Below are 57,671 nucleotides of genomic sequence, written 5' to 3'. Positions count from 1 at the left end.
TCGACGCGGCGAGTGAGATTGCCCGCCTTGCCGTGGGCGACCCCAAGGCGAGCGTCTCCACCAGCACCTTCAAGATTGCGCGACTCGCGTCGCAGCTGGATCAGGTGGAGGGTGCCCCGATCGGGACGCGCGGCGGCGCGGCGGTGACGCACACCTTCCCCGCCGACGGCGAGTACGTCTTCACCATTACGCTGCACGCCATTCCCACCGGCCAGCTGTTCGCGTCCACGGCGCCGTTCGACGAAAAGATCGAAGTGTCGGTGAACGGCGAGCGCGTGGCGCTGCTTGATATCGATCGCGGCATGTCGCAGGCCGATCCGCAGGGCATGGAGATCCGCACCAAGCCGGTCCCCATCCGGGCCGGCCCGCAGCGTATCGCCGCCACCTTCGTGCGGACCTTCGAAGGGCCGGTGAATGACAACATCACGCCGCTCGGGCACAGCATCGCCGATACGCAGATCGGGGCGCAGGCGGGTATTACCGTGCAGGCGCACATACAGAACTTTGCCGTGACGGGGCCCTACAATCCCACGGGGGTCTCCGACACGCCAACGCGCCGCCGCATTTTCAGCTGCCGTCCGTTGTCGGCCACCGAAGCGCGTCCCTGCGCCGAGAAAATCCTGACCCGGTTGGGCGCGCAGGCGTACCGTCGCCCCATGCAGGCCAATGATCTCAAGGGGCTGCTGGCCTTCTACGATGAAGGCGCGAAGGCCGGGGGCTTCGAGATCGGCATCCGCACGGCGCTCGAGGCCATGCTCTCCAGCCCGCACTTCATCTTCCGCATAGAAGAGGTGCCGGCCGCGGCCAAGGGGCGCGTGCCGGTGAGCGGCGTGGACCTCGCGTCACGTCTCTCGTTCTTCCTCTGGGGCGCGCCCCCCGACTCGCAGCTGGTGGCGCTGGGGCGCTCCGGTCGCCTCGCCGACACCACGGTGCTCGTGGCGCAGGCGCGGCGCCTGCTGGCCGATCCGCGCAGCGAAGCGCTCGCCACGCGCTTTGCCTCACAGTGGCTCCGGTTGCAGGACATCGAGCTCGTGCACCCCGATGCCAACCAGTTCCCCGACTTCCGCGAGCAGCTGGCCAGGGAGATGCGGCGCGAGACCGAGCTGTTCTTCCACCATCTCGTGCGCGAGAACCGCAGCCTGCTCGATCTGTTCACGGCCAACTACACGTACCTCAACGAATCGCTCGCCAGGCACTACGACATTCCGGGGGTCGTCGGCAACGACTTCCGTCGGGTCACGTATCCGGCCGGTTCGCCGCGCAGCGGCATCCTGGGGCACGGGAGCGTGCTCACGCTCACGTCGGTAGCCAATCGCACCTCACCGGTGCTGCGCGGCAAGTGGGTGATGGAGGTGCTCATGGGCTCCCCGCCGCCGCCGCCGCCGCCGAACGTGCCCGACCTCGAAGAAACCAAGGGGGCGCAGGAAGGGCGCCTGCTCACCACCCGTGAGCGCATGGAAATTCATCGCGCGAACGCGACCTGCAAGTCGTGCCATCAGTTCATCGATCCCATTGGTCTGGCGCTCGACAACTTCGACGTGATGGGCCGCTGGCGCATTCGCGAGAACGGGTCGGCACTCGATACCCGCGGTGACTACTACGATGGCACCAGGATCACCAACCCCACCGAGCTCCAGCAGGCGCTGCTGAAGCGACCGGTGCCGCTCATGCGCTCGTTCACGCAGAACCTCATGGCGTATGCGCTCGGGCGGCGCGTCGAGTGGTACGATGCGCCCACGGTGCGCCGCATCGAAGCGGCGGCCGGCAAGAACAATTACAAGCTCAACGATTTCATCCTCGGTGTGGTGAAGAGCGATGCCTTCCGCCTGCGGAAGGTGGTGGCGGAGGGGCCGGTCAAGGCGGCACCAACCACGACTGCTCCCGCCGCACCTGTCACACCCGCCAGCAAAGTCCCGGCCGCTGGCCGCGGGCGCTGATCCCCTCGATACCAACACGACCGGAGACCGACCGATGTATTTCCTGACCGGAAAGGCCATGCCGCGCCGTCAGTTCATGCAGGGGATGAGCGCCACCATCGCCCTGCCGTATCTCGACGCCATGATTCCCACGGGCCGCGGGGCCTTCGGCAGTGCCAAGCAGGCACCACGCCTGGTGGCCATCGAAATGGTGCACGGGGCGGCTGGCTGCAACGAGTGGGGCGCCAAGATGAACTTGTGGTCGCCGGCGGCCACGGGGAAGCAGTACGATCTCGCCCCCACGGCACTCTCTTCCCTGGAGCAGTACCGCGACTATCTCACGATCGTCAGCAACACCGACGCGCGCGAAGCCGAGCCCACGTCGCCCAACGAAATCGGCGGCGACCATTTCCGTTCGAGTGCGGTGTTCCTCACGCACATGCATCCCAAGCAGACGGAAGGCTCGGATGTGAAGGTGGGGACGTCGCTCGACCAGATGTACGCGCAGCGGTTCGGGCAGGACACGCCCATTCCGTCCATGCAGCTGTGCATCGAGAATGTCGACCAGGCCGGTGGCTGCGCCTACGGCTATGCCTGCGTCTACACCGACTCCATCAGCTGGGCCTCGCCGTCGGAGCCGCTCCCGGTCATCCGCGATCCCCGCGTTGCCTTCGAGAAGCTCTTCGGCGTGGGAGGTACGAGCGCCGAGCGCGCCGAGCGCCGGCGCACGCGCCGCAGCATCCTCGACTTCGTGTCGGGGGAGATGTCGTCGCTCAAGGCGGCGCTGGGGCCCGAGGACAAGGTGCGGCTCGATCGCTACCTCACCGACATTCGCGAAGTGGAGCGCCGTATCCAGCGTGTGGAAGCGCGCAACACCAGCGGGGAGGTGCGTGAGCTGCCGGAAGCACCGGCCGGCGTGCCCGACTCCTTCGCCGAACATGTGAAGCTCATGTTCGACATTCAGGCGCTGGCGTTCGCGGCCGACATCACGCGCGTCTTCTCGTTCAAGATGGGACGCGACGGGTCCAGCCGCACCTACCCGGAGAGCGGTACCGACAAGCCGTTCCACCCGGCGTCGCACCATGGCGGCACGGAGCGCGGCGTGAAGGACTTCAACATGATCAACAAGTACCACGTGTCCATGCTCCCCTATTTCCTGGACAAGCTCAAGAGCATTCAGGAAGGCGAGAGCAACATGCTGGACAAGACGATGATCATTTACGGATCGCCCATGGGCGACTCGAACCTGCACAATCATCGCCGTTGCCCGCTCATCGTGTTGGGCAAGGCGGAGAATCGCCTGGCCGGCAATCTGCACATCAAGGCGCCCGACGGGACGCCCATGGCGAACGCCATGCTGAGCATGATGCACACGCTGGGACTCGACGACATGACGGCGTTCGGCGACAGCACCGGCATCCTCAACCTGAATGCTGCCAATGCCTGACCTCACGCAGGGGGCTCGACGCCGGCTGCCGGGCGTCATGCGTGCCGCGGCGGTGTGCGGCGCCTGTGCGGCGGTGGCGCTGCTGTCGGCGGCCCGTCCGTCTGACGGGGCACGTGGTGACTACACCGCCCATGGCGTGCGCAATCCGGCGGAAGCACCGCTCGCCGACGCCGTGATGCGTGGCGACACGGCGCGCGTTCGCGCCCTGCTCAAGCAGGGGGTGGATGTGAACGCGGCGCAGCCCGACGGCATGTCCCCGTTGCACTGGGCGGCGCAGCGCGGTGATCTGTCGTCGGCACAGGTGCTGGTGTATGCGGGCGCGCGGGTCGATGCGCTCACGCGTAACGGCAACTACACGCCGTTGCACATCGCGGCGCGCGAAGGGCGCGCGGCGGTGGTGAAGCTGCTGCTGGCCAGCGGGGCCGATCCCCTGGCCGTGACCAGCACCGGTGGGGCAACGGCGCTGCACTTCGCCGCCGGCCATGGCGATGCGGAAAGTGTGCGGGCCCTGATGGACAAGAAGGTGCCGGTGGATGTGCGCGAGACGGCCTGGGGCCAGACGCCGCTCATGTGGGCGGCCGCGTATGGTCGCGTGTCGGCCATCGACGTGCTCATCAAGGCGGGCGCCGGTCTCGAGGCGGCGTCGAAGATCGAGGATATTCCCAAGCAGGAGCGGGAAATCCGCACGCAGCTCATTGCGCGCACCCGCCGGGTGGCCGCCCTCAAGTCGGCCGACTCGCCGTTGGCGCCCAGCACCGTGACCCCCAACTTTCCGGTGGGATCCGGTCCGGTCACGGCGAGTGCGGCGGCCCCCGTACCGGTGGCGGTGGCACCGGCTGCACCGGCACCGGCTGCACCGGCACCGGCTGCACCGGCACCGGCCGCACCGGCGCCTGCCGCACCGGCGCCTGCCGCATCGGCCGCTGCCGCGTCGGGCGCACGTCCTGCACCGCGCGCCTCCGGCGATTCGGCACGACCCGCCACCGGGTTCCAGCAGCGCGGTCCCTCATACGGGGAGCTCATTGGCAACAAGGGCGGCCTCACGCCGCTGCTCTTTGCCGTGCGCGAAGGCCATGTGGAGGCGGTGCGCCGGTTGCTCGACGCCGGGGCCAACCTCAACCACGTCAGCGAGGGCGATCACTCGTCGCCGCTGCTCATGGCGGCCATCAATGGGCGCTTCGATCTGGCCAAGATGCTGCTGGACCGGGGCGCCGATGTGAAGCTGGCCAGCGATGCCGGCGCCACGCCGCTGTACGCCGTGATCAACACGCAGTGGGCGCCCAAGTCGCTCTACCCGCAGCCCACCGCGCAGCTGCAGCAGCAGGTCACGCACCTCGAGCTCATGGAGCAGATGCTCAAGGCCGGCGCCGATCCCAACGTGCGCCTCAAGAAGCACCTCTGGTTCATGTCGTACAACTTCGACCTGCTGGGCGTGAACACGGTGGGGGCCACCCCCTTCTGGCGGGCGGCGTACGGGCTGGATGTGCCGGCCATGAAGCTGCTGGTGCAGTACAAGGCCGATCCCACCATTCCCACCATCAAGCCGCTCGGTCGCCTGCCAGGCGATGACGCGCCGGAAGAAGGCGCGGCTGGTGGCACCGACCCTTCCGGTTTGCCGCCCGTGCCCGATGGCGGGCCGGGCGTGTATCCCATTCACGCGGCGTCCGGCGTGGGGTACGGCGAGGGCTACGCCGCCAACTCGCATCGCCACGCGCCCGACGCGTGGATGCCGGCCGTGAAGTACCTGCTGGAAGAGCTCAAGGCCGATCCCAACGCGCGTGATCACAACGGGTACAACCCGCTGCATCATGCCGCGGCGCGCGGGGACAACGCGCTCATTCAGTATCTCATGAGCAAGGGCACCGACGTGAAGGCGATGAGCCGCCGCGGGCAGACCACGGCCGACATGGCCAATGGTCCGGTGCAGCGCATCCCGCCCTTCCTGGAAACGGTGGAGCTGCTGGTCAAGCTGGGATCGAAGAACAGCAACAAGTGCCGCAGCTGCTGATGGCAGCGGCGCCGGGCGTTTGCTGATCAGTCGTCGTGACTGAGCTCGTACTGGCGCTGGGCGTGCATACGCTCGGCGCCTTGTGCTTTGTCCCGACGCTTGGCCGCCTGCATGGCCTTGGCCTGCGTCCCCGAGGTCTTGATGGCGGGGAGCGCGAGCTGCCGCTCGAGGGTCACACTGCCGCAGGCGGGGCAGGCGGGGACGGCGCTGCCACGTACCAGCGTCTCGAACGCATGCTGGCAGGAGGTGCAGACGAAGTCGAACATCGGCATATTGGCCGTATCTCCCTGGTGTCCGGTATCGGGTTCCAGATCTTCGCGACCACGAGCTCCAACCCGGAGCCTTACGAAATCCCCGGAGGAAACGCGATGCGTGCAGTACGCCCCGTTTCGAAGTCATCGGTCACGCCGGCGGTCGCCGCGCTGGCTCTCTCAATCCTCGCCGCTGCCCCGCTCTCGGCGCAAGCGGCGGGCGCCCGGACGCCCGTTGTTGGGGAAGGGCAGCGCATCACCGCCACGCTGAGCCCCGGCATTCGCGTGGGCAACCAGCTCTTTGCCTCGGGCCAGCTGGGTACCAGCCCGAACGACACGACCATTGCCGGCCAGACCACGCGCGCGCTGGAGAGCACGGAAAAGGTGTTCAAGGCCGCCGGCACGACCCTGGCCGCCGCGGCGACCAAGTGCACGGTCTTCCTGACGGACGTGAAGGACTTTCAGGGGATGAACGGCGCCTACACCAAGTTCTTCCCCAGCAACCCGCCCGCGCGCAGCACCGTGGTCGTGGCGGCGCTGGTGGTCCCCAACGCCAAGGTCGAGATCGAGTGCCAGGGGATCATCCCGCAGTAATGTCGGCGTCTGGCAGGGTCGGGGTCTGGGTGACCTGACCCCAGGAGAAACGGAGAAAGGGAGAAACGGAAGGCGGCCATTCAAGCGGCCCCCCGTTTCTCCCTTTCTCTCGTTCTGTGCTTCAGTCAGTAAAGCCCCAACCGAGGCTTAGAGGGGCATCAGCGACCCGTGGGCCACACCACGCCCTGGCTGCCGCGCGGCACCGCGCCAATGCCCTTGTAGCGGAACTTCTGGACGCGCTTCCCCTCGTAGGTCTCCGTGGTGTACACGTTGCCCTTCGAGTCGGTGGCAATGCTGTGGACGGCGAAGAACTGGCCCGGCTGGCGACCGCCGTCGCCAAACCAGGTGAGAATCTCGAGCGATTGCCGGTCCATCACGTACACCCGCTCGTTCTTGCCGTCGGCCAGGTAGAGATACTTCTGCTGCGGGTCGCGCGAGAACGCGATGTCCCACACCGAGCCGTCGCCCCGCGTTTCCTTGGCCACGCGCACTTCCTTCACGAACTTGCCGTCCTTCTGGAACACCTGGATGCGATCGTTGGGGCGGTCGCACACATACACGAGCCCGTCATTGGTGGGCTCGGCGCAGTGCACCGGGTTGCGGAACTGCTGCACCAGCGGCGCCGACGGGTCGTAGGGCGGCAATCGCGCGTCGTCGGGCTTGTTGCCGTAGGCCCCCCAGTAGCGCTTGATCCGCCCGCTGGTCGCGTCGATCACGGCCACGCGCTTGTTGCCGTAGCCATCGGCCACGTACGCCTCACCAGCCTTCGCATCGAAGGTGATCTTGGCCACCCGCCCGAAGTGCGACGTATCATTGCTGTTGGCGGCCTGCTTGGGGGCGCCGTACTGCGCTAGGAACTTGCCGTCGTGCGAGAACTTGAGGATCTGCGAATCCATGGCGCCGTTGCCGCCGATCCACACGTTGTCCTTGTCGTCGATGGCCACGCCGTGGTTGGACGACGGCCAGTCGTAGCCGGCGCCCGGACCACCCCACGCCTTCACGAGGTTACCGTCCGGGTCGAACTCGAGCACGGGCGGCGCCGACCGGCAGCACTCACCAATGGGCGGCGTGGCATTGGCCCCCGCCTCCGTGCGCTGATTGAGCGTGGAATCACCCCGATGGATGATGAAGACGTGGTCGCGGCTATCCACGCCGACCCCGATGACGGACCCGAGGATCCAGTGGTTGGGGAGTGGCCGCGGCCACAGCGGATCGACTTCGAACCGCGGCGCCTGCACCGTCTGACGGCTGTCGGCCTGCAGGACGGCCTGGGCAGCGCCAAGGCCGGCCAGAGCGAGCGCCAGCATCGACCAGCGGGGAGGGGGAACAAACCTCGGCATCTCGTACTCCGAAGGGGGGGCGGGGGGCAATGCGGGTGCCGCAGGGGGTAGGCCGGTGGCGGGCCCGGCCCCGTGTGCAACGCGCATCCGGGTGGTAACTTCGTCCAACCTACCCGCCTGTTCCTCCCTGTCCAGAGACACGTTGCGCTTCGCTCGCTTCCTGTCGGTGATCGCCATCGTGGTGGCTGTCGCGCTGCCCGGTCGCGTGGCCTTGGCCCACGAGATTCCACGGCATGTTGGCGTGCGCGCCTGGATCGCGCCGCTGGCCGATCGTGTGCGCCTGCTGGTGCAGATTCCCATGGATGCCGTGCGCGATGTGGACTTCCCGCTGCGCGCCAACGAAGCGCTCGAGCTGTCACGGGCGCAGCCGTTCCTGCGCGACGCGGCGCAGCTGTGGGTGGCCGATGCCATCACCCTGCGCGATGGCGGGCGGCGGCTGCCGGCGCCGCAGCTGCTCGCGGTACGCGCCGCGCTTCCCTCTGATCGCGCCTTCGAGCAGTACGCGTCCGCCCTCAACGCGGTCACCTCGCACCCGCTCGCCGACTCGATCAACGTGCCCCATGGACAGCTGCGCCTGGAAGTGCTGCTGGAAGTGCCGGTCGGGTCGCCCGTGCGCGATCTGGTGATCGAGCCGGCGTGGGCCAACCTGGGGGTGCGCACCACCACGGTGCTCACGCTGGTGAACGCCGATGGCACCGAACGCCGCTACGCCTTCGATGGCAATCCCGGCGAGGTGCGGGTAGACCCGCGCTGGTGGCACGCCGCGTGGATGTTCACGCGGGAAGGCGTCCATCACCTGCTGCTCGGCTACGATCATCTCCTGTTCCTGCTCTGCCTGGTCCTCCCCTTCCGGCAGCTGCGGCCGCTCATTGGTATCGTCTCGGCGTTCACGGTCGCGCATTCCCTTACGCTCGTGGCGTCGGCCCTGGGCTTCGCCCCCGACGTGGCGTGGTTTCCGCCATTCGTGGAAGTCGTGATCGCGGCGTCCATCGTGCTCATGGCCGTGGGGAATCTGCTGCGTCCGCAACTCGAGCGTCGCTGGGTGCTGGCGTTCGTCTTCGGGCTCGTGCACGGCTTCGGCTTCTCGTCGGCGCTGCGCGACAGCCTGCAGTTTGCCGGTCCGCACCTGCTCACCTCGCTCCTCGCGTTCAACGTGGGGGTGGAGGTCGCCCAGGTGGCGGTGCTGCTCGTTGCCGTTCCCGTGCTCGACCGCCTCCTCACCCGCGTTCCGGAGCGCGCCGCGATCGTCGTGGCCAGTGCGTTTGTGGCGCACGAGGCGTGGCACTGGACGCAGGAACGCTATGCCGTGCTGGACTCGTATCCCCTCACCATGCCCGTGTTCGACGTCTCCCTCGCCGTGTTGATCGTACGCGCGCTCATGGCGCTGCTCGTGCTCGTGGGAGCCCTGTGGGCGGTCCAGGGGCTCATGGCGCGCCTGCAGCGACGTCCGCTTGTTTCGGGCGGAGCGCCCGGTGCCCGGAGTGGCGTGGTCGCGGTGCTGCTGCTCGCGGCGGTGGCGTGGCTCGTGCCCGTGCGCGCCGAGGCGCAGCCGCGCACGACCATGGCCGGGGTGTACACCGCCGAGCAGGCCACCAAGGGCCGTGAGGTGTTCACGAGCAATTGCCTGGGGTGCCACACCACGGCGACACACATGGGCCCGGCCTTCCAGAACAAATGGTTCGGGCGCCCGCTGTTCGACTTGTACGACTACGTGAGTCAGGCCATGCCCAAGGCCGCACCGGGCAGTCTCACGGAAGACGAGTACGTGTGGGTCACGGCGTACATCCTCCGCCTCAACGGGATGCCCGCCGGTCGCACGGAACTCAATCCCGAGCCGGCGTGGCTCAAGGCGGTCAAGGTCGACTCCACCCTGCGCGCCGTCGGTTCGCCAAAACAGGTTGCTCCGCTGTCCCGCACGCCCTCGTTACCGCTGTATTCGCTCGTTTCCCGCCCTCGCGCACGTACGGAGAACCCATGACCCGACGCGGTCCCCTCCCCAGAACGACCGTCACCTCCCTTGTCCTCGGGGCCGTCGTGGCCCTGGGTGGAACCGGCCGCGATCTGCTCGCGCAGGCCGCAGCCAAGCCGGCCGCCGCCGGGGGGCTGGTGCGCGGCAACGCCTTTGGTGAATGGCGCCATTGGGGTGCCGACCAGTGGAGCACGCGCTATTCGCCGCTCGACCAGATCAACGCCGACAACTTCGGCTCCCTGCAGGTCTCGTGGGAGTGGAAGGGGGGCGAAAAGCACGGGCCCGACGAGTACTACCGCACCACGCCGCTGTACGCGAACGGGCGCCTGTTCACCGTGACCTCCACCAAGCGGCACGTGGTCGCGCTGGATCCCGAGACCGGCAAGGAGCTGTGGGCGTACCGGGTGGAAGAGGGGATCCGCTGGCAGAAGGCGCCGCGGCAGTTTGCCGGGCGCGGCCTCGCCTACTGGAATCAGGCGGGCAAGGAGCGCGTGCTGGTGACCACGCCGGGGTATCACCTCGTGTCGCTCGACGCGAAGACCGGCAAGCCGGACCCGCTCTTCGGCAAGCAAGGCACCGTCGACCTCATGGAGGGGCTGGGCTATCCCATGAAGAAGCTGGCCGTGGACGACAGCGGCCCGCTCATCATCTCCGATGCCGCCCCGTATCGCGAAGCCAAGCCGGGTGAAGGGTGGGATCCGGTCAAGAAGATCGGCGCCGACGGCACGGTGGGTATTCTCAGCCAGATCGCCGCGAGCTCGCCGCCCATGGTGGTCGGGAACGTGCTGATCGTGGGCAACTCCTCCATTCACGGCTACTACCCCATTCGCGCGTCGAACCCCATCGGCACCATTCGCGCCTTTGACATTCCCACGGGCAAGCTGCTGTGGAAGTTCAACCTCGTGCCGCAGCCGGGGGAATTTGGCGCCGACACCTGGAAGAACGGCTCCAAGCAGGGTACCAAGGGCGTGGGCAAGACCGATGCGTGGGCGCCGTATGCCGCCGACGAAGCGCTGGGGCTCGTGTATATCCCCGTGGGTATGCCGCTCATGGACGAATACGGCGGCCATCGCCCCGGCGACAATCTGTTTGGCAACTCGCTGGTGGCGCTCGACGTGAAGACGGGCAAGCGCAAGTGGCACTTCCAGATGGTGCACCACGACATCTGGGACTACGACACGCCCATGGCGCCCAACCTCATGGACGTGACCATCGATGGCAAGCCGCGCAAGATCGTGGCGCAGCCCACCAAACAGGGGTGGCTGTACGTCTTCGATCGCCTCACCGGACAGCCCATCTGGCCCATGCCGGAAACGCCGGTGCTCAAGAGCGGTGTGCCGGGTGAGGAATCGGCGGCCACGCAGCCCATTCCCACCAAGCCGGCGCCGTATTCGCAGCAGGGGCTCGTGGAGGCCGACCTCATCGACTACACGCCGGCCATTCGCGACAGCGCGCTGGCCCTGGCCAAGAAGTGCCGCATGGGGCCGTACTACATTCCGCCCGCCGCGGCCGATGGCAAGGACGCCAGCGGCTATCGGTGCGCGTGGTATGCGCCGGGTGCCAGCGGTGGCGTGAACATCGATGGCGGGGCCACCATCGACCCGGAGACGGGGAAGATCTTCGTGGCCAGCATTACGGGGCTCAGCACGGCGTCGTTGCTCAACGATCCGTGCAGCGAGTTCGCCTACAGCTCACCCGCCAGCAACTGTGGCTTGCTTGGTGCGCTGCCCACGCCGGAAGGCTACAAGAAGCCGGAAAACGTGGGCTTTGCCGGCCGCGCCTCCGGCTCCATGATTGGCGGCATTTCCATCGCCAAGCCCAAGGAGTATGGTGGCATCACCGCCTACGATCTGCGTACGGGCGACAAGAGCTGGTGGGCGCCCAATGCGGGCTTCATCAAGCAGACGAGCCGCGATCCGCTTTTCGCGGGCGTCACGCTGCCGCCGCTGCCCGGTCGTGGCCAGGCGCAGGCCATTACCACCAAGACCCTCGTGATTTACGGCACGGGGCGTAGCGGCGGACTGCCGGGCGAGCCGCCCAAGCTGTTCGCGCTGGACAAGGCCACCGGCAAGACCGTGGCCACGGTGCAGATTCCCGCCAAGACGACCGCCGTGCCCATGACGTTCCTGCACAAGGGCCAGCAGTACATCGTCTTCGCCACCGGCGCGGAAGAGAACACGAGCCTGGTGGCGATGAAGTTGCCGAAGTGATGGCGCAGGTCTGAGCGCACGCACCACCCGCGACCCGCCACCCGAAACCCGAAACTCCCCGCGGCCAACGAGAATCTCGTGAGCCGCGGGGAGTTTCGAGTTTCGGGTGGCGGGTGACGCTGCGCTACTTCTTCTTTTCGTACCGCTTCAGCGCCTTCTGCCCCACTTCGGCGCCGTAGATATTGCCCGCCGCATCCACGGCCACGCCTTCCGCACTCGAGGTGCTGGGCGGATTCACGGCGGGGTCGGGAATGAATGCCGTCACTTCCCCCGTCTTCGCGCTGCCAATGCGAATGCCGCGGGTCCACGCCACGTGTGGCGGGTTCACGGAGCCACTCTCCGAATCGGCCACGTAGATCATGTCGTTCTTGTCGATCCAGATGCCGCTCGGACGGCTGAACTGATACCACGTGTCGAGGATCTTGAAGTCCTTGTCCACGATGAGAATGCGGTCGTTGCCGCGGTCGCCAATGAAGAGGCGCCCCTTGCTGTCGAAGGCGAGGGCATGCGGCTGATCGAGCTGCCCCTCGCCCTTCCCCCAGGTGCCCCAGGTTTTCTTGAGTCCGCCGTTCTTGTCGAACACGAGCACGCGCGCATTCGCGCCGGCGCGCGAGGAGTGCCCTTCGGCCACATAGATGTCGCCGTTCGACGCGGTCACGATCGCGTTGGGCTGCCAGAAGAACGCCGTGTCGCGGCCGCCGCCCGGCTTGCCAAGCGACATGAGGTAGGAGCCGGTTGGGCTGAACTTGTGGATCTGGTGCCCCTTGCCCGCCGGCACTTGCGCGGCGCCCAGTGTACAGGCGCAGTCCACCACCCAGATGTTGCCGTCGCGATCCACGTGGATGCCGTGCGGCGACAGGATCATGCCACTGCCGAAGGACGCGACGAGTGTGCCTTGCGGATCGAACTTGAGGATCGGGGCGAGCGTGGAGCCGGCGCAGTTGTTCACGCTGCAGCGTTCGGCCACCCAGATGTGCTTGCCGTCCTTGTCGATGGCCACCGCACTGGTGGAGCCCCATGTTCGGCCATCGGGGAGCTTTGCCCATCCTTCCACCGTGGCGTAGGGATTGGGTTTGTCGTTGACGGGGGGCATCGTGGGCGACGACTGCGCCGAGAGCACGAAGGGCGTGGCCGCGAGCGCGGCGAAGAGGGCAGGAGTGCGCATGGGGGGAAAGTGCACCGCGTGAGAGGGGGGCGCAAACGGGGCGAACGGCGCGAGGGGCGCGGCGGGCGCGGCGCGATCGGTGGGGCGGCGTACGATGCGGAACGACAGACGGCAGACGGGAGGAACGACAGTGAGCAGACGGCAGGAAAAAGGAAAGCGGCGGTCGGCGCTGCGCGCCGCCGCCGATTTCCTTACCGCAAAGGAGATCGGGCGCGGCCGCATTGCGGCGCGCCCGTTCTTCCGAATCCCTCCGGTTTGCGCACTGTCGTTCCTGCCGTCTGCCGTCTGCTGGAGGTCGCTGCCGTTCACTCCGTCCCCCCAACACCCCGTCCCCCACCCCCCGCCTACCCCAAATCCGACGCCCCCGTCATGATCCCCACCGCGTCCGACATGCTGATCGCCGTCTTCTCCACCAGCGCCGCCCGGCGCCCCAATCGCTGAATGTGAATGCGATCGGCCAGGTCGAACACATGCGGCATGTTGTGGCTGATGAGCACCACCGACAGCCCGCGGTCGCGTACCCGGCGGATGAGGTCGAGCACCATGCCGCTTTCGCGCACGCCCAGCGCGGCGGTGGGTTCGTCCAGAATGACCACATGCCTCGCGAACGCTGCGCTTCGCGCCACGGCGATCCCCTGCCGCTGACCGCCGGAGAGCGTCTCCACCGCCTGCGTGATGGCCCGGATGTTCACGCCCAGCGCGCGCAGGGCCTCGGCCGCTTCGCGCTGCATGCGCGGGTGATCGAGACGGCGCAGCAGGGTGCCGCCCAGACCCGGTCGCCGCAGTTCACGCCCCAGAAACAGGTTTTCGGCAATGCTCATGGCCGGCGCGAGCGCGAGATCCTGATACACCGTCTCGATCCCCGCCGCGCGTGCGTCGGCAGGCGAGGTGAAGCGCACCGGCGCCCCGTCCAGCCACAGCTCGCCGGAATCGGGGAGGAGCGCCCCGGACAGTGCCTTGATGAGCGACGACTTGCCGGCGCCGTTGTCGCCGATCACCGCGAGAATCTCCCCGGCACGCACATCGAAATCGGCGCCGTCGAGTGCCACGACCTGCCCGTACTGCTTGCGGAGCCCGCGGGCCCGCAGCACGACCGCGGCGGTGCCGGCCACGCTCACGTGGCGCGCCTCGACCATTGATCGGTGGCAACGGCCAGAATCACGAGCACCCCGGTGACCAGAATCTGATAGACCGAGGAGACGCCCATGAGCGTGAGGCCATTGCGGAACACGCCCACGATGAGCGCCCCCACGAGCGACCCGAGGATGAGGCCGCGTCCGCCGAAGAGACTGGTGCCGCCGAGCACCACGGCCGTGACCGTATCGAGATTCTCCGTCTGCCCCGCCTGCGGATCGCCCACCCCGGTGCGCGCGACCGCGAGCAGCGATGCCACGCCATACAGGGCACCGGCCAGGGTGTACACGGCGAGCAGCACCCGATTGGTGTCAATGCCCGCCAGCCGCGCGGCTTCGCGATTGTTGCCCACCGCATACACATGACGCCCCGCCGCCGTCTCCCGCAGCAGCCACCAGGCCACGAGGAACAGTGCGAGCAGCAGCAGTGTGCCATGGGCCACGCGCGTCCCCAGCAGCGGCACGGTGTTGCCCAGCGCCGTCAGGAGCGGCGGCAGGTCGGTCACCGTTTGCGAACGGGAAACGATTTGCGTGAGCGCAAACGCAATGTTCATCGTACCCAGCGTCACGATGAACGGAGGGAGCGTGACGCGCGTGACCAGCAGGCCGTTCACCAGCCCCGCAAGGGTGGTGGTGCCCACCCCGGCAAGAATGGCGAGCGCCGGGTGCATCCCCGACTGTCCCGCCAGCAGCGTCATGACCACGCCGCCCAGCGCCATGAGCATGCCGCACGACAAGTCGATGCCGGCCGTGAGGATGACGAGCGTCTGGCCGATGGCCAGCACGCCCACCACCGTGACCTGTTGCGCCACCAGCGAGAAGTTGCCGAGGGTGAGAAAGCGCGGCGATTGGGTGGCAAAGAACGCAACGGCGAGCAGCAGTGCCAGCAGCGGTCCCAGCGCCGCCAGGCGACGCAACGTCACGTGGTGCCCCAGCAGCGCGCGGCGCCCTCCTCGACCGTGAGGCTTTCCACGCCGGGCAGCTTCGTGCCGGCAACGAGCGCCACGCCGGTGTCGGTGAAGCCGCTGGGCTTCTTGCCGCTGCGCAGGTACTCCACGCCGGCCAGAACGCCCAACTCGGCCATGCGCACCGGATACTGCTGCGCCGTCGCGGCGAAGTGTCCGGCCGCCACGTCGGCCACCCCGCGGCAGCCGCCGTCGACCGTCACGATGAAGACGTCCTTCTCCCGACCGGCCTTGACCAGCGCGTTCCACGCGCCGGCGGCGCTGGGCTCGTTGATGGCGTACACCACATTCACCTGTGGGGCGCGCTGCAGGCAGTTTTCCATGACGCTCTGGGCCTTGGCCTGATCGCCCACGCTGTCGCCCGAGCACACCACCTCGGGCGGCGCCGCGTTCTCGTTGCTCGTCCGGTCATTGGTGGCCACGCCCAGCCCCTTGAGGAAGCCGTTGTGGCGCTGGGCCCCGGTGGGGTGCCCGGGGAGGAGATCGATCGTTACGGCCTTGGGCGCCGTGCTGCCCAGGCGCGCCTTGGCGTAGGCGCCAATCAACTCACCCGCCCGATAGTTGTCGGTACCGAAAAACCCATCCGTGGCATCCATCGGATCGGCCGGGCTGTCGAGCGCGATGACCAGGATCCCGTCCTTGCGGAGCCGGGTAATGGTGGGCACGATGGCCTTGGCATCGCTGGGGGAGATGAGGATGACGCGCGCCCCCGCCGCCACCTGATTCTCGATGGCGGCCACCTGGCCGGCGTTGTCGCCGTCGGAACGGCCGGCACCGGAGAGCAGCGGAATGACCTGCGCCGCGGCCGTACGCTCGGCGCCTTCCTTCATCTTCACGAAGAACGGATTGGTCTCGGTCTTGGTCACGAGGCCAATGGACCCCGGCTCGTCGGTCGCGTGGGCGCAGGCGGTGAGCAGCAGCGCGCCGAGCACGTGCCACAGGCGCCTGCCGCCGGTGAATGCCGATGGCGCGGGAAGGGCCGACGCGCGGCGCGTGGAGGGCAGGAACGGGAAGGACATGACCCGATAATCAGCAGGGCGGGCACGATGGTGGCAACCCGGCCGAAGGGGCATGCCGGTCAATTGCGCTTCGCGGGGCGCAGGCACAGGCTTGGTGATGCGCGATCTCACCACCGGCTCCATTCCCCGCCATCTCGTGCGCCTCGCCCTGCCGATGGCGCTGGGGATGATCTTCCAGACGCTCTACTACCTGGTCGATCTCTGGTTCGTGACGCGCCTGGGCGATGCCGCCGTGGCGGGAGTGAGCGCCGCCGGCAACGTCCAGTTCATCGTCATGGCGCTCACGCAGGTCCTGGGCGTGGGCACGATGCCGCTGATCGCGAACGCCGTGGGGCGCAAGGATCAGCACGATGCCAACCTCGTCTTCAACCAGAGTGTCGTCTGGGCGTTCGTGTGCGCGCTCATCACGCTCGTGGGTGGGTTCGCGCTGGCCGGCCCGTACATGCAGGCCGTCGGCGCCGACGAGGCCACCCGCGCCGCCGGTCTCTCCTATTTGCGCTGGTATCTGCCGGGGCTGGGGCTCCAGTTCGCGTTGGTGTCCATGGGGGCCGCGCTGCGTGGCACGGGCATCGTGAAGCCCACCATGTTCGTGCAGATCGTCACGGTGGTCATGAACATCATCCTGGCGCCGGTGCTCATTGCCGGGTGGGGCACGGGCCGGCCGCTGGGCGTGGCGGGGGCGGGGCTGGCGAGTTCGGTGGCGATCGCCGTCGCGGTGCTGCTCATGGTCGTGTATTTCGTGCGGCTCGAGCACTACGTCGGCTTTCGGCGGGAGCTGCTCACGGCGCGCCGGGATGTGCTCATGCGCATGCTGCGCATTGGCGTGCCGCCCGGTGCCGAGTTCGCCCTCATGTTTCTGTTCACGGCCGTCATCTACTACGTGATCCGCGATTTCGGCTCGGCGGCGCAGGCAGGGTACGGAATTGGCTCGCGCGTCATGCAAAGCATCTTCCTGCCGGCCATGGCGGTGGCCTTCTCGGCGGCCCCCCTGGCTGGTCAGAACATGGGTGCCGGCAACATGGCCCGCGTGCGCGACACCTTCCGCTGGGCGGCGATCATGGGGAGCCTGCTCATGGCGCTGCTGACGCTGCTCTGCCAGATCCGTCCCGATCTCCTGGTGCGGGGGTTCACGAGCGAGGCGGCAGTGCTGGTGGTGGCCACCGATTTCCTGCGCACCATTTCATGGAACTTCGTGGCCTCCGGGCTCATCTTCACCTGCAGTGGGCTGTTTCAGGCGCTGGGGAACACCGTGCCGTCACTCATCAGCAGTACATCGCGGCTCATCACCTTTGCGGTGCCGGCGCTGCTGCTGGCCCAGCGCCCGGGCTTTCGCCTGCGGCACGTGTGGGTGCTCAGTGTGGTGACCATGACCGTGCAGGCGGGGGTCACGCTCTGGCTGCTCACTGGCGAGATGCGGCGCCGCTCCACAGTTGCCGTGGGCTGATCCGCGCCACAGGTTGGATGCACTCCCCCTTCACGCCCACACATCTGCGTCCATGATTCGCAGCATCGTCGCCGTGGTGACCGGCTTTGCGCTCATCGCCCTGTTGAGCCTCGGCACCGATCTCGCGCTCATGTCGGCCATGCCGTCGCTCTTCGAAGCCGATGGCAGCACCACCAGTACCACGGTGCTGCTGCTCTCCATCGGCTACGTGGGACTCTACGCCACGCTCGGTTGCTACCTGTGCGCACGCCTGGCACCCGACCGGCCCATGGGCCATGCGCTGGGGCTGGGCGCGTTGGGGCTCGTCTTCAACGTGGTGGGCATGGTCGCTCGCTGGGACATGGCGCCCGCGTGGTTCCACCTCCTGTCCGTGGCTCTCGTCATGGTGTGGGCGTGGCTGGGCGGGCGCATGCGCACGCGTGAGATGGCGCTGATGCCCTCGCGCCCGATTGCGCTGTGAGTCTTTCCCTCCGGCGTGTGTGGTTGCGCGCCGCGGCGGGCACCATCACGAGTGCGCTGCTGCTGGTGGCCTGCGGCAAGACCAAGGACCTCGCACCCTCCGACGTGGTGGTGCAGCTCTACGTCACGCTCGAGTTGACCGGCGTGCGTACTCTGCCCGATCCACGCGCCATGCCCGCCCTCGAGCCGTACCTGACCCCCGAACTGTATGCCGGGCTGCAGCACGCCCGACGCCAACGCGATTCGGCTGCGGCGGCATCCCCCACCGAGAAGCCCCCGTTCGCCGACGGCAACCTGTTCAGCAGTCTCTTCGAGGGGCACTCCACGTATGTCGTGCAGAAGACGGCCGCGCGCGGCGATACGGTGGCGGTGCCGGTGGCGTTTTCCAACACCGACCAGACGCCGGCCGTACAGTGGACGGACACGCTGGTGGTGGTCAACACGGCCGTTGACGGCGCCGAGCCCCGCTGGCGCGTAGCCGATCTCCGCTACGGCGGCGACTGGGAGTTCGGCTACCGCGGGTCACTGCTGAAGGTTCTCGGCTCGCCCTAGCTCCCGCCTGCACCGCGCCACGGCGCGCTTTCCTTCGCCCTTCCCGCCATGACTTGCCGACGTTTCGCCTCTGCCTTCGTTGCTGTCACCCTCGGCGCGACACCGGCATGGGAACCGCTGTCGGCCCAGGTCCGCGTCCTCCCCAATCCGCCGGTCGTGGTGGACAGCGCGGACCCGGTAGCGCTCCTCGTGGCGCGGCTCGACCTGGAGAAGTACAAGGGGACCATCAAGGGGCTCACGCAGTTCGGTGATCGCCGTCAGGGGACCAAGCGCAACCGTGATGCCGTGGACTGGATCGAGGCGCAGCTCAAGAGCTACGGCTGCGCCAACGTCGAGCGCATCACCTACGAATACAATCCCCCGGCCTTCGCCGAGCGCCCGGCCAATGCGCCGGCAGCGGCGGCGGGCGCCGCGCCGCGCCCGGTCTCCACGCAGGCCTCCGGTGGCGGCAGGGCACGTGGCGTACGCACCCGCGCCGGTGTGAACAACGACTCGCTGGCACAGCCCGATGCGCGGCTGCGCGCGCTCAACGCCGAGCCGAGCGTGAACGGCATGCGGCAGGAAGTCTACTGCACGAAGGTGGGGACCACGCGCCCCGACGAGATGTACATCATTGGCGGGCACATGGACGGCATCGGCTGGGGTGAGGCCGCCAACGACGATGCCTCGGGCTCGGCCATCGTCATGGAGCTGGCGCGCATCTTCTCCGACCCGGCGGTGCAGACGGAGCGCTCCATCCGCTTCGCGCTGTGGAACAACGAGGAGACCGGGCTGCAGGGCGCGCGCGCGTACATCGAGCAGCGGGCGAAGCTGCAGGGCATCGAGGAACCCCGCGGTTCGGGGAAGTATCCGGAGCCCAAGTGGCTGGGGATGATCCAGCACGACATGATGATGTTCGATCATGGCATGCCCAATCCCGACGGCACCATGCGCAAGGAGCAGCGTCCCGAGGCCGACGTGAACATCGAGTTCCAGATCAACTCGAAGCAGGCCGACGCGTCGATGAAGCTGGCGTTCCTGCTGCATCAGGCCAACAGCAAGTACGCCACCGATTATCCGGCACAGGTGGGGCCGCACATGACCAACACCGACTCGGGGCCGTTCCAGGATCTCATCCCCGCCGTAAGTCTGCGCGAGAATGAACGTGGCACCCAGGTGGGCAGCGGGTGGGACCCGCACTGGCACCAGCCCACCGACCTGTTCAAGACTTTCAGCGACGCGGATTTCCGTCTGGGGCTGAATGCCGCGCAGACCACGCTGGGCGCGGTGGGGAAGCTGGTGGGGGCGACGCTGAAGCGGTGACCCAGCTGTGGAACGCGCGTGCTCCAGCTGACCCGCCATCCGAGCTCAGCTCAGCCCCCGTTGAATCTCGCACGGGGTGTTCACCGGAACTGAGTCACCGGCCACGATCTGGGTAGCCCCGGTGATCCGCACCGAAAAAGCTACGCGCTGTGGCGGTCCAACTGGTGTACCGGTTGGCGACATGAACCCGGACCGCAGGGTGCGATACGGGGCAACGCTCTCGCCGGCAACACACACGTTGCCCGCTTGGAGGTCGGGATAGTGATCAGCGCCGCCAGCGCGCGCCACGCGCCACCCGGATACGCGAGCACGCACGACGCCGCCTCGCTCCGGGCGCAGAAACCGCAACTGTCGTCGTCGCAGGCCATGGACCGCTTGTGCCGGTAAAGTGGCCGTACTAATATGGCTATAGCCGTACAAAACGTCCACTTCTCGAGGATTCCTATGGGACGACGCCACGCCTCGCACGAGTACCCCGCGCCCGCATCGTCCGGTGCGGTCGTCCGCGAAGTGCCGGCCGGCACCTTCAAGAACACCTGCCTCCAACTGCTCGATCAGGTACAGCAGCAGGAGTTCGAGATCGTGGTCACCAAGCACGGGAAGCCGGTTGCGCGCCTGGTGCCGATCGAGTCCAAGGGGGCCACCGGATTCGGCTTCATGCGCGGCACGGTGGTGTCGCACGGTGACCTCGTGAGCCCCGACCCGGAGGCCTGGGGGGAGTTCGGGTGACGCGCCGCCAGATCTCTCGCGAGTCGCCCCGTACCCTCGCACGCACCCGCGTCTGGATGCCACGTGACCTCACGACGTACGACGGGTTCCTGTTGCTCGACACGCACATCTGGATCTGGTATCTGGAGGGCGCGACCGAGTCACTCGGACAAACGGTGCGCGACCGGTTGGAGCATGCCGCTTCCGCTGGCAGACTGGTCGTTTGCGACGTGTCGTTCTGGGAGGTCGCAATCAAGGCCGCGAAGGGGCGCTTGCACTTGTCGGTGGACCCCATGGTGTGGCTGCACCGTGCGGAACAGGCGCCGGGCATCCGATGCCGTCCGCTGACCCGTTCGTTGCTGCTCCAGAGTACCCGACTCGGCGACACGGTGCACAATGACCCTGCCGACCGCATGCTGATTGCGCTCGCGCGCCTCGAGGGCATGCCGCTGGTCACCGCCGACCGCGCGATCATCGACTTCGCGATTGCCGACGGGGTGACGCCGGTCGTGGACGCCAGGCGCGGCTAGGAGCCGAGTCCGCGAAGCGGGTTGCGGTGCTACACTTCGGCGACCCTTCACCACCCTCCCCGTGCGTCACCTCCTTCGCTCTCTCACGGCCCTCGCGTTCATCGCGGCGATGGGCGGCGTCGCGCCGAACGCCGCCGCCCAGTCCCCCGATGGCCCACCCCCCATCCCCCGCGAGTTCCGCGGGGCGTGGGTGGCCAGCGTGGCCAATATCGACTGGCCCAGCAAACCGGGGCTCAGTGCCTGGCAGCAGCAGGCCGAGCTCGTGGCCATCCTCGATCGCGCGCGCGACCTGCGCCTCAACGCCATCCTGCTGCAGGTGCGCCCCGCCGGCGATGCGCTCTATGCGTCGACGCTCGAGCCGTGGTCCGCCTACCTCACGGGCGTGGAGGGACGCGCGCCCGAGCCGTACTACGACCCGCTCGCGTTTGCCGTGCAGGAGGCGCACGCGCGCGGGCTCGAGCTGCACGCGTGGTTCAATCCCTACCGGGCGCGCCATCCGAGCGCCACGAGTCCTCATGCCCGCACCCATCTCTCGGTCACGCATCCGCAGTGGGTGCGGCGCTACGGCAAGTACGAGTGGATGGATCCCGGCGAACCGGGTGTGCTGGCGCACTCGGTGAAGGTCGCGCTCGATGTGGTGAAGCGCTACGACGTGGATGGCATTCACGTGGACGACTACTTCTACCCGTATCCGGAGACCGACAGCACCAAGGCCGAGGTCCCCTTTCCCGACAGCGTGTCGTACGCGCGCTATCGCGCGAAGGGCGGGGCGCTTGGCCTCTCCGATTGGCGGCGATGGAACGTGGATCGCTACGTGCAGCGGGTGTACGTCGGCACCAAGCGGCTCAAGCCGTGGGTGAAGGTGGGCATCAGCCCGTTCGGCATCTGGCGTCCGGGCTATCCGGCCAGCATTCAGGGCTTTGACAGCTTTGAAAAGCTCGCCGGTGATTCGCGGAAATGGTTGCGGGAGGGGTGGGTGGACTACTTCACGCCGCAGCTGTACTGGCCCATCGCGCGCACGGCGCAGAGCTATCCGGTACTGCTCGACTGGTGGATTGGCGAGAACCTGAAGGGACGCCACATGTGGCCGGGGCACAACTCCAGCCGCGCGGCGGCGGGGAGCGCCGAGTGGGGGCCCGATGAGCTCAACAACCAGGTGCGGGCCACGCGCGCCACCACGGCCAACGGGCAGGGCGCCACCGGCGACATTTTCTTCAGCATGCGCTCGCTCATGCCGGTGCAGGGGGCAGCGCGCTCCCCGCAGTCGGTGGGCGTGGCCACGCAGCCCCCACCACCCGCGCAGGCGGAGGCGCTGGCCGACAAGCTGGTGGCGGAGCTGTACGGCGAACCGGCGCTTGTCCCCGCCTCCCCGTGGCTGGGCGCGCAGCGGCCGCCGCGCCCCGCAGCGCGGGTGACGCGCGATGTGGCATCGGGTGACGAGGTGGTGCGGGTGATGTCGGCGTCGGGCGCACGCTGGATCACCGTGCAGGTGCGGCGTGGCAACGCGTGGCGCAGCTGGGTGCTGCCCGCCGCGCAACGGTCGCTCGTCATTGGCGGCGCCGACAGTGCCCCGGCCGATGACGTGGTGGTGCGGACGGTGCACCGCAACGGGCGTGAAAGCATGCCGCTGCCGCTGCGCGGGGCGCCTCGCTGATGGCACTGCTGTCCATGCAGGAGGTGCGCGTGGCCTTTGGCGGGCCGCCGGTGCTCGATCGGGCGTCCTTCGCCATTGAACGCGGCGAGCGCGTGTGCGTGCTGGGGCGCAACGGGGCAGGGAAGAGCACGCTCATGCAGGTGCTCGACGGTACGTTGCCTCCCGACGATGGCCTGGTGGTGCGACAGGGGGGCGTCTCCGTGGCGCGTCTCGAGCAGGCGGTCCCGCGCACCCTCTCGGGATCGATGTTCGATGTGGTGGCCTCCGGCCTCGGGGAGCCGGGCGAACTGCTCGCCCGCTATCACGCGGCCTCGCTGCGCGTGGCCACCGATCACTCCGACAAGGCGCTGCAGGAGCTCGATCGGTTGCACCGGCAGGTGGACGCCGCCAACGCCTGGCAGCTGCATCGGCGTGTGGAAACCGCGTTGCAGCACCTCGGCCTCGATCCGGAGGCGCGCATCGAGCAGGCCAGTGGCGGACGCACGCGCCAGGCGCTGCTGGCCCGCGCGCTGGTGAATGCGCCCGACGTGCTGCTGCTCGACGAGCCCACCAACCATCTCGACATCGAGGCCATCGAGTGGATGGAACGGTTCCTCATCGACGAAGGCATCACGCTGGTGTTCGTGACCCACGACCGCGCCTTTCTGCGCCGCGTGGCCACGCGCATCGTCGAACTCGATCGGGGCCGCCTCGCCGACTACGGCACCACCTACGACAGCTACCTCGAGCGCAAGGAGCAGATGCTCCATGCCGAGGCGAAGGAGTGGGAAGACTTCGACCGTCGGCTGGCCATCGAGGAAACCTGGATTCGCACCGGTATCCAGGCGCGTCGCACCCGCAATGAAGGGCGCGTGCGACAGCTCGAGGCGATGCGCGTGGAGCGGTCGCAGCGCCGCGAGCGGGTGGGCACCACGCGCGCGCAGATCCAGGAGGCCGAACGGTCGGGACGGCTGGTGCTGGAAACGCAGGGGCTCACCTTTGCCCATGGGAATCGCCCCATCGTGCGCGATCTCACCACCACGATCATGCGTGGGGATCGCGTGGGGCTCGTGGGGCCGAACGGCTCGGGCAAGACCACGCTGCTCCGCCTCCTGCTCAAGGAGCTCGAGCCGCAGGCGGGGTCGGTGCGTCACGGGACCAATCTCGAGATCGCGTACTTCGACCAGCTGCGCGAGCAGCTCGACCCCGAGCAGAGCGTGATCGAGGCGGTCGGTGACGGGACCGACTGGGTACAGGTGGGCGGACAGCGCCGCCACATCCACGGCTATCTCTCCGACTTCCTCTTTTCCGCCGATCGGGCGCGCACTCCCATTCGCGCGCTCAGTGGCGGTGAACGCAACCGGGTGCTGCTCGCGCGGCTCTTCACCCGGCAGTTCAACGTGCTGGTGCTCGACGAACCCACCAACGATCTCGACATGGAGACGCTCGACGTGCTCGAGCAACTGCTCGTCGAGTTCAGCGGCACCTTGCTGTTGGTGTCGCATGATCGCGCGTTTCTCGATGCGGTGGTGACGAGCACCCTCGTCTTCGACGGGCCGGGGGTGGTGAAGGAGTACGCCGGTGGCTACTCCGACTGGGTGCGCCAGCGCCCCGCGCCGCTGGAGGCGCCGGTGACCCCCAGGCACGTGGCGACCTCCGCCCCCAAGGCCGACACGCCGAAGAAGCGCAAGCTGACGTTCAAGGAAGGGAAGGAGCTCGAGGCCCTTCCCGATCGCATCGCGTCACTGGAGGGAGAACGCGACGCGGCGTTGGCTTTGCTGGCCGACCCGAGTGTGGTGCGCGACGGCCAGCGCGTGCTGCAGATCCATGCCACACTGGCCAAGCTGGAAGACGACCTGCTGGCCGCGATGACGCGCTGGGAAACGCTGGAGACGATCGCCTCGGAGTAGTGCGCTACGAGGGTGGTGCACGCGCTGCCCAGGGCGTAAGGTTGGGCGGATTCGTGACCGTTCTGCCACTCGCCCTCGGAGTCTCTCCTCGTGTCCAAGCGTCCGCTGTCGTCGGCTTTCCTCACGTGCGGTCTGTTGCTCCCTGCGGTGCTCACGGCGCAGGGGCCGGGCATTCCCCCCAGCACGCGACAGCAGTTTCCGGCCGACCCCAAGGCCAGCGTGCCGGCGGTTGCGCAGCTCATGCGCAGCACCACGAGTGAACTCGCCGATGTCGTGACGCGCTTCGCCGCCGATCAGGCGGCGCTGCAACGTCGCTATGACGGCGACGATTCACCGGCACAGCGCCGTCGCCTGCGGGCCTTCTTCATGGCGTGGCGCGAGCAGCTGGCGGCCCACGACTTCGACCGGTTGTCGCAGGAAGGCAAGGTGGATTACGTGCTGCTCGACAACCACCTGCGCTACCAGCTCGATCTCATGACCCGCGAGGAGCGGCAGTTGGCGGAAGTCACCCCGCTGCTGCCCTTTGCCGACACGCTGCTGGCCCTGCACGAAGCCCGGCGTGACCTGCTCACCATCAACGGGCAGCAGTCGGCGCGCACGCTCGCCATGGTCACGCTGCAGGTGGACAGCCTGCGACAGCTGCTGGAGCCAGCACCGGCGCGCGGCCCCGGCGATAGTGCGCGCGTCCCGCGGGCCGCTGCGCCCCTTGTGTCACGCACCGCCGGCAACCGGGCGGCCGAACGCCTCGACCGGATTCGCGCCACGGTGGGGCAGTGGTACCGCTTCTACAGCGGCTACGACCCCTTGTTCACCTGGTGGGCGGCCAACCCGTACCAGAAGCTCGACGAGGCCATGCGGCGGTACGCGCAAACCATCCGACAGCGGGTGGTGGGCATTCAGGGCGCCAACGCGGCACCTGCCATGGCCGCGGCGGGGGCCGCTCCGGGTGGTGGGGCCGGCGCCGCCGCGCCGCCGCCGCGCAATGCGGCCGCCGCGAATGAGCCCATCATTGGTGACCCCATTGGCGCCGAAGGGCTGGCCATGGATCTGCGGCACGCCATGGTGCCCTACACCGCAGACGAACTCATTGCCATTGCCGAACGCGAGTACGCCTTCAACGAGGCAGAAGCAAAGAAGGCCGCGCGGCAGATGGGCTTCGGCGACGACTGGAAGGCGGCCATGGAGAAGGTGAAGAACGCCTATGTGGAACCGGGGCGGCAACCCGATCTCATTCGCGATCTGGCCAACGAAGCCGAGGCGTTCTTCGGCAAGCACGACTGGGTCACCATTCCGGCGCTCGCCCGTGAAGACTGGCGCATGGAAATGCTCTCCCCCGAGCGGCAGCGGGTGAGTCCGTTCTTCCTGGGCGGGGAGAACATTCTCGTGTCGTATCCCACGAACGACATGACCGACGAAGAGAAGATGATGAGCATGCGCGGCAACAATCCGCACTTCTCGCGCGCCACGGTCTTTCACGAACTCAACCCCGGTCACCACCTGCAGGGGTTCATGACGGCGCGGTACAACACCCACCGCCGACTCTTCAACACGCCCTTCTGGAACGAGGGGATGGCGCTCTACTGGGAGTTCTTTCTCTGGGATCACGACTTTCATGTGCGCCCCGAAGACCGACTGGGTGCGCTGGCGTGGCGCATGCACCGCAGTGCGCGCATCGTGTTCTCGCTCAGCTTCCACCTGGGCAAGATGACGCCGGAGCAGTGCATCGCGTACCTCGTGGACAAGGTGCCCTTCGAGCGGGCCAACAGTGAGGCCGAGGTGCGTCGCAGCTTCAACGGCTCGTACTCGCCCATCTATCAGGCCGCGTACATGCTGGGCGGGTTGCAGCTGCGAGCGCTCTACAAGGAACTCGTCCAGAGCGGACGCATGAAGGACCGCGAGTTCCACGATGCCCTCTATCGCGGTGGGCCCATGCCCATTGCCATGGTCCGCGCGCGGGTGGCCGCTACGCCGCTCACGCGCGATGGTGCGGCGCCGTGGCGCTTTGCCGAGCAGTTGCCGCCGCACCGGCCGTTCCCCGTGCGGTAAGCCGGATCGCGACTGGCCAGGTGGCCGGTGTGCGTCAGTGCCGGCCGAGTACGTCGAGCGTCTGCGTGGGGCGCGGGGGAATGGGGTCGAAGGCATCGGCGGCGTAGGCCGCGCTCCAGCGCGAGACCGCTGCCTGCACCGTGGGCAGGGTGGGGTCTGCCGTCCCCACCACACGCACCCACTCCACTTCCGTGGGCTGCGCCGCCTCTGCGGTCGCGGCCGGACGCTCACGCGGGCTCAGCACCAGCAGCGGTGTGCGCGAGGTGCCGTGAGTCGCAAGCAAAGGCTCGAGCGCCGGCGAGGCCAGATGCCAGTGGCCGTGCGTCCAGCGGGTGGTCAGCTCGCGCCCGTCACCGCTTTGCATGGCCACCTCGAGATGGCCGAACCACGGGGCCCCGGTCTTGCCCAGCAGGGCCAGCGACGCCAGGCGTTGCGGATACAGCGTGACCGGTCGTCCGTTTGGCACGCGAGCGTTCGCGTCTGGCGCGACGTCGAACACCATGATGCCGTCAACCGCCGGCAGCTCCCGCGTCGCGCGCACGCGCTCGTAGTGCGCCGTGATCCCCGCGCCACCGTACGCAACGGCAAAGAGCACCGGTCCGCTGGGCTGACGACGCTTGAGCTCCTGCACCGCCGCCGCGAGATCGAGGGCGTAAGCCTCCGGGGGATCGTCACGCGCCTCGGTGCCGCGCGAGCGACCGTTGCCGCGCAGTGACAGGCCAATGACGTTCATCTGGGTGGAGGCGGCGAGCGCCTCGTTCCAGCGGGCAAAGAGGGAGTCCCCTTCGCCCAGTCCGTGCACGATGACCACGCTGCCCCGCGAGCGCATCACCAGTTGCCGCGCGGACAGATTGATGCTGTCGCGGGTGACGAACATGCGCTCGCCGCCCTGGGTGCTGGCGGGGGCGCTGCCAATGCCGGGTCGCGTGAGCACCCGCACGGGCGTTCCGCGCTGGAGCATGACGCCAATGGCACCACCAGCGGCCGCCAGCACCGCCGTGACCACCAGCAGCGGGCGCCACCCGGAGCGGCGCCCCGCGGCGTTCATGAGAACACGGGTTCCACGCCCATGTTCAGGAAGACGAAGCTGTACACATCGGCCATCTCCTCGATCTGCTTGGTGAGCGAGGAGCTGCCGTGGCCGGATTGGGTTTCGATGCGGATGAGGACCGGCGTCTCTCCCGCGTGCGCCTCCTGCAGGCGTGCCGCGAACTTGAACGAGTGCGCCGGTACCACCCGATCATCGTGGTCGGCGGTGGTGATGAGCGTGGCGGGATACGACGTCCCGTCGCGCAGATTGTGCAGCGGCGAGTAGGCGTACAGATAGCGGAACGCCTCGGGATCTTCGCTCGATCCGTAATCGGCGATCCAGTTCCAGCCAATGGTGAAGGTGTGGAAGCGCAGCATGTCCATCACCCCCACGGCAGGGAGCGCCACCCGTGCCAGCTCGGGTCGCTGCGTCATGATGGCGCCAACCAGCAGCCCGCCGTTCGAGCCTCCCTGAATGGCCAGGCGCTCGTTGCGGGTGTACCCCTGCGCAATGAGCCACTCGGCCACGGCAATGAAGTCGTCGAAGACGTTCTGCTTGTGCTCCTTCATGCCGGCCTGGTGCCACGCCTCGCCGTACTCGCCGCCGCCGCGCAGGTTGGCCTGCACGTACACGCCCCCCTGCTCGAGAAACGCCACACGCAGCGCGCTGAACGCCGGTGGCAACGACACGTTGAACCCGCCGTAGCCGTACAGCAGCGTGGGGTTGTTGCCGTCGAGCGTGAGCCCCTTCTTCGCCACGATGAACGCCGGCACGCGCGTGCCATCGCGACTGGTCACGAACACCTGGGTGGTTTCGAACGCCTTCGGGTCGAAGGGCAGGTCGACGCCGCGATACAGCGTGCTGGTGCCGGTGCCCAGATCGTAGCGATAGACCGTGGCGGGCGCCGTGAACGAGGTGAACGTGTAGAACAGCTGTTGGGCGTCCCGTTCGCCGGCAAAGCCCATGATCGTCCCCAGCCCCGGGAGCGTCACGTCGCGCTCGAATGTGCCGTCGTAGCCGTACACGTGTACCCGTGAGGTCACATCGTGCAGGTACTGGGCAAACAGGCGACCTCCCGCCGTGCCCACGGCTTCCAGCGGCTCGGCGCGCTCGGCGATGATCGTGGTCCATGCCGTTGGCGCGGGGGCATGTGGATGGACGCGCACCACCCGCTGATTGGGGGCATCGTGATTGGTGAGAATGAGCAGGGCGTCGCCGTCGTTTTCGAGCACGGTGAACTGGTCGTCGAACGCCGTCCACACCGGCATGAACTCCCCGTGCGGATCGCGCAGATCCTTCACCAGCAACGCGTTGCCATCCTTGCCCTTCCCCCGGTCGCTCACGGAGAGCACCGCGAAGCGCTCGTCTTCGGTGGTCCCCAGCACGTGAAAACGCTGCAGGTTTTCAGGATCGTGGTACACCAGACGATCGTGCTCCTGCGGCGTGCCGAGGGCGTGGTAGAACACCTGATGGTCGTCGTTCTTCGCGGAGAAGGCCCCTTCGTCGGCGCCCGGTTGGGGATACCGGCTGTAGAAGAAACCGTCGCCGTGCCAGGCAATGGCCGACACCTTCACCCAGTCCACGGTATCGGGGAGCACCTGCCGCGTGTCGACATCGATCACGCGGATCTGCTGCCAGTCGGAACCGGCGTGGCTCACCATGTAGGCGATGTAGCGCGCCTGCCGGTCGAAGGTGAGGCCGGCCACGCGGGTCGTGCCGTCGGGAGACAGGGCATTGGGGTCGAGCAGCACCTCGGCCTCCCCGTTCTCACCCCGCTGCACGTAGTAGACCGGCTGATTCTGGAGCCCGTCGTTGCGCGCAAAGAGCAGCCAGGGCCCCCGCTGTTCGGGCGCCGAAGTGCGCGGATAGTCAACGAGCGCCGTGAGGCGCTGCCGGAGCGCCTCGCGCCACGGAATGCGATCGAGGTAGCCAAAGGTGACGGCGTTCTGGGCGGCCACCCAGCGGGCGGTTTCGTCGGAACGGTCGTCTTCCAGCCAGCGGTACGGGTCGGCGACCAGGGTACCGTGATAGTCGTCGACCTGGTCCGTTTTCCTGGTAATGGGATACGTCAGGGGAGCCATGGCGGGATACTAACGGGCGGGGGGGCGCCGGTGGGGAGTATCCGGAGGCGCCGATCCTGCCCCTACCACCGCCGCCAAGGTACGGCTATGTTCCAAAGCTGTCCCGGAATTCCGGGATGCTTGCAGCAGTCGCCCGGTTCCTCCGGTACGGAGCGCCGGGTTGGCGATGCCACGTCGGTTCGGCCGGAAGACTTCGCTTCCGAGTCCACGTCCTGGCCTCTCGCACCGGTTGTCCGTGTCGCGCACCATTCGGAGCGCGGTGGACAGCGGCATCCGTAGCACCCCGAATTCGGGCCGTCGCACGTGGGCCCGGGAGTATGCCATGCATCCGTTTATCGAAACCCAGAAAGAGTGGATGAAGGACGTCGCCCCGTTCCGCGCCGGTGACACGGTGCGCGTGAACGTGCGCGTGAAGGAAGGCGACAAGGAACGCATCCAGGCTTTCGAAGGGGTGTGCATTGCCCGTCGTGGTGCCGGCGTGAGCGAGACGTTCACCGTGCGGAAGGTGTCGAACGGCGTGGGTGTGGAGCGCATCTTCCCGGTGCACAGCCCCATGCTGGAGAGCATCACCGTGGTGCGTCGTGGCGCTGTGCGTCGCGCCAAGCTGTACTACCTGCGCGACGTGACGGGCAAGGCGGCCCGCATCAAGGAGCGCAAGGTCATTCGCCCGACCGCCAAGTAACCGGCGCGGGGGCGGCACGGCGGTGGCTCGCTGGAGCCCCATCGAGCGGACGCTGCGCGAGCAGTACGGTCCCTTGCTCGCCGGAGTCGATGAAGTCGGACGGGGCCCGCTTGCGGGCCCCGTTGTCGCATGTGCCGTGGTCATGCCCCCGGACCGGCGGGCCATTCCCGGGGTCAACGACTCCAAGCAGCTCGACCGCGCCACACGCGTGGCGCTCGCTGCGCGCATTCGCGACCAGGCGCTGGTCATTGCTCTGGGGGCGGCGAGCGCGCGCGAGGTGGATCGCCTCAACATCTACCACGCCACGGTGCTGGCCATGCGCCGTGCGCTCGACCGGGTGCCGGCCCGCCTGGGGCAGCCGCCCCATCACGTGCTGGTAGATGGCAAGCCGCTCCGCACCCTCGGCGTGGCACACACCGCCGTGGTGAAGGGCGATGCGAAATGCTACGCCATTGCCTGCGCCAGCATCATGGCCAAGGTCACCCGCGACCGGCTCATGACGGCGCTGGCTCGGCGTCATCCGCACTTTGCCTGGGAGCGCAACAGCGGGTACGGTACGGACGTGCATCGCGGCGCCCTCGCCGTGCACGGCCTCACGCCGCATCATCGACGCAGCTTCTGCGTCGAGGCGCAGGGGAGTCTCGACTTCTCCGATCTCGTTGTCCCCACCCCCCCAGTGCGCGAGCCATCGCCTCGCGAGGAGTTGCCTGATGAGTCACCCCGCCGCTGAATCGCTCCCCGCCGTTTTCGCGCCCGGTCTGCTGGCCGGACAGGTGGCACTGGTGACCGGCGGTGGCACGGGCATCGGCCTTGGCATTTCTTCGCTGCTGGCCGAGCTTGGCGCGCACGTCGTGATTGCCAGCCGCAAGCCCCAGCATCTGGAGGCGGCGCTGGCGGAGATCACCGGGCGCGGACATCGCGCCAGCGTGGTGCCGCTCGACGTGCGCGACCCGGAGCGGGTGCGGGCGGTCGTGGATGAGGTAGCCGCCGAGCACGGCCGCATCGACCTGTTGGTGAACAACGCCGCCGGCAATTTCTACGCGCCGAGCGCCACGTTGTCGCCCAATGCGTGGAAGGCGGTCGTGGAGATCGATCTCTACGGCACGTTCTACTGCGCGCAGGCGGTGTACCCCATCATGGCGCGACAGGGCGGGGGGCGCATCGTGAGCACGAGCATGACGCTGCACTACCGCGGCTGGCCGCTCATGGCACACGCCACGGCCGCCAAGGCAGGAGTGGACGCGCTCACGCGCACGCTGGCGGTGGAGTGGGCGCCGCAGCGCATTCGCGTGAATGCCATTGCCCCGGGCCCCATTCCCACCGACGGGGTACGCAAGGCGTTCACGCCGCCCGCCGACAGCGGCGTGCCCGACCTGTTTGCCGCGGCAGAGGAGAAGATGGCGGAGTACGCGCGGACCAGCATTCCGCTGGGGCGATGGGGGACGCCGCGTGACATTGCCAACATGGTGGCCTTTCTCGCGTCTCCCGCCGGCGACTGGATTACCGGCGCCATCTTCGTGGTCGACGGCGGGGAGTGGTTGGCCAAGACCCCCGGCTGAGGCTGCCGGCCGCGCAACACCAACCCTGGGGAACGCACGGGCCGCCGGCCCGGTAACGCGGCGTTGGTGCGCCAGATTACACCACGGTGCGTCGGGGTGATGACCGTCACGGCGCTGGCACGAGCGTCATGGTGATGTTGGTATCGTGGTTCGCGCCTCGGTGTGCCGAACCCGCCCGACGATTCGGTCATCATCATCAGGAACGTGAGGACGTGACATATGCGAAAGATCCCGTATACCGCCATGATGGCGCTTGCGGCCACGACGCTCAGCGCGTGCGCGACCAAGGGCTTCGTGCGCCAGGGGCTCGAAGCGCAGCGCGTGGCGCAGTCTGCGGCGCTGGACGGCGAGCGTCAGGCCCGTGAAGCGGGCGATGCCGCGCTGCGCACGGATGTGAATGGGCTGCGCACCGACCTGAACGCGCTGCGCAACGACCTCGGCACGCTGCGCAACGACTTCGGCGCGCGCATTACCGCCATGGAAGACCAGGTCAAGTTTGCCATGCCGGTGCACTTCGGCTTCGACGACGCGGCGGTGCGCCAGCAGGATCAGGCGGCGCTGGAAAAGTTCGCGCAGGTGGCCAACGCGCACTACAAGGGCGCGACGATCACCATCGAAGGTTTCGCCGATCCGGCCGGCAGCCAGGAGTACAACCTGCGTCTTTCGCGCGAGCGCGCCGACGCGGTGCGTGACTTCCTCGTGACCAGGGGACTCGACGGCGCGCAGCTGCGCACGGTGGGCTATGGCAAGTCGCGCCTTGTGCGTCCGGGCGCCCGCGCGGCCGACGAAGGGGCCGAACTCAACCGCCGCGTGACGTTCGTGGTGGAGACGCCGGCTGGTGCCGGTGCCACCACCGTGGCCGCGATGACGGCGAGCCGCTAAGTCCGCCGGGCATCGCCCGCGGCGTGGTCCACGGGCGCAGGAGCGGTTGCCACAGAAGCCAAACGGAGCGCGTCGGGTGACCCGGCGCGCTCCGTTTGCGTTGGACCATGACCGGGGTGGGGATCGAACCCACGACCTACGGATTAAAAGTCCGCTGCTCTACCGACTGAGCTACCCGGTCGACCGGTGCCCGGTACTGACCGCCGTATCGGAACACGCCAGAAGAATCATTCATCTGGCGCAGCCGGTCAACCGGTGTCGAGAGTGTCCCGTTATCATTGAGCATGCTCCGCATGCGATCTCTCCGGCGCGCCCTCCTGCCCCTGGTGCTTGTCGCCAGCCCCGCGGCTGCCCAGCTCGGGTTCGGCAGCCGGCCCCCACAGGACAGCGTGCCGACCGCTGTGTCGCCCGCGTCGCCGCGAGCGGCGCTGCAGGCGTTTCTCCGCCACGCCAACGCCGCGGATTGGGACGGGGCCGCCGAGTTTCTGGCCGTGCCCACGGCGCAGCGCGAACGCGCGCCCCTGCTGGCGCGTCGGCTCAAGACGGTCATCGACCAGCGGCTGGCGCTGGATGCCAACACCCTGTCGCCGCTCGTCTCCGGCGATACGCTCGACGGTGACCTCACCGGTGACAAGGTGGCGGATCTGCTGGGGCCCACCGGTCGTGAAGAATCCCTGCGTCTCGTGCGGGTCGGGGGGCCGCCGGTGCGGTGGGTCTTTTCGCAGGCCACGGTGAATCACGTGGATGGATGGTTCGAGGCCCTGGGCAACCCGTGGGTGCGCGAACGGCTGCCAGCCACGCTCATGGGTGAAGGCCCTTTCAACGTCTACTGGTGGCAGTGGATCGGGCTCGGTCTGGCCATTCCCGTGCTGGTTCTGCTCGCCTGGGGGCTGGGCGCCCTGCTGCGCACTCTCCTGGGGCGCATTGCGCGGCGCACCGTGACCGATTGGGACGACGTCCTGCTCGAGAACCTGCGTGGCCCGTTCCGCCTGTGGGCGGCGGCGCTCGCGGGCGGGCCGGTCTTTGCGTTGCTCGAACTCAATCCGCGCGCGAACGCCTTCGTGGCGGCGCTCACGCGCGGGCTCGCGCTCATCGCGATCTTCTGGGCGCTGCTGCGGCTCATTCGCATTGCGCAAACCCGCCTGCAGAATGCGGCGTGGGAAACGGGACAGGGCGCTCAGGCCCGCACGCTGGTGCCGCTGCTCGGCAACTTCCTGCGTGTCACATTGGCGATCATTGCGCTGCTGGTGGCCCTGGCCCAGTTCGGGTACCCCGTGGGGACCCTGCTCGCCGGTCTCGGCATTGGCGGTATCGCCGTGGCACTCGCGGCGCAGAAAACGGTGGAGCATCTCTTCGGCAGCGTGAGCCTCGCCGCCGACAAGGCCTTTCGCGTGGGCGACTGGGTGCGCGCCGGCACCACCGAAGGCGAGGTGCAGCGGATTGGCCTGCGCAGCACGAGCTTCCGCACCATCGACCGCACCGTCGTGCGGGTGCCCAATGGTCGCCTCGCCGACGAACGCATCGAGACGTTCGGCGAGCGCGATCGCATTCTGCTGCGCACCGACATCGACCTCACCTACGACACCGCCCCCGAACAGATCCAGCGCATTCGCGACGCGCTGGAAGAGGCGTTGCGGGCGCATCCGAAGATCTGGCCCGATGCGGTGCGCGTGCACGTGGTGGCGTTCACCGATTCGGCCGTGCGCCTCAATGTCGTGAGCTGGTTCCAGACGACCGACTGGACTGAGTTCCTCCAGATTCGCCACGATATGCTGCTGCAGTTCATGCGCATCGTCGGGGAAGGCGGCGCGCACTTTGCCTTCCCGTCGCGCACGGTGTACCACGTCACGCAGCCGGGGCAGGGAACGCCGCCGGTGGACGGCTGACGGTGGTGCCGGTCTCCCTGTCGATCGCGATGGCGCGGTGGCAGGTGGACGTGCCCGTGGACGCGCCGCCGATTGTGGCGACCGAGCTGGCGGCCACGCTGCTGCAGGGCGCCATCACCACCGGGGTGGCTGTCCTCTGTGTGCATCTGTACGCCCGCTACCGTCGGCCGTGGTTCGGATGGTTCGCGGTGGCGTGGGGCGTGTACGTGGCACGGCTGTTGTGCATCCTCAGCTTCCTGCTGTCGGGCCAGCGGGTATGGCTCTACTGGCATCAGGTCACCACCGGCTGGACGGCGCTGGCCCTGCTGTGGGCGGCGCTGGTGTTTCTGCGCCAACCGCGTGCGCGCCCCGCATATCTGCTGCTGGCGCTCTTTCCGCTGCTCTGGTCGTACATCGCCATTTACGTGCTCGACCACTTCCTGTGGGCGGCGCTGCCGGCGGTGCTCTTCCTCAGTGGGGCCACGGCGTGGACCGGATGGGTGTTCTGGCGCCATCACCGCATCACGGGCTCCATGGGCGCGAAGCTGCTCGCCGTATCCTTCGCGCTCTGGGGGCTGCACCACCTCGACTACCCGTTCCTGCGTGCGCAGGGCGCCTGGACGCCCTGGGGGTACTACCTCGACATCAGCTTCGAGTTGCTGGTGGCCGCGGGGCTGGTGCTGCTCGTGCTCGACGATCTCGGGCGTGGGGTGCAGGCGCTGTCGGCGCTCTCGGGGGACTTGCAGCGGCGCACCAGCGACACGCAGCCACTCGACGTGCTGCTCTCGCGCCCCCTCGCGTTGCCCGGCGTGCGCGGCACCGCCATGTACATCTTCGATCCTGCTGCGCCGGACGCCGCACGCGTCGAGGCGGACGGTGAGGAGGAACAACCGGCAGACGCCCTCGACCGCGTGCTCGAGGCGGCGCGTGAGCCGCGCCCGCCGGTCATCGCTGCCGGCACGACCACGCTGCAGGGGCGCGTGCTGCGTGGCGCGGGGGTCTGCGAGAGCTGGGTGGGAAGCGACCTGCAGCCCGATGTGCGCGCCGCCCTGACGCGCATGCGCGTCTCGCGGCGCCCGCAGGTGGTGGCCGCGGCGGGAGAACAGCCGTTCGTGGCCGTGCTCCCCGTTGGCGCGGGCGCGCATCTGGTGGGCGCCCTCATCATGGCCGGCGACATTCGCAATCCGTTCACGGCCCTCGATGACGATTTCCTGCTCGCACTGGGGCAGCAGGTGGGCGCCGCGCTCGATCAGTGGTCACTCGACCGGCAGCTGGCCGATCGCACGCGCGCGCTCGAACAGCTCTCGGCGCGCATGCTGCGGCAGCACGAGGAAGAGCGACGACGTCTGTCGCGCGAACTGCACGACGAAACCGCCCAGGTGTTTTCGGCGGTGAAGATGCAGCTCGAGGCGCTGCGCGGGGCGCTGACCAGCGAGGCGGCGCCGCGACTCGACCGGCTGCTCGCCCTCGTCGACACCGGCATTGCCAGCATCCGGCAGGTCACGAGCGACCTGCGCCCCACGCTCCTCGATGATCTGGGGTTGCGTCCGGCGCTCCACTCGCTCGTCACCGACTTCACCGAGCGCAGCGGCGTGCGCGCCACCTTCTCGGCGCCAGCCACACTGCCGGTGCTCTCGGGGGACGCCGACCTCGCGCTCTTTCGCGGGCTGCAGGAGTCGCTGTCGAACGTGGTGCGGCACGCCGATGCCACCCTGGTGGAGGTGGCCGTGCAGGTGGGCGCCGAGCGCCTCACGCTCACCGTGACCGACAATGGCCGGGGGTTCCCCACATTGCGCGGCGGGCGCCTGCGTGACACCGACCACCGCATGGGGCTCACCGGCATGCGCGAACGCCTGCTCGCCGCCGGCGGCAAACTGCACATCGCCAACCGCGCGCCGGGGGCCGAGGTGCTGATCCATGTTCCCCTGTCGACCGCCGCCATCCGGAGCCGCTGAGATGACGACCCCCACGCCCGCCCGCATCCGCGTGCTCATTGCCGACGACCACGCGCTCGTGCGCGAGGGGCTGCGCTACGTGCTCGATGCCGATCCGCTCATCGAGGTGGTGGCCGAAGCCTCCAACGGGCGCGTGGCCGTGGAGCTCGCCCTCGAACATCGGCCCGATGTGGTGGTGCTCGACATCACCATGCCCGAGGAAACCGGGCTCAAGGCCGCCGCGCGCGTCCGTGAGCTGCTCCCGGCGGCGAAGGTGTTGCTGCTCAGCATGCACGATCAGGGGGAGTACGTGCGCGAGGGGGTGCGCATTGGGACGCACGGGTACCTGCTCAAGGACTCGGCCGGCGAAGAGTTGCGGGCGGCCATTCGCGCGGTACACGCCGGCGGGACCTTCTTCAGTCCCGCCGTGGTGCGCCGTCTGGCGGTGGCGGAGGCGGTGCCGGAGCACAGCCCGGCACTGCAACTCGAACTGCTCACGCCGCGAGAACGCGCGGTGTTGGGCGGCGTGGCGCGCGGCCTGACCAACAAGGCCATTGCCGCCGAACTGGGCATCAGCCGACGCACGGTCGAGGCGCATCGTGAGAGCCTCATGCGCAAGCTGCAGATTCACTCGGTCGCGGGGTTGACCCGCTTCGCGCTGGAAGCGGGGATCGTGGAGGCGGGCTGATGCGGGCCGGGCACGGGTGGTGAAGACCCCCGCACGGTCGGGCAACACCACGGCCCACCGACGGCCGCCGTGGCCTGCGGTCCGCAGGTCAGGCACCGGTCGTGTGTTGTCGGCCAAGGAACGCGGGGCGACCGCCGGTGTCCGAACGTGGTCCCTCCACATAGGTTCCCTCGTGTGAATCCTGCCCTCACCCTCCCGGCAGGACGGTTCCCCGCGGCGTGGCGCACGCGGCTCGTGCGCGCTCTGCCGTTCGTGCTGCTGGCGCTGCTGCCGGCCTGTCGCGGTTACCGTCCCCCCAGCACGCCGCTTCCCCAGCCCATCCCGGCCACCCCGCAACCGGTGGCGGGGGAGACGGCGGTACCGACGCCCCTCACCCCGGCACGGACCATGGGGACGGACCCGGCGACGCCGGACGATGTGGTCCGGGCGGCCATCGCCGTGTTCGGCGACTCGTCGGCGGTGGTGGCGGGGGACGCGGACGCCGGCGCGGGCGCGGTTGGCGCAGGGCCCGTGTGGGACATCGACGTGCGGGCCTACGAAACGCACGACCGGGTGGAGCATTACGTGGAGCTGTTCAGCAGCAAGGCCAAGGAGCGCTTTGCCGCCCGGCTTTCCCGGGGCACCCGCTACGAGCCCATGATCCGCTCCAAGTTGCGGGCGAGCGGTATGCCGGAGGATCTCACCTACCTGGCGCTCATTGAAAGCGGGTACGACCCGCACGCATACTCGCGGGCGGCGGCGGTGGGGATGTGGCAGTTCATGAGCAGCACCGCGCGCGACGTGGGCATGCGGGTGGACTGGTGGATGGACGAGCGCCGCGACCCGGCGCGCTCCACCGATGGGGCGATCCGTTTCCTTGGCGTGCTGCAGAGGCAATTCGGCTCACTGTACCTCGCCGCCGCCGCCTACAACGGCGGCCCGGGGCGGGTGTCCCGCGGCTTGACCCGATTTGCCGAGGAGCTCGAGGGGGCGGAGGGCGAGGATCGGTTCTTTGCGCTGGCCGAGCAGGACTATCTGCGCGCCGAGACCAAGAACTACGTGCCGCAGCTCATCGCGGCCGCTCTGGTCGCGAAGATGCCGGCGCGGTACGGGCTGCGCATCGACTCGTTGCCGGCCTACGCCTATGACTCGGTGCGCACTGCGGCGGGTACCAGCCTGGCCGCGGTGTCGCAGTATGGCGGCGTGGCCGACGGCGTGCTGCGGGAGCTCAATCCGGCGCTGCTGCGCGGCATTACTCCGCCGGACGCGGAGGTGTGGCTGCGTGTTCCTGCCGGCCGCGGTGAGGCGTTGCGGGCAACCTTGGACAGCGTGCCCGTGGACGCGTTGCGCGGCTATCGCACCGCCAAGGTCACGGAGGCCATGACGCCGGCGGCGTTCGCGGGCCGCCACGGTGTGTCGCTCAAGCAGCTGCGCTGGTTCAATCCGTCCTGGCGGACGGCGCGCAAGGGGCGGCTCGTGGCGGGGCAGACGCTGCGGGTGCCGCAGGAGCAGGTGCTGGCCGACGCCCGGGACATCCCCGATCCGTCACTCGAGAAGTATGGTGGCAGCGGCGGAACGCGCGCGCTCACGGCGCGTGGCGTACATGTGGTGCGTCGCGGGGAAACGCTGGGGGGGATTGCCCGGCGCTACGGGCTGCGGGAATCGCAGCTCAAGGCCATGAACGGGCTTCGTGGCTCGCGCATTCTGGCGGGGCAGACGCTGCAGGTGCGGAAATCCACAACGGCGGGGTCTTCGCGCCGCACGGCGAAAGCGGCCAAGGCGAAATCACAGAAGTCCACGGTGAAGAAGTCTGGGGGAAAGGCCAAGGCGGCAAAGAAGAAGGCGACCCCCAAGCCAAAGCGGGTCGCCTCATCCACGTCCAAAAAGAAGCAGTAGGGGGCTAGTCCAGCGTGCCGCGGCCGCGGTAGCCCTTGGTCACAATTGTTTCGTAGCCGTTCGCGGGGCTCTTCCCCATGGCGAGCGCACGGCCCACCGCCACCGGGCCGCGATTGTACACCAGCAGGGCGAGCTTGAGGTCGCCCTTGTACTCGCGAATGAGGCCACGCAGGTAGCGGAACCCGATGCGCAGGTTCACGTCGGCGGTGAGCAGCTGCTCGCGCGTCACGTTGGGTTCGAACACGCGCGCGGTCGAGGGCATGAGCTGGGTGAGTCCCAGGGCGCCGGCGGGGCTTTCGGCCTTCGGGTCGAACACACTCTCCACCCGCACAAGGCGGAAGCCAAGCTCCGGCTCGATGCCCGCGGCGATGGCGGCGTCGTAGATGCGGCGCGCGAGATCGGGCTTGATGCGGTACTGCGCGCTGTAGTTATAGATGTGGTGCCAGCGATTGAGCGACTCGTGCCGCTCCTTGAGGCGCGGGTCGGTGCCGAAGGCAAAGGCCGGCGCCGCCGCGGTCTTCTCGCGCTTGAGGATTTCGCCCGGGCGCCGCCAGATGGGCTGGGCCGCCAAGGGGGCCGGGCGCAGCAGCGACATGCTGCCGGGAGCCGAAGCGGGGGGCGCGGCCGGCGCGCTGGTGGAGGTGGTCGCCACGCTGTCGGCGGGCGCCCCCTCACGATTGAGCAGCAGCACACCGGTGAATGCCGCGGCCGAGGCCACGATGGCCTGACGGATCCGGCGCTGCGCCCGTCGCCGCAGGAGGCGTTCGCGACGTACCAGCGCTTCCTGCTGTGGAGCGGTCACTGCTGTATCTGCAAGATCGTGCATGGGTCCTCTGTCTCATCGGGTCATTCACGGACTCCCGGTGAAGTCCCCCTTCGTGCCGCCGCGCTTTTCGCGCAGCACGATGTTGGAAATCACCATCGTCCGGTCGACCGCCTTGGCCATGTCGTAGATCGTGAGTAACGCCACGGACACGGCGGTCAACGCTTCCATCTCCACCCCAGTCTGGGCGGTGGTTCTGACAAAACCCTCCACCTGGCAGCCAGGCAGAGATGCATCGAGGTTAATCCGAACCTCCACCCCCGACAACGGCAGCGGGTGGCAGAGGGGGACGAGCTCTGCTGTCCGCTTCGCTGCCTGAATTCCGGCCACCCGTGCCACGGGGATGACGTCGCCTTTCTTCAACCCATTGTCCCGTATGAGGTTGAACGTTTCCGGCTGCATCGTGATGGACCCGCTGGCGCGCGCTGACCGTACGGAAATCGGCTTGTCGCCCACGTCCACCATCTGAAAATTTCCTGCCCGATCCACGTGCGAAAACTCGCGCGCGAGCTCCGGATGTGGGGCGGCAGGGGCGGGAGGCGGCACGTCGTTGGAGTGGGTCATGGAGGCGTTCAGGGTACGAGCGCGCGGTGCATCGCCTGCAGGAGCGAGGCGGTCAGCAGGTTGGGACTCACGTTGTGTTGCACCTTCGTCTTGGTTGCTTCCACGAGTGTCATGACGCTCGCGGTGCGTCGCGCGTCGCTCTCGTGGCCTGCTTTCACGAGCTGCTGCACCCGCGCGTGCAGCACATGCGTGAGGGCGTCGAGCGTGTCGCTGTAGCTGCCGCGCGCACCGGCCATACCCTGCTTCGCCGCGGCCTTGATGCGCACCACCGTTCCGTCGGGCGTACGCGGCGCGAGCGCCGCCTCCAGCAGGACGCGCGCGTTGGCAAAGGCGGCGGCCGTCCCGTCACCGGCGAAGAGCACCCCCGGCGCTCCCCCGGCGCGCGCCAGCAATTCCTCGTGTGGCGCGCGGGACAGCTGGCGCGCCACGGCCGCATCGGCCAGGAACGCCTCCATGTCAGCGCGCGGCAACGTGGGGACACGCACCGACACGACGCGCGACTTGATGGTCGGGAGTAGCGCGCCCGGTTCACTGGTGGTCAGGATGAGCGTGACCCCCGGGGGCGGTTCCTCGAGCAGCTTGAGAAAGGCGTTGGCCGATTGGTCGGCGCCTTCCTGCGTGACCATGCGTTCGGCATCCCCCACCACGAATACGACCCCCTTCGCCATCGCCGGCCGGTTGGCGGCCATACGGATGAGGGCGCGCATGACCGCCACATACAGGCCTTCCGTGCCTGGCGGCGGCGCGTAGAGGCCGTCGGCGGCCAGCCGTTCGGCAATGGCCTCGCCCAGGTCGGCCTTCACGTCCTCGACGTCGGGATCCTTGTCCTTGAACCGCGGCCGCGGAAAGAACCAGTGCAGATCGGGGTGTACGCCGCGTTCGGCATACCGGCAGTGCTGGCAATTGCCGCACGGGTCGGGGAGCCGCTCGGTCGTGGCGCGTTCGCACAGCAGGTACTGCCCCAGCCACAGCGCCAGCCGCTGCTTGCCCACGCCACGCAGCCCCTGAAACAGGAGGCTGGCCGGTAACCGGCCGTCGCCCGCGGCGGCACGCAACCGGGCGCGAACGGCGTGGTGGCCGTAGAGGGGACGGAAGGGCATCTTTCAACATAATGCGCTCCCTTCTGCTCGTCGGCCTGTTGGCCCCGGCCATGCTCTCGGCCCAGGTGCGGGCCCGTACCGTTGGTCTGGCACCGGGGATCTTCGCTCCCGGGCCGTTCAACGCCATCACCGATGTCGCCGGCGTGCGTGTGGGGCACGCCACGGTATCCGAGGGGGATTCGCTGCGCACGGGGGTCACGGCCATTGTGCCCCATGGCGGCGATCTCTATCGGGAGCGGGTGCCGGCGGCACTTCATGTGGGCAACGGCTTCGGCAAGCTGCTGGGGGTGACGCAGCTCCGGGAGCTTGGCGAAGTCGAGACGCCCATTCTCCTCACCTGCACGCTGTGCATCTGGCCGGCAGGCGATGCCCTCGCCCAGTGGATGCTGCAGAAGCCGGAGAATGCGTCGGTCCGCTCCATCAATCCCATCGTGGGCGAAACAAACGACGGGCAGCTGAACGCCACCCGTTGGCGGGGCGGGATTGGCCGCGCCGTCGTGCAGGCGCTGGAGTCGGCGAACACGGGAACCGTCGCCGAAGGCAGTGTCGGTGCGGGGCACGGCACCGTGATGTTCGGCTGGAAGGGAGGAATCGGCACCGCCTCGCGCGTGTTGCCGGCATCGCTGGGTGGTCACACGGTGGGGGTGCTGGTCCAGGGGAACTACGGCGGCGTGCTGCAGATGGCGGGGGTACCCATTGGGCCACTGCTTGGCCGGTACGCCTTTCAGCGCGACGTGGCCCCCTTGCGCCCGGGTGGCGCGGGCGGGCCGGGCGACGCCCACGCGGAACGGGGCGACGGGTCGTGCATGATCGTCATCGCCACCGATGCGCCGCTGCTGGCGCGCAATCTCGAGCGACTCGGGGCGCGCGCCATCATGGGCCTCGCGCGGACCGGCTCGAGCGCCTCCAACGGCTCGGGCGACTATGTGCTGGCCTTTTCCACCAGCCCGCGTGTGCGGCGCAATCCCGATGCGGCGCTGTCCACCAACGACGAACTGGGGAATGACGCCATGTCGGCGCTCTTCCAGGCGGTCACCGAGGCCACCGAGGAGGCGCTCTACAACGCCCTGCTCATGGCCACGCCGGTGTCGAGCCGCGCCGGTACGGTGCGTCCGTTGCCGGTGGATTCGGTGCGCACCCTGCTGCGAGCACGCGGCATCGGACGCTGATGCCCCCGCGGGCCAACCGCCTGCACGGTGCGGTCGGCCCTCCGGCCGGCTCGGTGTCCCTTACCCGCCGGCACCAGCCAGGACATCCGACAGCACGGCCCCCGCAGTCGCCAACCCGCCGGCGCCGGCCCCCTCGAACACCAGTGCGCCCGCCGAGTCGCTCTCCACAACAATGCGGTTGCGGGGACCGGCGACCTGCGCCCACGGGTCCGTGCCATGGACACGCGTGGGGAGAATGCGCGCCACCTGCGCTCCCTCCTCGCGGGCCACGGTCGCCAGCAGCTTGACCCGGTCGCCTTCGGCGGCCACCCGTGCAGCCCACGCCGCCGACTCCGCATCGATGCCGCGGCGCGTGACCGACAGTGAGTCAGGGGGAACACCAAAGGCGAGCCACGCCAGAATGCGCAGCTTGTCCTCGGCGTCCTGCCCGTTGAGATCGCGCGTGGGATCGGCCTCGGCGTACCCCAACTGCTGGGCGGCGGCCACGGCCTCGGCCAGCGACTCGCCCCGGGCCACGCGTTCGAGCACGTAGTTGCTGGTGCCGTTGAGGATGCCACTGACCCGGGTAATGCCCACACCGGCCGCCCCCGCACGCACACAGCGCACGACCGGGACGGCCCCGCACACGGCGCCTTCGAAATCGAGCCGAGTGTTGCCGATCGCGGCGAGCGCCTGCAACGCGGCCCCCCGCTCGCCAAGTAGCGCCTTGTTGGCGGTCACCACCCGCACGCCGCGCGCGAGCGCCGTTTCCACCAGGGTACGCGCGGTGGTGGTCCCGCCAATGACTTCCACCAGGACATCGATGTCGTCGTCGAGCAGCGCACCGACGTCGGCGGTGAGTGCGGTCGTGGCAGCGAGGCCGGCGTGAACCGCGCGTGCAAAGGCCGGGCGCGCGAGTGCGGCATGGCGCACCAGCACGCGCTGCACCTGCACGTCGGGCCCGGGCGCTGCCGCCAGCCGCCGCTGGGTGAGCAGGTCGAGCAGACTGCCGCCGACATGCCCGCACCCGGCAAGGGCGATGCGCAATGGCGCAGATGGAGCACGGCTCATGGCTGCGCTCCCCACGCCACATCGTGTTCGCGCGCGCGGGCACCGGTGAGCGCGCCATGGATGATGCGCGCCACGCGCTCCACCTCGAGCAGGAACGCGTCGTGGCCGTGGACCGACGGCAGATCGAGGTAGCGCGCGCCGCACGCGTCCGCCCATTCGCGCACGGCATGGTCGGGGTACAGCTGATCGCCCGGAATGCCCACGCCAATGAGGCGATCGGCCACCGGCGCCAGCGCGGCCGCCACGCCCCCCCGTCCGCGCCCCACATCGTGTCCATCCATGGCGTCGAGCAGCGCGCCATAGCTGGCGGCATCGAAGCGCTCCACGAGACGGTCGCCGTGCGCGTCGAGCCACGCGTTGACCTGAAATGCGCCCCGTTCATCCTTCGTGCGCCCGAACCGGCGTTCGAGTGCTTCGGGGGTCCGATAGCTGAGCATGCCGATCATGCGGGCAAGCGCCAGCCCCTCGCGTGCACCCCCCAGTTCCATGGCGCGGCGCATGAGCGCATTCCACGCCAGCCCCTGGGCCGTCTGCACGGCCGGCGCTGCCAGGCACACCGCACTGCGCACGCGATGCGGGAAGCTGGCGGCAAACTCCAGTGTGACCATCCCGCCCAGCGACCCGCCGCACACCAGCAGCGGGGCTTCCACGTCGAGGGCGTCGAGCAGGCGGGCCAGCAGTGCCGCCTGATCACGCGTGCTGATGGGCGGCAGTGCATCGGGGGCATCGCGGCGCGGTCCCGTTGTCCCGTCGCACCCGCCGAGCAGGTTGGCGCAGAGGACGGCGTGTTTTGTGGGGTCGATGGCGGCACCCTCCCCAATGACCCCCTTCCACCATGTGCTGGCCTGCACGGTGCCGGTGAGCGCATGCACGACCAGCACCACGTTGTCGCGCGCGGCATTGATCGTGCCCTCCAGCTGGTACCGCACGCGCACGTGGGGAACGACGTCCCCGCCTTCGAGCGCGACGTGCTGCCATGCGATGGTGTCGTCCACCACCGGCGGCGTGTCTGCCGAACCCCGAGCCGTCACGCCGCGCTCTCCGCGTGCTGCGGGCCGGCCGTGGCGGTGCGCACGCTTTCGGTGCCGATGGCCGCGGCGAGCGCCCGATCGAGATCGGCAATGAGGTCGTCGGCGTCCTCGAGCCCGATGGACAGCCGCACGAGGTCGGCCGTGACACCCGCCGCCTGACGCTCCGACTCGGAGAGCTGCTCGTGCGTGGTGGTCCACGGATGGATCACGAGGCTCTTGGCGTCGCCCACATTGGCCAGCAGGGAGAAGAGCGTGGTGCCCTCGATGAAGCGTCGCGCCCCAGCTTCTCCGCCGCGTACGCCAAAGGTGAGCACGCCGCCGAAACCTGCGCGGAGCTGGCGCGCCGCGTTGGCGTGGGTGGGGTGTGAGGGGAGCCCGGGATAGCGCACCCACGAGACGGCTGGATGCGATTCGAGGAACCGCGCCACCTTGAGTGCGTTCGCGCTGTGCTGCCGGATGCGCAGCGGGAGCGTCTCCAGTCCCTGGAGAAAGAGAAAGGAGTTGAACGGCGAGAGCGCCGCCCCGATGTCGCGCAGCAGCAGCACCCGCAGACGGATGGCATAGGCGATGTTGGCGCCACCCACATTGCCGAACGCCTCGGCGAAACGCAGGCCGTGATACGCCGGCTCGGGATCGCTGTAGAACCTGCGGAAGCGTGCCGTGCCGCCCCAGTCGAAACGACCGCCATCGACGATAACGCCACCAATGCTCGTGCCGTGGCCGCCAATCCACTTGGTGGCACTGTGCAGCACGATGTCGGCCCCGTGGGCAAGCGGCTTCACCAGCACGGGCGCAAAGGTGTTGTCCACCACGAGCGGCAGGTTGAACTCGTGCGCCAGCCTGGCGAGCGCCTCGAGATCGGGCACATCGAGTGCCGGGTTGCCCACCGTCTCCACGTACAGGGCGCGCGTCTGCTCATCAATGGCTGCCGCGACCGCCTTGAGATCGTGGATGTTCACGAAGCGGGTGCGGATGCCGAGGCGGGGCAGGGTGTTGGCGAAGAGCGAGACGGTGCCTCCGTACAGCGACTGCGAGGCCACGATGTTGTCGCCGGCTTCGGCGAGGTTGAGAATGGCCAGCGTTTGCGCCGCCTGGCCACTCGCCACGCCAACGGCGGCCACCCCGCCTTCGAGTGCGGCCATGCGCTGCTCGAACACATCGGTGGTGGGGTTCATGATACGGGTGTAGATGTTGCCGAAGGCCTTCAGGCCGAAGAGATCGGCGGCGTGTTCGGGGCTGTCGAACACGAACGAACTCGTGGCGTAGATGGGTACGGCACGGGCGCCCGTGGCACGGTCAGCGGTTTCCTGGCCGGCGTGCAGCGCTATGGTGTCGGCGGCAAGCGGGCGGGCAACGGATGCATCGGACATCGTAGGCACTCTCCCAGGGAGTAGTGCCGCCAGACAACACGACGCGCCCGGACGGAGGGCCGCCGGGCGCACTCGCTGTTTTAGCTCCTTGTTTAGCGTGGCGGCAATCGGCGGCAAATCACCACGGCACCGGGATGGTGCGGTCTTCGGTTGTGTCGTGCGTGGCGACTTTCGCGCCGGAGCTGCCGGAAACGCCGACGGCCCTCGCCGATTCGCATCGTCGAGGGCCGTCAGGACCGCGACTTAGACGGATGGTCAGCACCGCTGGTGCTGAGTGCGCGGCCCGTCAAATCGGGAAAATCGCCGCGTACACCTGTAGTATCGACAGACTGGAGCGCGAAATCAAGTCGCGACGCCGCGGGCACCCGCCTACGTCCCTCCGCTCACGACCCGAAACGTATCCCGCGCAATCAGCAGTTCCTCGTCGGTGGGCACGACCCACGCCTCCAGCGTCGAGCCCTCCACCGAGAAGCGGCCTTCCTTGCCTCCCACCAGTGCACCGTTGGCCTGCGCGTCGACGTGCAGCCCCGCCCACTCGAGACCGGCGCAGATGCGCGCCCGGATCTCGGCGCTGTTCTCGCCAATGCCGCCCGCAAATACGACCGCATCGGCGCCGCCAAGTGCCGCGAGATAGGCCCCGATGTACTTGCGCGCCCGGTAGCAGAAGATCTCGATGGCGAGTCGCGCCCGACGATCCTGCAACTCGTTGGCTTCCGCCAGCAGGTCGCGCATGTCGTTGGTGAGTCCGGAGATTCCCAGCAGCCCCGACTGGCTGTTGAGCATCGCTTCCACTTGTGACAGCGAGAGCCCTTCCTTCGCGGCAATGAAGTCCAGCAGCGCCGCGTCGAGATCTCCCGATCGCGTGCCCATCACGAGCCCCTCGAGCGGCGTGAAGCCCATGCTGGTATCGATGGACACGCCGCCCTGAATGGCGCACGCCGAGCAACCGTTGCCGAGGTGCAGCGTGATGATGCGGACATCGGCGCGTGCGCGGGCCGTGAGCTTGCGGTAGCGGTAGGCGATGGAGCGGTGCGACGTGCCGTGGAAGCCGTAGCGGCGAATCCGGTGCCGCCGGTACAGGGGGTAGGGAATGGCGTACAGGTACGCCTGTTCCGGGAGCGTGTGATGGAACGCGGTATCGAAGACCGCCACCTGCGGCACGCCGGCGCCAAGCGCCGTTCGCGCGGCTTCAATGCCGCGCAGGTTGTGCGGATTGTGCAGGGGGGCCAGTTCGACGTTGTCCTCGATCCCCTGCAGAACCGCATCGTCTATGAGCACACTGCGGCGGAACTGCTCGCCACCGTGCACCACGCGATGCCCCACCGCGTGAATGTCGGCCCGCGCCGCGAGACCGGTGCCGCTCTCGGGCGAGGTGACGTGCCCCACCAGCCAGTCGACAGCTGCCCGCATGTCGCGCAGCGCGGCCGTTTGCCGGCGCGATGTGCCGTCGGCGTGGCGCACGGTGATGACTGATTCGCCGCCAATGCGTTCGATCTGGCCGCGCAACAGCTTGGTGTCATCGTCGTTCGCCATGCGCTCTGCATCGGTGACCACCACCTGGAACTTGACGGTCGCCGAGCCGACGTTGAGCACCAGAATGTTCATGCCGTCAGAACGGCTTGTAGAGCGCCATGTACACCGCCACGCCCGCCAGCAGGGGCAGCAGGAAAATGAAGGGCCGGGCGAGCGCCGGCTTGCGATACGGCAGCAGCACGATGGCGCTGAGCACGAGCCAGACGATGATCTTCACCCAGAGCCAGCCGGGGAAGTTGCTGCCGTGCTGAAAGCCGATGCGCGCCAGCATGCCGAAGCCACCAACCAGGATGAGCAGGGCACCGATGCCGTGCATGCTGCTCATGAGGCCGCGCGTCTTGCTCTCGGCCTTGGTGCCGCCGTTGGCGGCGTGGGTGGCAACGCCACCGATCGCCAGGAACAGCATGGCGATACCGATGATGTGCAGGATCTCGTAGAAGTCGCGTGGAAACATGTGCAGTTAACCGGGGGGAAGAGCCGAGGGTTCCGTCCGAAGGGGGAAGTCAGGAGGTCACGTGGGCAAGCACCGGCTCGTGCACATCGAAGCTGGCCACCGTACCCGGTGACAGCCGACGATAGCTCTCCAGCACGCGACCCAGCGCATCCTGCGCATCGGTGCCGATCGCCGAGAGATGGCCCATCTTGCGGCCGGCGCGGGCCCCGGCTTTTCCGTACAGGTGGAGGCGCGTCCCGGGAATGGCGAGCGCGTGCGAGGTATTGGGCGCCGTGTCCTGCAGCCACACGTCACCCAGCAGGTTGGCAATCGCGGACGGCGCGAAGACATCGGTGGCGCCAAGCGGCAGGTCACAGATGGCGCGCACGAGCTGCTCGAACTGGCTCGTGGCCACGCCCCGTTCGCTGTGGTGATACGTATTGTGCGGACGTGGGGCGAGCTCATTCACCAGCAGTTCGCCCGCGGTGGTCACGAAGCATTCCACCGCCAGCAGGCCCACGATCCCGATGCGCTCGGCCACGGCTTTCGCGAGCGACTGGGCGCGCACGGTCATGGCGTCGCTGATCACCGCCGGGACCACCGCCCAGGTGAGCACCCCGCTCGTGTGGTGGTTGCGCGACGGCGGGTACACCGCCACCGCGCCGCTCGGCGAGCGGGCCACCAGGACCGAAATCTCGTAGTGGATGTCCACCATCTGCTCCACGAGGCACGCGCGGGCGCCGAGCGCGTCCCAGGCATCCGCGCCCTGGGCCGCCTCGCGCAGGCGCACCTGGCCACGCCCGTCGTACCCCCCGTGCGTACTCTTCGCGATGCACGGGCCGAAGGTGCTCACGGCATCGGCAATGTCGCTGGCCCGAGTGGCAGCCACGAAGCGCCCCAGCGGAAACCCCTGCGCCGCCAGCCACTGCTTCTGGCGAATGCGATCCTGAATGATGTAGACCGGCTCGCGTCCCGGGCGCAGGGCGCAGCGTGCGGCCACGGCATCGAGCACGTCGGGATGGATCTGCTCGATTTCCAGCGTCACCACGTCGCACTCGGAGGCGAGGGAAATGGCCGCCTCCACATCGTCGTAGGTGGCCGTGATGGTGCGCGACGCCACCGGGCGCGTGGCACAGGCCGCTTCGGGGTCGAGTACCTGGATGTCGTAGCCCATCGAGCGCGCGGCAAACGCCGTCATGCGCCCCAGCTGTCCTCCGCCCAGGAAGCCGATGGTGGCGCCGGGAAGGATGGGCGACGGTGCGGCGGTGGCGGTCACGTGGCGGCGGGGCGAATGGCGTGCGGGGCGTCCAGCGGACGGGCAAGCGCTTCCGCGGCCTTGGCCGCGCGACGGTCGGCCAGACGCGTCAGGAGCGCCTCGTCGTGCGCGGCGAGCAGCTGCGCGGCGAACAGGGCGGCGTTGGCCGCCCCCGGCTTGCCCACCGCGAACGTGGCCACCGGCACGCCGGCCGGCATCTGCACGATGCTCAGCAGGGCGTCCATGCCGTTGAGCGGGGTCGCCACGACCGGCACGCCCAGCACGGGCACCAGCGTCTTCGCCGCCAGCATGCCGGGGAGATGCGCGGCGCCCCCTGCACCAGCAATGATGGCCCGCAGTCCGCGTGCTCCGGCCTGCTCAGCGTACTCGAAGAGCCAGTCGGGCGTACGATGCGCCGACACCACGCGCGCCTCGTACGGAATGCCTAGTTCGGCCAGAATGTCGCAGGCCGGCGCGAGCGTGTCGAAGTCGCTCGCGCTGCCCATGACCACACCGACGAGCGGTGTGGGAGCAGCAGGGGTCACGCGGTCTCCGGAGTGAGGGGACGGGGGAAAAGTACCCTCACCCGGAAGGGGGCCGCCCCGCGCCTATTTGCCCCCGGGCGCCACGATGGGCCGGGTGCTGCCGCTCCATTCCTGGAAGGAGCCGTCGTACATGCGCGCGTCCCGCTGCAGCAGCGTGGCCACGAACCAGAGCAGCGTGGCCTGTTGGCCGATATGGCAGTAGGTGATGACCGGCTTGCTGCGGTCTACCTGCTGTGCCATGAACAACGCCTCCAACTCGGCGCGCGGTCGGAAGAAGCCGTTCACACTGACGCTGGAGATGGGGATGTTCACGGCCGTGGGAATGTGGCCCGGACGCGGGTAGCCGCCGCCGTCCCCGTTGTAGAAGCGGGTGAGCCGCGCGTCCACGATGTGCCGTGACTTGTCCTGCGTGGCCGTTTCCACCTGGCCGACGAGGGCGATGAGTTCGGGGCGCACGCGTGGCGTGAAGGTCACGCTGGGGGCCGCAGCCGGGGCGGACGAGCTCACTGCCCGCTGCTCCCCCTTCCACGCCTGAAAGCCGCCGTCCATGAGCGAGGTGCGGTCACCGGCACCCAGGTACGAGAGCGTGAAGAACACGCGCGTGGCGCTCTGCAGGTTGACGTCGTGCGGCACCACGATCACCCGCGTGCCGTCACCAATGCCGTTGCGCACGGCCCAGGCGGTGAGCTGCTCGGTGCCGGCCATCTGCAGCGTGAGGCTCCCCGGCTGCTGCGGCAGGGCAATGTCGTCGAGCGACACGTGCCGGCTGCCCGCCACGTGGCTGCTGTCGTACTGCGCCTTGGTGCCCACATGCAGGATCACGAGATCGCGATCGGCGGCGTGCTCCGCCACCCAGGCCGTGCTGACCAGCATGGGAGCGGCGTTGGCGCCACGCGCATTGGGCGGCGTCGTGCGGCCGGACGTCGCGGAGGCGGGCGCGCTCGCCCGGCACGCGAGCGCCGTCAGCACCGTGGCGGCCATGGCGGCGCGGGTGAGGCGCCGAGCGAAGAGGGACGTCATGAGTCGGGGGTCAGGGGACGAGGACCGGGCGCCCGCGCATGTCGCGGACATCTACAGGGGCGATCTTGGTGGCCTTGAGTGCCGGCTCGATGCTGGCGCGATCACCGGCAATCACGATCCGCAACTTCGTGGGATCGAGGTACCGCGCGGCCACGCGTTGCACATCGGCCGCCGTGACGCGCGCGATGCCGGCGTCGAAGGCGCCCAGCGTCGACAGCGGCAAACCGGTGGGCACGAGACCGGCCACCTGCGAGGCGATGTCGCTGGTGCTCTCGAACCCGTCGGCGTACCCGAGGCGAAGATACCGCTTCACCTTCGCCAGCTCGTCGGCGGGCATGGGCGTCCGCATGCCGCGGAGCTCCTTCATGAATTCGATGAGGGCCGAGTCGGTCTTGGCCGACACCACTTCGGCCCGGGCCGTGAACGGTCCGGCTTCGCGCCGCATGCTGAACGACGAGCCGGCACCGTAGGTATAGCCCTTCACCTCGCGCAGCGTGTTGTTCAGCCGCGAGGTGAAGGAACCGCCGAGCGCCGTGTTCATGACCATGAGCGGGTAGTAGTCGGCGGTGCGGCGTGGCACCCCGATGGTCCCGATACGGAAGCTGGATTGCGCCGCCTTGGGCTTGTCCACGATGTGAATGCTCGTGGACGAGGGCGCCTGCGCCCTGGCGTACGTGACCGGCGGCACCGTGCCACGCTCCCAGCCCCCAAACGCCGCCGTGGCCAGCGCCTGCGCTTCGTTCACCGACAGGTCGCCCACCAGCACGAGCGTCGCGTTGTTGGGGCGATAGTAGGTGCGCCAGAACTGCTTCACCTCGTCGAGTCCCATGGGCTCCACGCTTTCACGGGTGCCGTTCACGCTTCGGCCGTAGGGGTGGGCTTCGCCGAACACGAGCGCCGAGAAGGCGCGATCGGCCATGGCCGGCCCGCGATCCTGCTCCTGCAGCAGGGCCGTCAGCCGCTCGCTCTTGAGGCGGGTGAACTCCTTCTCGGGGAACGTGGGACGCAGCACCACGTCGGCCATCAGGGCCATGGCGCTGTCGAGCGTGGTGCGGGTACTGTGGAGCGACACCGTGCTCTGTTCGAGTGCCGCGAAGGTGCCCAGGCGCACCGCGAGGAAGCCGATTTCCTCGGCCAGCGCGAGCGCATCGCGCGATCCGGCCCCCTCGTCGAGCATGTTGGCGGTCAGGGTGGCCAGCCCGGCCTTGCCGGCCGGATCGGCTTCAGTGCCCGTGCGAATGACGAGTTGTGCGTCCACCACCGGGAGTTCGTGCTGCTCCACGATGACCAGCCGGAGCCCGTTCGGCAGGGTGCGCTCCACCATGGTGGGCAACTGGAGTGCCTTGGGTGCCGCGAGCCTGGGCGGCGTGGTGCTGGCCGGTAGCGCCGCGCCCTGGGCGTGGAGCAGGGGCGTGCCACCAAGGAGCGACAGGGCCACCAGTGAGAACAGTCGGGAGCGCATCACTTGATCCCTCCCAGCGTGGCCGTGGTCAACGCCAGGGCGGTCTTCCCTTCGGGCACGATGCTCAGCACCACCCGAGGGGTGCCGGCGAGATACGTGCGCGCGGCCCGCTGGACCGCCGCCGGGGTCAGCGCCTCGTACCTGGCCAGGTCCTGCGCCAGGAAATCCGGCGTCCCCGTGAAGTAGTTGTAGTAACTCAGGCGGAAGGCCTTGCTGGCCACGTTTGCCAGCCCGTCGAGGGTGTTGGCGCGTACCCCGTTCTTCACGCGTGTGAGTTCGCGGTCGGTCACGCCACCGGCAATGAGCGCGTTCAGCACACTCGTGATCTCGGCGTCCACCTCCGTGGGCGCCACCCCGGGCCTGGCGGTCACGACCAACTGGATGAACCCGTCGAGCTTCTGCGACGCATTGGACATGCGCACGTCCTGCGCGAGCTGCTTCTCGTACACCAACGTACGGTACAGGCGCGAACTCTTGCCGCTGGCCAGGATCTCCGCAAGCGCATCGAGCGCCGCGTCATCGGCACTGAAGGCCTTGACGCCGTGCCAGGTGTAGTAGACCCGCGGAAGCTGCACACGATCCTCGAGCACCAGTACCGAGTCGCGCGTCAGCGTCACCGCCGGCGCGACGGGGCGCGTGATGCTGGCCGTACCGCGGGGGATGGGGCCGAAGTACTTGGCCACCCACGCCTTGGCGGAATCCGGGTCGAAGTCGCCGGCGATGGTGATGGTCGCGTTGTCCGGGGCGTAATACTGCCGGAAGAACGCCTTCACATCGTCGAGCGCAGCGGCACTGAGGTCGTCCATGCTGCCGATCACGTCCCACGAATACGGATGCCCCTTGGGGAAGAGCACGGGAAGAATCGTTTCGTCGGCCTTGCCGTATGGCGCATTGTCCACCCCCTGACGCCGCTCGTTCTTCACCACGTCGCGCTGCAGGTCCAGCTTGGCCTGATCCATGGTTGGCAGCAGCCAGCCCATGCGATCGGCGTCAAGCCAGAGCATGAGCGGCAGGGCATTCGACGGTCCCGTCTCGTAATAGTTGGTGCGGTCGAAATTGGTGGAACCGTTGTTGCTGGCCCCGGCGGCTTCGAGCCATTCGTCGAACTTGCCCACGGGCACGTTCTGCGACCCCATGAACATCACGTGTTCGAACAGGTGCGCGAAGCCGGTGCGCCCCGGCTTTTCGTCGCCCGACCCCACCTTGTAGAACCCCTCCACGGCCACGATGGGCACCGAGCGATCCACGTGCAGAATGACTTCGAGCCCGTTGGGGAGGGTGTACTTCTGGTGGGGAATGGTTGGCGCCTTTTGGGCGCGGGCGGCCAGTCCCGGCACGGCCAGCAGCAGGGCGAACGCCAGCGGTGCAATGCCGCGGTGGTATCGCGGGGGCAGTCGAAGCATGAGGGCAGTCGGGGGAATTCCGGAGATCGCGGGTAGCGGTGGAAATGTACCCCGGTCTATTTCTACGGGTACTCTCACCGTACGCGCCGAGGAGCGCCTGCCGCATGACGACGTCCACCCCCCGTGTTGCCGGACTCACCGTGTATCCGCTCAAGTCAGCCGCCGGGATCGCGGTGGAGCAGATGCCGCTCGATGACCGCGGCGCCGTGGGGGATCGTCGATGGCTGCTCGTGGATGGGGGAGGGCAGGCCATAACGGCGCGCGAGTGTCACGCGCTGCTGCATATCACCCCGCGTTTCGCCACCGCCGATCGCCACGGCGCGCTGGTGCTGGACGCGCCGCGCCACACGACCTTCACGGCGCCGGTGCCCGGGGCCGACGCCATGGCGCGGCCGGTGTTCGTGTGGGATGATGCCACACTGGCGCTCGACGCCGGCGATGACGCCGCCGACTGGTGCAGCGACGTGATCGGGCGTGCCTGTCGTCTGGTGCATCTCGACGACGACGCGTCGCGGCCGCTCAAGCGCAAGTATGCCGGCCCGCTGCCCCACGAGGCCCGGCGCGTGGCCTTCACCGATGGGGCGCCGCTGCTCGTTTTGGGGCTGCCGAGCGTGGACGCGCTCAACCTGCGGCTCCTCGAGACCGGATCCTCGGCGCCCCTCGATCGGCGACGCTTTCGCGCCAACGTGTGGTTGAGTCACCTCGAACCGCACGAGGAAGATCGCTGGACCCGCGTGACCGTGGGCGACGTGACGCTGGGCATGGGCTCGCTCTGTACCCGCTGTGTCCTCACCACGGTGGACCCCGACTCGCTCGCACAGGGGGGCGAGCCGTTGCGCGCGTTCGCCGACTATCGGCGCACCGACGATGGCGTCGTGTTCGGCGTGAACGCCACGCACGCCGGTCCGGGGACACTCGCGGTAGGCGACGCCGTCACCGTGCTCGAGACCCGGTGACCCGTCGCCACAGGCGCGACCACATACGGCGCAGTACAGCGGTGCCCAGCTGCGCCGTGGTAGCACCGGTGTAGATCCAAACGAAAAACGGCCCGCGCTCTGGAGGCGGGCCGTCTTCGTACGTCGTGAATTTTCAACAGCTCCCGGGGAGGGACTCGAACCCCCGACAGGGTGATTAACAGATATCAGCACCCGGCTTTCCGGGTACTTCCTTCCCTTCAGTGAAGGGTCCGTAAACCGTTGTCTGTGTGCTAGTTCTGGCACATTTCTCGTTCTGGCGCTTTCACGGCATTTTGGCCACATTCGGGGCTCGGTGTAGATCCGGTGTAGATCCGGTGTAGATCCGCAGTCGAACCTCCGATGAGGAAATTCCGTCATCATGCGCACCCAATCGCAGTCGCCCGGACCTGCACAAGTCACTACACCGGGTGCTAAACCGGTCACTGTCGCCCCCGGGCGCCGCGGGGGGCGGGGTCTGACAGCAACGCAGGTGGCCGCTCTTAAGCCGCCTGCAAAAGGCCGGCGCTATGTCACGGTAGGCGGGGTCACCGGTCTGGAACTCATGCTGACCGCGGCCGGAGCGCGCACCTGGATTCTGCAGTACCGTCGACCGGGTGAGGGGCGCCGTGGGGCGCCGATGCGCTACACCATGGGGGATGCGCGCGGGCTGTCCCTAGCCGGCGCGCGGCGCGAAGCGGAGCGCCTTCGGGGTGCGATCGTCCGGGGAGGAGATCCGGCCTCAGGGCGCCGGGAATCTCTTCGGCAAGACCGGGAAGTGCCGCGAATGCGCGATCAAGTCGAAGACTGGCTCAAAGACCACGTCACGACCAAGAAGAAGCCGCAGACGCTACGGCAGTACCGCCGGCTCTGGGAGACCCACGCGCGCCCGGCCTTGGGGATGACGAAGGTCCCTGAAGTCACGTTCTCGCAGGTCGATGCCCTCCACCGGAAGCTGCACACCACCCCCACCACGGCAAACCGCCTGGTGGCGATTCTGGGAAGCTTTTTCAGCTGGTGTGAAGTCCACGGCGTGATTCCGCGGCTGAGCAACCCGGCGCGCGGGGTTGAGCGTTTCCCGGAGGAAGAGCGCGAGCGCTACCTCACCCCGGACGAAATTCAGCGGTTCGGGGAGGCGCTACGCCTCGCGGAGACTGTGGGGCTCCCGCCGGCCGACCGCCTGAAAGTGAAGGGCAAGAAGACCAAGCACCGGCCGAAGAGCGCCGATCAGCCGGTGAAGGCCGATCCGTTCGCCGTTGGGGCGCTCCGCTTCGCGCTGCTCTCGGGGTGGCGAATCGGGGAGGTCTGCGCCCTCCGGTGGGACGCTATCGACAAGGCGAAGGCTGTCGCCATACTCGGGGACACGAAGACCGGGCGCGCCGTGCGGCCGATCGGTGCGGCGGCGCTTTTGCTCCTAGAGGAGCTGCCGCGCGTGGACGGCTCGCCTTTCGTCTTTCCCTCGTCACGCCGCGGGTTCGGCGCCAAGCGCACGGCGACCGTCGAGACGGATCGGCCGATCGGTGTCCCGCGGCGGCTGTGGGAGGCGGTACGCACACACGCCAAGCTGGAGGGCGTTCGCATCCATGATCTACGGCACAGCTTCGGCGCGACGGCCGCAGACGCCGGGCATTCCCTCATTCTCATCGCATCCCTGCTCGGTCATACACAGACCCGCACCAGCGAACGATACGCCAAGGCGCGACGGGATGTGCGCCAGGAGGCGGCTGACGAAGTCGCGAAGGAGCTCTCCGCTCTCCTGCAACCCGGGAAACAGGCCGCACGCTAGCTCCCCACCACCCCGCGTTTCGAGTTCGGACGCGCGCGCGAGAGACGCCGCAGACTTTCGACGACCGGATCCTTTTCGTGGGCCACGGAGAACGCCTGAAGGACTGCCTCGGCGCTCGGCAAAAGGACCTCGTAGGCCGTCCGGGAGCGCTTGAACCACACACCAGGTTCCTGCGAGTACTTGTCGTCCACGTCGGGGATCCCTCGGAGTAGATCTTCTCCGAGACGGAGAAGCGCTCCGATTGCTTGCTCTCTGAGGGGCCGGTCTCGTGTCTGAGTCGCGAGGAAGTAGCTCAGGTCCTCGAGGTAGTTCATTGCCTGCAGGCTCCGAACCTCCCTGTCCGCGTCGGCAACGAATTGCTTCCGTGTCGACCGGAACCGTTCGAGGACGCGCGCGGTTACCGTCTGCAAGAGCCACTGCGCGTCGATGCGGAGGTCAACGTGTGCGCTTGCGACCGGCAGGCCCTCTTCGCGCGCCACCGCCTCGACCACGTACCGTGAAAGGTCGACCTCGAGACTCTCCTGGCTCCGAGAAATCGTCGGGGACTCCGGGCCTAGTCCGCGGCAGAGCCAGTCGAGCGTCACCCCCATGGAGTCGCTGAGCTTCAAGAGCTGCTCGAAGCCGGGGAGCGATTTGCCGTTCTTCCAATCGTTCACGGTCTGCAGGGACAGACCACACTGACGCGCCAGGCGTTCTTGAGAGCCGGCACGTGCGATAAGTACCTGCAGCTGCGCGCGGAACGCGCGGCCGCTTTCCCCCCCGCGTCCGGCGTTCGGTCCTCCCCTCCTACTCTTGCGCGCACGAACGGCCGGAGAGGGGCCCACGTGAGACGGCGCCGGCGGCTTGGCTTTCGCCATGGTATCCAGACTCCCGGAGTAAAGATTCCGGAAATCTACTATCTCTCTACGTAGCCGGAAGCCCCGAGCCTTCCTACCGTACCTCCTGAGCAAGCCTCAGAAACGCTAGACCCCTTACAG

Annotated in this window: 48 protein-coding genes, 1 tRNA gene and 1 riboswitch (1 of these 50 running past the window's edge); of the genes, 26 read left to right on the top strand and 23 right to left on the bottom strand. The window is 68.4% G+C overall.

Translation table 11 applies throughout. The features are described 5' to 3' along the window. The 3 genes in view from LW840_RS04025 to LW840_RS04015 are tightly spaced (at most 34 nt apart) and all read left to right on the top strand, a layout consistent with a single transcriptional unit that may run on beyond the window. On the top strand, positions 1 to 1,937 hold the 3' portion of the coding sequence (locus tag LW840_RS04025) for a DUF1592 domain-containing protein (RefSeq protein ID WP_291276459.1). 685 nt of this gene lie to the left of the window's left edge; only the last 1,937 of its 2,622 coding nucleotides appear in the window; the start codon falls outside the window, past its left edge; the stop codon is at positions 1,935 to 1,937. A gap of 34 nt (positions 1,938 to 1,971) precedes the next feature. After that, positions 1,972 to 3,363, top strand: coding sequence for a DUF1552 domain-containing protein (locus LW840_RS04020; RefSeq protein WP_291263037.1), 1,392 nt, complete (start codon positions 1,972 to 1,974; stop codon positions 3,361 to 3,363). Next, positions 3,356 to 5,371, top strand: coding sequence for an ankyrin repeat domain-containing protein (locus LW840_RS04015; protein WP_291276458.1), 2,016 nt, complete (start codon positions 3,356 to 3,358; stop codon positions 5,369 to 5,371). Before LW840_RS04020 ends, LW840_RS04015 begins: the two co-directional genes overlap by 8 nt. A 26-nt stretch (positions 5,372 to 5,397) precedes the next feature. Here LW840_RS04015 and LW840_RS04010 read toward each other — a convergent pair whose 3' ends face one another. Next, positions 5,398 to 5,643: a zinc ribbon domain-containing protein gene (locus LW840_RS04010; RefSeq protein WP_291263039.1), complete on the bottom strand. Its 246-nt coding sequence runs from the start codon at positions 5,641 to 5,643 to the stop codon at positions 5,398 to 5,400. A 96-nt stretch (positions 5,644 to 5,739) separates the two neighbouring features. On the opposite strand from LW840_RS04010, the gene LW840_RS04005 reads away from it, so the two are divergent. Beyond that, a complete protein-coding gene (locus LW840_RS04005) occupies positions 5,740 to 6,216 on the top strand; it encodes a RidA family protein (RefSeq protein ID WP_291263040.1) in 477 nt (158 codons plus the stop codon). A gap of 158 nt (positions 6,217 to 6,374) precedes the next feature. Here the strand turns inward: LW840_RS04005 and LW840_RS04000 are convergent, their stop codons facing one another. After that, a complete protein-coding gene (locus LW840_RS04000; protein WP_291276457.1) occupies positions 6,375 to 7,523 on the bottom strand; it encodes a hypothetical protein in 1,149 nt (382 codons plus the stop codon). Positions 7,524 to 7,698: 175 nt separating this feature from the next. Here LW840_RS04000 and LW840_RS03995 point away from each other — a divergent pair, with 175 nt between their 5' ends. After that, entirely contained in the window at positions 7,699 to 9,534 is a 1,836-nt protein-coding gene (locus LW840_RS03995; protein ID WP_291276456.1) for a HupE/UreJ family protein, read from the top strand. Further along, a complete protein-coding gene (locus LW840_RS03990; protein ID WP_291276455.1) occupies positions 9,531 to 11,735 on the top strand; it encodes a PQQ-binding-like beta-propeller repeat protein in 2,205 nt (734 codons plus the stop codon). The genes LW840_RS03995 and LW840_RS03990 overlap by 4 nt, the downstream gene beginning before the upstream one ends. A gap of 124 nt (positions 11,736 to 11,859) precedes the next feature. Here the strand turns inward: LW840_RS03990 and LW840_RS03985 are convergent, their stop codons facing one another. The 4 genes from LW840_RS03985 to LW840_RS03970 all read right to left on the bottom strand — a co-directional run bounded on the left by LW840_RS03985 (position 11,860) and on the right by LW840_RS03970 (position 16,017). Then, entirely contained in the window at positions 11,860 to 12,900 is a 1,041-nt protein-coding gene (locus tag LW840_RS03985) for a hypothetical protein (RefSeq protein ID WP_291276454.1), read from the bottom strand. A 344-nt stretch (positions 12,901 to 13,244) separates the two neighbouring features. Next, positions 13,245 to 14,036 (bottom strand): ATP-binding cassette domain-containing protein, encoded by a 792-nt coding sequence (locus LW840_RS03980; RefSeq protein ID WP_291267376.1) that lies wholly within the window; start codon positions 14,034 to 14,036, stop codon positions 13,245 to 13,247. Further along, entirely contained in the window at positions 14,015 to 14,956 is a 942-nt protein-coding gene (locus LW840_RS03975; protein WP_291267377.1) for an ABC transporter permease, read from the bottom strand. The genes LW840_RS03980 and LW840_RS03975 overlap by 22 nt, the downstream gene beginning before the upstream one ends. Further along, positions 14,953 to 16,017 (bottom strand): sugar ABC transporter substrate-binding protein, encoded by a 1,065-nt coding sequence (locus tag LW840_RS03970; protein WP_291276453.1) that lies wholly within the window; start codon positions 16,015 to 16,017, stop codon positions 14,953 to 14,955. Before LW840_RS03970 ends, LW840_RS03975 begins: the two co-directional genes overlap by 4 nt. Before the next feature lie 97 nt (positions 16,018 to 16,114). Between LW840_RS03970 and LW840_RS03965 the strand changes: the two genes are divergently transcribed. The 9 genes from LW840_RS03965 to LW840_RS03925 all read left to right on the top strand — a co-directional run bounded on the left by LW840_RS03965 (position 16,115) and on the right by LW840_RS03925 (position 26,601). Then, positions 16,115 to 17,461: an MATE family efflux transporter gene (locus LW840_RS03965; RefSeq protein WP_291276452.1), complete on the top strand. Its 1,347-nt coding sequence runs from the start codon at positions 16,115 to 16,117 to the stop codon at positions 17,459 to 17,461. Between the two features lie 52 nt (positions 17,462 to 17,513). Continuing rightward, positions 17,514 to 17,921, top strand: coding sequence for a hypothetical protein (locus LW840_RS03960; protein WP_291267380.1), 408 nt, complete (start codon positions 17,514 to 17,516; stop codon positions 17,919 to 17,921). Then, entirely contained in the window at positions 17,918 to 18,472 is a 555-nt protein-coding gene (locus LW840_RS03955; protein WP_291276451.1) for a hypothetical protein, read from the top strand. The genes LW840_RS03960 and LW840_RS03955 overlap by 4 nt, the downstream gene beginning before the upstream one ends. A gap of 48 nt (positions 18,473 to 18,520) precedes the next feature. Then, positions 18,521 to 19,774 carry a M20/M25/M40 family metallo-hydrolase gene (locus LW840_RS03950; RefSeq protein WP_291276450.1) on the top strand — a complete coding sequence of 418 codons (1,254 nt, stop codon included), beginning with the start codon at positions 18,521 to 18,523 and terminating at the stop codon, positions 19,772 to 19,774. Positions 19,775 to 20,218: 444 nt separating this feature from the next. Further along, a complete protein-coding gene (locus tag LW840_RS03945) occupies positions 20,219 to 20,503 on the top strand; it encodes a type II toxin-antitoxin system prevent-host-death family antitoxin (RefSeq protein WP_291269026.1) in 285 nt (94 codons plus the stop codon). 56 nt (positions 20,504 to 20,559) lie between these two features. Next, complete coding sequence (locus LW840_RS03940) at positions 20,560 to 21,012, top strand: type II toxin-antitoxin system VapC family toxin (RefSeq protein ID WP_291263053.1); 453 nt, start codon at positions 20,560 to 20,562, stop codon at positions 21,010 to 21,012. A gap of 61 nt (positions 21,013 to 21,073) precedes the next feature. After that, entirely contained in the window at positions 21,074 to 22,666 is a 1,593-nt protein-coding gene (locus LW840_RS03935; protein ID WP_291276449.1) for a family 10 glycosylhydrolase, read from the top strand. Further along, a complete protein-coding gene (locus LW840_RS03930) occupies positions 22,666 to 24,555 on the top strand; it encodes an ATP-binding cassette domain-containing protein (protein ID WP_291276448.1) in 1,890 nt (629 codons plus the stop codon). The genes LW840_RS03935 and LW840_RS03930 overlap by 1 nt, the downstream gene beginning before the upstream one ends. Before the next feature lie 90 nt (positions 24,556 to 24,645). Next, on the top strand, positions 24,646 to 26,601 hold the full coding sequence (locus LW840_RS03925; protein ID WP_291267386.1) for a DUF885 family protein: 1,956 nt from the start codon (positions 24,646 to 24,648) through the stop codon (positions 26,599 to 26,601). Positions 26,602 to 26,635: 34 nt separating this feature from the next. On the opposite strand, the gene LW840_RS03920 is transcribed toward LW840_RS03925, so the two are convergent. Next, a complete protein-coding gene (locus LW840_RS03920) occupies positions 26,636 to 27,649 on the bottom strand; it encodes an alpha/beta fold hydrolase (protein ID WP_291276447.1) in 1,014 nt (337 codons plus the stop codon). Then, positions 27,646 to 29,712, bottom strand: a complete 2,067-nt coding sequence (locus LW840_RS03915; RefSeq protein ID WP_291276446.1) for a prolyl oligopeptidase family serine peptidase — start codon at positions 29,710 to 29,712, stop codon at positions 27,646 to 27,648. The genes LW840_RS03920 and LW840_RS03915 overlap by 4 nt, the downstream gene beginning before the upstream one ends. A gap of 322 nt (positions 29,713 to 30,034) precedes the next feature. Here LW840_RS03915 and rplS point away from each other — a divergent pair, with 322 nt between their 5' ends. The 4 genes from rplS to LW840_RS03895 all read left to right on the top strand — a co-directional run bounded on the left by rplS (position 30,035) and on the right by LW840_RS03895 (position 32,835). Further along, complete coding sequence (rplS, locus tag LW840_RS03910; RefSeq protein ID WP_291263059.1) at positions 30,035 to 30,394, top strand: 50S ribosomal protein L19; 360 nt, start codon at positions 30,035 to 30,037, stop codon at positions 30,392 to 30,394. A gap of 22 nt (positions 30,395 to 30,416) precedes the next feature. After that, the gene (locus LW840_RS03905) at positions 30,417 to 31,124 is read left to right on the top strand and encodes a ribonuclease HII (RefSeq protein WP_291263060.1); all 708 of its coding nucleotides are present in this window, start codon (positions 30,417 to 30,419) and stop codon (positions 31,122 to 31,124) included. Next, positions 31,105 to 31,953 (top strand): SDR family oxidoreductase, encoded by an 849-nt coding sequence (locus LW840_RS03900; protein ID WP_291276445.1) that lies wholly within the window; start codon positions 31,105 to 31,107, stop codon positions 31,951 to 31,953. The genes LW840_RS03905 and LW840_RS03900 overlap by 20 nt, the downstream gene beginning before the upstream one ends. A gap of 219 nt (positions 31,954 to 32,172) precedes the next feature. Continuing rightward, the gene (locus tag LW840_RS03895; RefSeq protein ID WP_291261841.1) at positions 32,173 to 32,835 is read left to right on the top strand and encodes an OmpA family protein; all 663 of its coding nucleotides are present in this window, start codon (positions 32,173 to 32,175) and stop codon (positions 32,833 to 32,835) included. A 108-nt stretch (positions 32,836 to 32,943) separates the two neighbouring features. Here the strand turns inward: LW840_RS03895 and LW840_RS03890 are convergent. After that, a tRNA-Lys gene (locus tag LW840_RS03890) sits at positions 32,944 to 33,016 on the bottom strand. A gap of 112 nt (positions 33,017 to 33,128) precedes the next feature. Here LW840_RS03890 and LW840_RS03885 point away from each other — a divergent pair. The 4 genes from LW840_RS03885 to LW840_RS03870 all read left to right on the top strand — a co-directional run bounded on the left by LW840_RS03885 (position 33,129) and on the right by LW840_RS03870 (position 39,197). After that, entirely contained in the window at positions 33,129 to 34,721 is a 1,593-nt protein-coding gene (locus LW840_RS03885) for a mechanosensitive ion channel family protein (protein ID WP_291267390.1), read from the top strand. Between the two features lie 2 nt (positions 34,722 to 34,723). Further along, positions 34,724 to 36,655 carry a sensor histidine kinase gene (locus tag LW840_RS03880; protein ID WP_291276444.1) on the top strand — a complete coding sequence of 644 codons (1,932 nt, stop codon included), beginning with the start codon at positions 34,724 to 34,726 and terminating at the stop codon, positions 36,653 to 36,655. Position 36,656: 1 nt separating this feature from the next. After that, complete coding sequence (locus LW840_RS03875) at positions 36,657 to 37,322, top strand: response regulator transcription factor (RefSeq protein ID WP_291267392.1); 666 nt, start codon at positions 36,657 to 36,659, stop codon at positions 37,320 to 37,322. Between the two features lie 174 nt (positions 37,323 to 37,496). Beyond that, a complete protein-coding gene (locus LW840_RS03870; RefSeq protein ID WP_291276443.1) occupies positions 37,497 to 39,197 on the top strand; it encodes a lytic transglycosylase domain-containing protein in 1,701 nt (566 codons plus the stop codon). A gap of 4 nt (positions 39,198 to 39,201) precedes the next feature. Here LW840_RS03870 and LW840_RS03865 read toward each other — a convergent pair whose 3' ends face one another. The 3 genes from LW840_RS03865 to LW840_RS03855 are packed head-to-tail and all read right to left on the bottom strand — an operon-like array spanning position 39,202 to position 41,684. Beyond that, entirely contained in the window at positions 39,202 to 39,999 is a 798-nt protein-coding gene (locus tag LW840_RS03865; protein WP_291261846.1) for a transglycosylase SLT domain-containing protein, read from the bottom strand. Between the two features lie 48 nt (positions 40,000 to 40,047). Further along, the gene (gene moaC / locus LW840_RS03860; RefSeq protein ID WP_291261847.1) at positions 40,048 to 40,584 is read right to left on the bottom strand and encodes a cyclic pyranopterin monophosphate synthase MoaC; all 537 of its coding nucleotides are present in this window, start codon (positions 40,582 to 40,584) and stop codon (positions 40,048 to 40,050) included. An 8-nt stretch (positions 40,585 to 40,592) separates the two neighbouring features. Next, a complete protein-coding gene (locus LW840_RS03855) occupies positions 40,593 to 41,684 on the bottom strand; it encodes a hypothetical protein (protein WP_291276442.1) in 1,092 nt (363 codons plus the stop codon). A gap of 11 nt (positions 41,685 to 41,695) precedes the next feature. Between LW840_RS03855 and LW840_RS03850 the strand changes: the two genes are divergently transcribed. Beyond that, the gene (locus LW840_RS03850; RefSeq protein WP_291276441.1) at positions 41,696 to 42,853 is read left to right on the top strand and encodes a P1 family peptidase; all 1,158 of its coding nucleotides are present in this window, start codon (positions 41,696 to 41,698) and stop codon (positions 42,851 to 42,853) included. A 60-nt stretch (positions 42,854 to 42,913) separates the two neighbouring features. On the opposite strand, the gene LW840_RS03845 is transcribed toward LW840_RS03850, so the two are convergent. The 10 genes from LW840_RS03845 to LW840_RS03800 form a co-directional block, all read right to left on the bottom strand. Then, positions 42,914 to 43,903: a homoserine dehydrogenase gene (locus LW840_RS03845; RefSeq protein WP_291276440.1), complete on the bottom strand. Its 990-nt coding sequence runs from the start codon at positions 43,901 to 43,903 to the stop codon at positions 42,914 to 42,916. After that, on the bottom strand, positions 43,900 to 44,934 hold the full coding sequence (locus LW840_RS03840; protein WP_291276439.1) for an alpha/beta fold hydrolase: 1,035 nt from the start codon (positions 44,932 to 44,934) through the stop codon (positions 43,900 to 43,902). Before LW840_RS03840 ends, LW840_RS03845 begins: the two co-directional genes overlap by 4 nt. Next, positions 44,931 to 46,304 carry an O-acetylhomoserine aminocarboxypropyltransferase/cysteine synthase family protein gene (locus LW840_RS03835; RefSeq protein ID WP_291276438.1) on the bottom strand — a complete coding sequence of 458 codons (1,374 nt, stop codon included), beginning with the start codon at positions 46,302 to 46,304 and terminating at the stop codon, positions 44,931 to 44,933. The genes LW840_RS03840 and LW840_RS03835 overlap by 4 nt, the downstream gene beginning before the upstream one ends. 59 nt (positions 46,305 to 46,363) lie before the next feature. After that, positions 46,364 to 46,439: riboswitch (SAM riboswitch) on the bottom strand. Between the two features lie 234 nt (positions 46,440 to 46,673). Next, positions 46,674 to 47,909 (bottom strand): acetate kinase, encoded by a 1,236-nt coding sequence (locus tag LW840_RS03830; RefSeq protein ID WP_291276437.1) that lies wholly within the window; start codon positions 47,907 to 47,909, stop codon positions 46,674 to 46,676. A 4-nt stretch (positions 47,910 to 47,913) separates the two neighbouring features. Next, positions 47,914 to 48,291 (bottom strand): hypothetical protein, encoded by a 378-nt coding sequence (locus tag LW840_RS03825; RefSeq protein WP_291261854.1) that lies wholly within the window; start codon positions 48,289 to 48,291, stop codon positions 47,914 to 47,916. 49 nt (positions 48,292 to 48,340) lie between these two features. Next, positions 48,341 to 49,546: a 5-(carboxyamino)imidazole ribonucleotide synthase gene (gene purK / locus LW840_RS03820; protein ID WP_291261855.1), complete on the bottom strand. Its 1,206-nt coding sequence runs from the start codon at positions 49,544 to 49,546 to the stop codon at positions 48,341 to 48,343. Then, positions 49,543 to 50,031, bottom strand: a complete 489-nt coding sequence (gene purE / locus LW840_RS03815; RefSeq protein ID WP_291261864.1) for a 5-(carboxyamino)imidazole ribonucleotide mutase — start codon at positions 50,029 to 50,031, stop codon at positions 49,543 to 49,545. Before purE ends, purK begins: the two co-directional genes overlap by 4 nt. 102 nt (positions 50,032 to 50,133) lie before the next feature. Beyond that, positions 50,134 to 51,090, bottom strand: coding sequence for a rhodanese-like domain-containing protein (locus LW840_RS03810; protein ID WP_291261856.1), 957 nt, complete (start codon positions 51,088 to 51,090; stop codon positions 50,134 to 50,136). A 10-nt stretch (positions 51,091 to 51,100) separates the two neighbouring features. Then, positions 51,101 to 52,552 (bottom strand): pitrilysin family protein, encoded by a 1,452-nt coding sequence (locus tag LW840_RS03805; RefSeq protein WP_291276436.1) that lies wholly within the window; start codon positions 52,550 to 52,552, stop codon positions 51,101 to 51,103. Continuing rightward, a complete protein-coding gene (locus tag LW840_RS03800) occupies positions 52,552 to 53,955 on the bottom strand; it encodes a pitrilysin family protein (RefSeq protein WP_291261858.1) in 1,404 nt (467 codons plus the stop codon). Before LW840_RS03800 ends, LW840_RS03805 begins: the two co-directional genes overlap by 1 nt. 104 nt (positions 53,956 to 54,059) lie before the next feature. Here LW840_RS03800 and LW840_RS03795 point away from each other — a divergent pair, with 104 nt between their 5' ends. Next, the gene (locus tag LW840_RS03795) at positions 54,060 to 54,911 is read left to right on the top strand and encodes an MOSC N-terminal beta barrel domain-containing protein (protein WP_291261859.1); all 852 of its coding nucleotides are present in this window, start codon (positions 54,060 to 54,062) and stop codon (positions 54,909 to 54,911) included. 784 nt (positions 54,912 to 55,695) lie between these two features. Further along, positions 55,696 to 56,694 carry a site-specific integrase gene (locus tag LW840_RS03790; protein ID WP_291276435.1) on the top strand — a complete coding sequence of 333 codons (999 nt, stop codon included), beginning with the start codon at positions 55,696 to 55,698 and terminating at the stop codon, positions 56,692 to 56,694. Here the strand turns inward: LW840_RS03790 and LW840_RS03785 are convergent. Then, positions 56,691 to 57,551 carry a helix-turn-helix domain-containing protein gene (locus LW840_RS03785; RefSeq protein ID WP_291276434.1) on the bottom strand — a complete coding sequence of 287 codons (861 nt, stop codon included), beginning with the start codon at positions 57,549 to 57,551 and terminating at the stop codon, positions 56,691 to 56,693. The genes LW840_RS03790 and LW840_RS03785 overlap by 4 nt on opposite strands. Positions 57,552 to 57,671: the final 120 nt, after the last annotated feature.

This window comes from Gemmatimonas sp., assembly GCF_021298855.1.
Lineage (GTDB): Bacteria > Gemmatimonadota > Gemmatimonadetes > Gemmatimonadales > Gemmatimonadaceae > Gemmatimonas.
Note: the sequence above shows the minus strand (reverse complement) of the source record. Positions and strands in the feature narration are given on the sequence as shown.

Coding starts and splice junctions, on each gene's coding strand:
- LW840_RS03990 (WP_291276455.1), top strand. CDS start 9,531: ATGACCCGACGCGGTCCCCTCCCCAGAACGACCGTCACCTCCCTTGTC.
- LW840_RS03845 (WP_291276440.1), bottom strand. CDS start 43,903: ATGAGCCGTGCTCCATCTGCGCCATTGCGCATCGCCCTTGCCGGGTGC.
- LW840_RS03885 (WP_291267390.1), top strand. CDS start 33,129: ATGCGATCTCTCCGGCGCGCCCTCCTGCCCCTGGTGCTTGTCGCCAGC.
- LW840_RS03920 (WP_291276447.1), bottom strand. CDS start 27,649: ATGAACGCCGCGGGGCGCCGCTCCGGGTGGCGCCCGCTGCTGGTGGTC.
- LW840_RS03875 (WP_291267392.1), top strand. CDS start 36,657: ATGACGACCCCCACGCCCGCCCGCATCCGCGTGCTCATTGCCGACGAC.
- LW840_RS03825 (WP_291261854.1), bottom strand. CDS start 48,291: ATGTTTCCACGCGACTTCTACGAGATCCTGCACATCATCGGTATCGCC.
- LW840_RS04010 (WP_291263039.1), bottom strand. CDS start 5,643: ATGCCGATGTTCGACTTCGTCTGCACCTCCTGCCAGCATGCGTTCGAG.
- LW840_RS03800 (WP_291261858.1), bottom strand. CDS start 53,955: ATGCTTCGACTGCCCCCGCGATACCACCGCGGCATTGCACCGCTGGCG.
- LW840_RS03790 (WP_291276435.1), top strand. CDS start 55,696: ATGCGCGATCAAGTCGAAGACTGGCTCAAAGACCACGTCACGACCAAG.
- LW840_RS03980 (WP_291267376.1), bottom strand. CDS start 14,036: ATGGTCGAGGCGCGCCACGTGAGCGTGGCCGGCACCGCCGCGGTCGTG.
- LW840_RS03965 (WP_291276452.1), top strand. CDS start 16,115: ATGCGCGATCTCACCACCGGCTCCATTCCCCGCCATCTCGTGCGCCTC.
- LW840_RS03855 (WP_291276442.1), bottom strand. CDS start 41,684: ATGCCCTTCCGTCCCCTCTACGGCCACCACGCCGTTCGCGCCCGGTTG.
- purE (WP_291261864.1), bottom strand. CDS start 50,031: ATGGGCAGCGCGAGCGACTTCGACACGCTCGCGCCGGCCTGCGACATT.
- LW840_RS03805 (WP_291276436.1), bottom strand. CDS start 52,552: ATGCGCTCCCGACTGTTCTCACTGGTGGCCCTGTCGCTCCTTGGTGGC.
- LW840_RS03930 (WP_291276448.1), top strand. CDS start 22,666: ATGGCACTGCTGTCCATGCAGGAGGTGCGCGTGGCCTTTGGCGGGCCG.
- LW840_RS03915 (WP_291276446.1), bottom strand. CDS start 29,712: ATGGCTCCCCTGACGTATCCCATTACCAGGAAAACGGACCAGGTCGAC.
- rplS (WP_291263059.1), top strand. CDS start 30,035: ATGCATCCGTTTATCGAAACCCAGAAAGAGTGGATGAAGGACGTCGCC.
- LW840_RS03970 (WP_291276453.1), bottom strand. CDS start 16,017: ATGTCCTTCCCGTTCCTGCCCTCCACGCGCCGCGCGTCGGCCCTTCCC.
- LW840_RS04000 (WP_291276457.1), bottom strand. CDS start 7,523: ATGCTGGCGCTCGCTCTGGCCGGCCTTGGCGCTGCCCAGGCCGTCCTG.
- LW840_RS03835 (WP_291276438.1), bottom strand. CDS start 46,304: ATGTCCGATGCATCCGTTGCCCGCCCGCTTGCCGCCGACACCATAGCG.
- LW840_RS03795 (WP_291261859.1), top strand. CDS start 54,060: ATGACGACGTCCACCCCCCGTGTTGCCGGACTCACCGTGTATCCGCTC.
- LW840_RS03900 (WP_291276445.1), top strand. CDS start 31,105: ATGAGTCACCCCGCCGCTGAATCGCTCCCCGCCGTTTTCGCGCCCGGT.
- LW840_RS04020 (WP_291263037.1), top strand. CDS start 1,972: ATGTATTTCCTGACCGGAAAGGCCATGCCGCGCCGTCAGTTCATGCAG.
- LW840_RS03830 (WP_291276437.1), bottom strand. CDS start 47,909: ATGAACATTCTGGTGCTCAACGTCGGCTCGGCGACCGTCAAGTTCCAG.
- LW840_RS03950 (WP_291276450.1), top strand. CDS start 18,521: ATGACTTGCCGACGTTTCGCCTCTGCCTTCGTTGCTGTCACCCTCGGC.
- LW840_RS03895 (WP_291261841.1), top strand. CDS start 32,173: ATGCGAAAGATCCCGTATACCGCCATGATGGCGCTTGCGGCCACGACG.
- moaC (WP_291261847.1), bottom strand. CDS start 40,584: ATGACCCACTCCAACGACGTGCCGCCTCCCGCCCCTGCCGCCCCACAT.
- LW840_RS03940 (WP_291263053.1), top strand. CDS start 20,560: ATGCCACGTGACCTCACGACGTACGACGGGTTCCTGTTGCTCGACACG.
- LW840_RS04005 (WP_291263040.1), top strand. CDS start 5,740: ATGCGTGCAGTACGCCCCGTTTCGAAGTCATCGGTCACGCCGGCGGTC.
- LW840_RS03985 (WP_291276454.1), bottom strand. CDS start 12,900: ATGCGCACTCCTGCCCTCTTCGCCGCGCTCGCGGCCACGCCCTTCGTG.
- LW840_RS03810 (WP_291261856.1), bottom strand. CDS start 51,090: ATGACGTCCCTCTTCGCTCGGCGCCTCACCCGCGCCGCCATGGCCGCC.
- LW840_RS03850 (WP_291276441.1), top strand. CDS start 41,696: ATGCGCTCCCTTCTGCTCGTCGGCCTGTTGGCCCCGGCCATGCTCTCG.
- LW840_RS03960 (WP_291267380.1), top strand. CDS start 17,514: ATGATTCGCAGCATCGTCGCCGTGGTGACCGGCTTTGCGCTCATCGCC.
- LW840_RS03945 (WP_291269026.1), top strand. CDS start 20,219: ATGGGACGACGCCACGCCTCGCACGAGTACCCCGCGCCCGCATCGTCC.
- LW840_RS03785 (WP_291276434.1), bottom strand. CDS start 57,551: ATGGCGAAAGCCAAGCCGCCGGCGCCGTCTCACGTGGGCCCCTCTCCG.
- LW840_RS04015 (WP_291276458.1), top strand. CDS start 3,356: ATGCCTGACCTCACGCAGGGGGCTCGACGCCGGCTGCCGGGCGTCATG.